The following is a 57671-nucleotide window of genomic DNA, read 5'->3' on the forward strand; positions in this document are numbered from 1 at the left end:
AATTAGGCTACCTGACACCGAAAAAATACGGTGTACTGGCAGCCTAATCAAGGTGTTTTATATGTGTCTCATATTGCTAGGTCAGTCTACCCCTCCTCTTTTTCTATATTATCATTAATCGTCTTAAAAAAAAATCGGAGAATCATTTACACGGTCTATAGAGTATTCCTATAATAAAAAAGTGAAGAGCAGGAGGGATAGACAATGTTGACGATTTATCGAAGTGATGTGACGGGGGCAGTCAACGAAATTCAGGAGTTTACAAAAGGTTCCTGGATTCATCTTGTCAATCCGACAAAAGACGAAGCCGATCAAGTCATCGCTGCTACGAAAATTCCTGAGGATTTTATTTATGACCCGCTTGATGTCGAGGAAAAACCTCGTTTTGAGAAAGATGATGAAGGTTTGTTGATGATCGTCGACGTTCCTTATATCGAAGAAGAATCATCCGGACGCCGTTACAATACGATTCCACTTGGTATCATCGTGACCTCAAGACACTTCATCACTGTCTGTTCGCAACAGCTGGATGTCTTGACGTTGTTCTCAGGGGGAAAACTCCGGGCGTTCCGGACGAATTACCGTTCCCGGTTCGTCTTTCAGATCCTCTATAAAGTCAGTTCGTCGTATCTTCGATTCCTGCGGCAGATTGACCGTCGAATGGATGAGCTCGAAGAAGAACTGCAACGTTCCATGCGAAATCAAGAAATTTTCCAATTAATGAACTTACAAAAATCACTTGTGTACTTCATGACTTCCTTGAAGTCAAACGACGGCGTACTCGATCGAATCATCAAAACGCCGAGTCTTGAGAAACATGAAGACGACGAAGACTTACTCGAAGATGTGTTCGTTGAACACCGGCAGGCTATGGAAATGGCCCAAATCTATAAAGATATCATCAGTTCGACGATGGATACGTTTGGTTCTGTCATCTCGAACAACGTCAACTTCGTCATGAAGTTTCTCGCTTCCATCACGATTGTCATCTCGATTCCGACGATGATTTCCGGAATGTTCGGGATGAACGTGCATGTACCGTGGGAAGGCGAAGTCATCGGCTTTTGGATTGTCTTCGGCATGATGATTTTCTTCTCGGGGCTGGCAGCCTTTATTTTATGGCGCCGCCGTTTCTTTTAGTTGAACTCCTTCAAAGTCGTAAAAAAATTAAAAAACCACTTCCTTTTGAATGCTTTAGTTTGAAAAAGAGTTCGGAGACGATTGTCTCTTCAGCTCTCTCCGGCTAAGTTCATCAAAGGAACGTGGTTTTTTGTTTCATTTAATTAATTTCGACGGTCACGAGACATAAATCGTCCGCATCATCACTTTGATCCGGTTGAATCAATTGATGGATGGCAGGACCCTGCTCGTGAATCAATTCACGGATGGCACTGATGCCTTCATCAATGCCTTTACTGTATAACTCCATGAAGCCGTCGGTATACAAGTAGACACAACCTGGCGAAACGAGGTCAATCGTTTGGCTTGTATACTCCGAATCTTCGAACATTCCGACCGGCAGTCCCGTATTCTCAAGCGGAATGATTTGATTTCCCATCCGTAACAAGCCCGGTGGATGTCCGGCATTGGCATAACTGAGTTTCATTTCATCCAGTTCGATGTACAAGTACACGGCCGTAAAATAAATCTCCGTTTCATCGCCCGGGAACAGGCGGCTCATCTGTTTGTTTAACTCCTCAAGGACTTTCGCCGGATCGCCGATGCGGTGTACGAGCTCAAATAAAATCGAACTCATCCCCATCGTGATCAAAGCGGAGGATACACCATGTCCCATGACATCAAACAGAATGATCCCGTATTTTTGCGGCGAAATCCGGTACCAGGCATACATATCACCCGCCAGTTTTTTCGAAGGAATGTACGTCGCCATAATCCGGATGTCTTCGTCCTCGATATTGGCACTCAGGACACTCTGTTGCAACTTTTGTGCTAAATCAAAGTCTTCCTGCAATACCTTTTCATACCGTTTTCGGGCGTCGATCGCTTGTTTGAGTGACATGGCGTTCCGGACACGGGCCAACAGTTCCGTTTTCCGGATCGGCTTCGTCGTATAGTCGGAAGCACCGGCATCCAGTCCGTCCGCAATATCCTCTTCATTTGATCGGGCGGATACGATGACGATCGGCAACTCATCCAAACCAAAGCGTTTACGAATTAAGCGGGTCGCATCGATACCGCTGATTCCGGGCATTTCGACGTCAAGTAATACAACATCCAGTGTTTCGATGAACAATGGATCTTCCATCAGCTCCAGCGCTTCTTCCCCGCTCATCGCTTTGACGACATCGTACCCCTCGTTTTCAAGCAAACGTTCTAAAATCATCAAATTCGTAAACTCATCATCTACGACCAGTATACTCATGTTGTCACCTCACTCTATCCATATATTCATTGAAAATAGTTTATCATACAATTTACATTTTCGTTTAGACGAAAGATACTTTTTCCGTCATACTAAAGAAGAATGAAAGGAGGAATGGATCATGTGGCTTTATGTCGTCTCCATTCTAATCATCGTCTTCGTCTTAGTCGCTTCAATCCTCGTGATTTCAAAGGGTTACGGCTACAAAGGCAATAAAGATGACATCGAAATCGATTACGATGAAATCAACCGTAAATTATCTGAAAAACACGATGATGAACATCGACCGTAAGACAATCAGACTGTCTCAGACCATCATATCATTGGATGGTCTTTTTGTTTTATTACAAATGCATGTTTTTAGTTGTGAGATAAGGGTATATTCCTATCATGGTCAAATCATATTCTAAGGGAGTGTCAATCATGCAACCAAACTTACCAAACGATCCACATGCCGTCCACGCTGAAAACCCGAACCGTCAGTTCGATCAGGAAACTTCATCTGGTCGTCAAGTCAGTTTACTTACAGGAATGCTGCTTGGCGCAGTCGTCGGTGGTCTCCTGACGTTACTCAGTTCTTCGAGCCGTCAAAATACGAAACAAAGCCTACGCGGCGCGAAAGATTCGGTCTCGACGCTTGCTTCATCGATTAAAGAAGATCCGTCTGGCAAAGCATCACAAGTCATCAACCAAGTGAAGAGCGCTTCAAGCATCATTCAAGAAGTCGCATCAGACGTTCAAAACGTCTACGATAAAGTCAACACAGAACTCGATACGGTCAAATCAGACGCTTCATCGGTCAAAGAGACTGTCAATGAAGCGAAAGGTGACCTAAACTCCATCAGCAGCAAAGTTGTTGAAGCAAAAGATGTGGCGCTCGGAAAAGAAGAAGCACCTCCTGAGCATCAACCGAACACTACTCATCAAAACGATTCTAATCAAGATGACTCTAAGCCAAATGATTCGCAACTCAACAAATAAATTCGACGACACCTTTCCGGGTAACGGAAAGGTGTTTTTCATTGAAAATATTTTACGACAATCGCGACACGTTCCCGCATACCATAACGCAGTACACCGGACAGTGGTGTCGCAGCGGGAATCGCGTCGGTCTTCAGATTCATTTGCGCTGCCTCTTTCCGGGCCCGGTACAAATGAAAGTCCGACGTCACGATCGAGACACGGTTTTCGGATGCCGGCAACAGCCGTTTTGAGAAAGTCAGATTTTCGGTCGTCGAAGTCGATTGATCTTCAAGCAATAAACGTTCTTCGCTGATTCCTGCTTGAATCATCCCCCGCCGCATCGCTTCCGCTTCTGAAATCGCTTCTCCGTCTCCTTGTCCGCCGCTTAAGATGAATGTCGTATCCGGGAACTGCTTTCCGTACCGGGCAGCCGCTTCAATCCGGTTACTTAAAATCAACGAAGGTGTCTCTCCTTTGACACCGGCTCCAAGCACGATAACATATGGATGTTTGCCGTTTGCGAGCGGCCGTTCTCCTTTCGCGACGAACCAGCCAATACTGAACCAAAAGACAGCGAGCAACAGAAGCAGCCCAAGACCAGTCTTATAAAAACGTCCTCCGATGCGTTTCATCGCTTTTTTCATTATGCTATCCCCTCAGTAGTAAAAGTCCTGCCGTTTAATTTTCACTTCTTTTTATACGCCGGACCTAAAAAAAGGTTTCACATCGTTTTCTCAGTCAAAAAAAGAGACACGTCCGAAAAAAATCGGTGTGTCCCTCTTTCAGATCTGTCTGACATTAATTTCCCCAAATCGATGTCACGTATTCCGGATGATCGATAAATGGATTCCGGTTTTTTTGCCACTTTTCAAAAATGATGTCATTGCGTCTGATTTCCGTCGCATCGACCGGATCCAGCTTATTCCAGGCTTTTAATGTCGACAATTTTCCGTGAAGTGGATTCGTGCCATTGCTGACATTTTCTGATGCTTCCAAATCAATTTCACCGCCGCCTTCATAGCGGACAGCCATATAGAAGATCATACGCGCGATATCGCCTTTGACACGTGTCGGCGGTTCCCATGAATCGCTGTCACGGTAACAGTCGCAACCGGCATACTTCGTGCCGCCGTTATCAAAATCAAGATTCCCCCGTGCACTGTTGACGACAACATCTTCCGCCCGCAGATGATGCAGATCCGTTCCCGGTCCGTTGCTTGTTCCGAAATCACCGTGCGACTTCGCCCAGACGTGCTCACGGTTCCATTGACCAACGTTCCCGCCGTTATTGCTCTTCGCAATCGATTTCCCCGTGTACAGTTCAATGACATTATTCGCATTGTTCGGATCTTGGTCCGTTTCCTTCAGAGCAGTCCAGACTGTGTCGTACGATACTTGTGTATGGTTATCAATGATGTCATGTAATGAGGCTTTTAATGCCGCACCTGTTTTACCTGACGCCGGCAGATAATATGCGTCGATCGTCGATTGTGACGTGACCATCTGTGGTCCGGCAACGATTTTGGTCGGTTCTGTCTTAGCGATAACCGGTGTAAACGAAATTGACCCGAGTGCAAGTGCAGCGACAAGCGCTCCGCTGATTTTCGACTTCCAATTCATACTGTGTTTCCCCCTTGGTTACATATGTACGAGCTCGTCTTACCTCCTCATTTTTACACCTCCTTTTACCTCTTGAGAAGCTGGACAAAAGACCTTAAAATCCGGCAAATAAAACTGAACCAAAATTCATCATCTCGTTCAAGAGTCCGATGGTCCTGTTTTTTTCTTAAGAACAGGTCAACCGATTGATTATTCTTCTCTTGAAAAAATATTCCAGGTTCAAAAGTCACGAAAACAAGATGTTCAGAAATAAACGTCGCGGATGATACGGTAAATTCCAAGACTTGATATACTGTAAATGCAAACGCTTTCATAAACTTACAGGAGGTCTTTTCATGAAACAAAAACGCTTGATTGTCGCGACTCTCGCGACTGCTACTTTTCTAGCGCCACTTGTGCAACCGATTGCAGTAGGTGCAACGGCGGATAACGGTACGATGATGCAGTATTTCGAATGGTATGTTCCGAATGACGGCAACCACTGGAATCGTCTCGGCAGTGATTCAACGAAACTCGATCAACTCGGAATCACGTCTGTCTGGATTCCGCCCGCTTATAAAGGAACCACACAAAATGATGTCGGTTACGGAGCTTATGATTTATACGATCTCGGCGAATTTAATCAAAAAGGAACCGTCCGGACGAAATACGGAACGAAAGCTCAACTCAAAACGGCCATCAATCAACTACATACAGCCGGCATCGATGTCTACGGGGATGTCGTTATGAACCATAAAGGCGGAGCGGATTTCACGGAAGCCGTCACAGCCGTCGAAGTAAACGGCAGCAACCGGAACCAGGAAATCTCGGGTGACTATCAAATCCAAGCCTGGACCGGATTTGATTTCGCCGCGCGGAACAATACCTATTCGAACTTTAAATGGAAATGGTATCACTTCGACGGAACGGACTGGGATCAATCCCGTTCAAAAAGTGCCATCTATAAATTCCGTGGGACCGGAAAAGCGTGGGATACCGATGTCTCGACCGAAAACGGAAACTATGATTACCTGATGTATGCCGATATTGATTTCGATCATCCGGAAGTCCAGCAGGAAATGAAGAACTGGGGCAAATGGTATGTCAACGAACTTGGTCTCGACGGATTCCGTCTCGATGCCGTCAAACATATCAAACACGGTTACCTTGCCGACTGGCTCGCAAACGTCCGTCAGACGACCGGAAAACCGTTATTCACGGTGGCTGAATATTGGCAGAACGACCTCGGGACGCTGCAAAACTATTTGAGCCGGACGAACTATCAGCAATCGGTCTTCGATGCTCCGCTCCACTATAAGTTCGAGCAGGCAAGTAAAGGCGGTGGCTATTATGACATGCGGACGATCTTTGACGGCACACTTGTCAAAACGAATCCCGTCCAGGCCGTCACACTCGTCGAAAACCATGATTCCCAACCCGGACAGTCGCTCGAGTCAACGGTACAGTCATGGTTCAAACCGCTTGCTTACGCCATGATTCTGACACGTGAACAAGGATATCCGTCGGTCTTCTACGGCGATTACTACGGGACAAAAGGCACGTCGAACCGTGAAATTCCGGCGCTTGCCTCTAAAATCGATCCGTTGTTAAAAGCGCGGAAAGACTTTGCCTTCGGAAAACAAAATGATTATCTCGATAATGCGGACGTGATCGGCTGGACGCGTGAAGGTGTGACCGACCGGGCGAAATCTGGTCTTGCAACGATTCTGTCGGACGGTCCGGGCGGCAGTAAATGGATGTATGTCGGTCTTCAAAACAAAGGTGAAGTCTGGACGGACATCACCGGTAACAACACCGCTTCCGTCACGATCAATCAGGACGGCTACGGTCAATTCTTCGTCAACGGCGGCTCGGTTTCCGTATACCGCCAGCAGTAAGTGCATACAAAAAGCCGATTTCCGAAGGACTTTTTCCGTCCTTTGAAAATCGGCTTTTCTTATTCGGCCAGTCCGACGCTGCTCCGGACATGTTCCCCCTGCTCAATCGCTTCGAGCAAAAAGTGGGCGACGTCCGCCCGGTTGATTTGCTTCGCCTGTTCCGGGACACCGCTCTCTGTTTGGCGATACAAGCCGGTCAACGGACCGTTCATCAATCGAAGCGGTCGCGCGACCGTATACGCTACATCGGCCTGTTTCAACAGTTCAATCGCCTGCCGGTGATCCTTTAACGGATTCTTAAGAATTTGTTGGGCAAGTAATCCTTGTGCACCCGGAAGCTCCTGATCGACTCCGGCAGAAGCGACATAACCGATCCGGTCGACGCCATTCACCTTCATCGCGTTCACGATTCGTAAGAGACTCCGCTCGAGAAAGCCGCTGTAAGACAGACTCTCGGTTCCGAGGGCTGTCAGCACCGCCTCTTGTCCCTGCATGGCTTGATTCACCGCTTCCTGATTAAGTACATCCCCTTCGATGACTTGCAGTTTTCCGTCCGTCAACTCGAGTTTATCCGGGTTACGAACGAATGCCGTCACCGTATGCCCGTGGGCGATTGCCTGTTTGACCAACTCCTGTCCGGTTTGTCCGGTCGCTCCGAAAATAATCAGCTTCATACAAACTGCCTCCCTTTATCTGTTCTTTTATTCAACTACCCTTCCCTTTCAGTCCGTAATCGTCCGGTCTTTTTTCCTGAATCAGAAAATAGTTTCTTCTTGTTTTCAATTTGTGCTAAAATTCAGTTAATATTATTGGATATTTTTTCCTTAAGCTGATGCATTTTCTGGATTTCCAACAAAACAGCTGTTTGAATTTCATTTCATGATATGGAGGCGTACATATTGAAACTACAACAATTAAAAGACCAGCTCAATACCATTTACCTGGGAAAGTCCGATGTCATCGATTTGTGTTTAACGGCCTTGATTGCCGAAGGGCATATCCTGCTCGAAGATGTTCCGGGGACCGGGAAGACGATGCTCGCGAAAGCTCTTGCCAACAGTTTTGACAGTGCCTTTTCCCGGATTCAGTTCACAGCGGATCTCCTGCCGTCTGATGTCATCGGCTCCGACTTCTTTAACATGAAAACACAGGAATTTGAGAACAAACGCGGACCGCTATTCGCGAACGTCGTGTTGATCGATGAAATCAACCGGGCTGTCCCGCGCACCCAGTCGGCTCTGCTCGAAGCGATGGAAGAACGTCAAGTCTCGATCGGCGGAACGACGTATCAGATGCCAGCTCCGTTTTTTGTCATCGCAACGCAAAATCCGATCGAATCTGCCGGAACGTTCCCGCTCCCGGATGCTCAGCTTGACCGGTTCATGGTCGCGATCGAAGTCGGATATCCTGATCTTGAACACGAACGGCAACTGCTGAACGAAGTCTTGGCCAATGTCCGGAAACAGGCCATCGGCATCGCAACGGGCGGTGACCTGATTACCTGGCAGGAAGAAGCCCGGCGTATCCACGCCTCTCAGGACGTCCTCGATTACCTGCTCGCCATCGTCCAAGCGACCCGTCATCACGCCCTTGTCGAAGTCGGAGCCAGTCCCCGCGGGGCGATTGCTTTGCTTCGGGCATCACAAAGCTTTGCTTTCCTGAGCGGCCGCGATTTTATCATTCCGGAAGACGTCAAATACTTGGCAAAACATGTGTTGTCCCATCGCTTGACGCTGACGCTCGAAGGCGGTATCAAAACGACAAAAGCCGATTTGTTACTTCATCTGCTTGACGATATCCCGGTTCCGGTCGAAATGGGGTGACAGGATGCACATCGAACGTTCCGTTCCTTTTTGGCTCGAGCGCCGGCTCTTTTCCGTCTATGTCATCTTGACGTTCGTCTTCTTATTTATCCCGGGACTCTCGTTGATCGGTTTTCTGTTTGCTGCCGTTGGAACCATCCACTACGTCGTCGGTCAGACCGAAAAACAATTACGGCGGGACATTTCCTTAGAGTGGAAACATTACGAACCGTTGATGTTTAATCAGGAATCGGCCTCATTACGCCTGCAGCTTTTTGGTCTCGAAGCCCTGCAAAAATTAGGGTTAAAAACCACGCTGCGGTTGCATACGGAAGAGGGTCTGATCTTTCCCGAAATGGATCCGCTTCATCCGCATACCTATCACGCCGTCATTGAATCGGACGAACAACTCGAGATTCCGATTCAGGCGATGCGGCGGGGACCGGCTCATTTTGATGAACTCACATTAACCATCCGGCTCCCTTGGCGGATGGGTGTGTATCTCTTCACCTTTGATGACTTTCCTCAATTTACGGTCCTGCCTTCGTTGACGGCACAGGCGACACCTCTCCTGTTAAACCGTCTGCGGATCGGGGACCGCGCGGATCGCTACTCCCCGCTGAAAAACAAACTGGTTCAACTGGGCGCTAAACCGTATACGTCAGAACCATCCAAGGAAATTGATTGGTATGCGACAGCGAAGACCGGCCGGTTGCAGGCAAAAGTCTTTGAAACGAGCAACCAGGATACGTTCACGCTCGCCTTGAATCTGTCCGGACCAAGCGGTTATGGATTGCATACGAATTTCGAGACATTCCTTGATCAGACAGCCTTTCTGGTCAGTGAGCTGATCAAGGAAGGATGTAAGGTTGAATTGTTCATCAATCATCTGGATGTAAACAACCGGATGACTCATTTGAAGTTGCAGGAAGGACCGCCTCAACTGAAACAAATCTTATTGACGCTTTCGACACTGTCGACGCGGGATACCTATATTCCGACCGGACAATTCGAACGGTACGTCACACGCCGGAAACACCGCAACAGTCAATTGATTCAAATTGGCAATGATCTCATTCAGGCTATCGGTTAAACTGCTAGTGTAGGAGGAAAAACATGTCGTCGTTTATCATTCGTAAAACCACTCAACTTGTATTTGCTTTTCTTGTTTTAGTCAGTATCAGTGCTCTGCCGGGTTTAATCGTTCAGATGCGCCCGGATTTTCCGGGCTATTTCAAAATGGTCCAACAGCAGCTCGGTCTGTTGACGACTTCCGCCCCGTTGACTTATTACAATGTCACCGCTTCCGAAAAAAGACCGCTGATGCCTGATCTCCAGCCGTTCATTCAGGAAACGCTCGTCATCTTCACCAGTGCGCTGATCTGTTCATCGGTCGTGGCGTTGCTTTATGCTTTTTTGTTTTACCGGACCGGATCAAAAACCCGGTCCGTCCTGACACAATCCGCCCGGCTCCTTGAAATGATTCCTGATTTATTTTGGATCATTGTTTCCCAGTCCATCATCGTTTTTTTATTCAAGACGACCGGATTTAATCAAATTGAAATTGCCGGCGGATTCGCAGAGTCGATTCGTTTCCTGCCGATTTTGACCTTATCATTGACGACTGTCTTTTTCTTCATCAAATGGTTGACCGGCCGGATTCAGGAAGAACAGCATGCGAGCTATCTGGAGTTGGCCCGTGCTAAAGGCATGCACTCGACCCAACTGTTTTGGCAACATTTGATGCCCAATCTGTTTTATCGGTTTTATCTGTTTTTCCGGACCAACACCATTACGATTCTGTCGAGCCTGGTCGTCATCGAGTATGCTTTTAACGTCCAGGGACTGTTCCGTTTTATCTTGATCAATCAAGATTTTTCGGTATTACTCGTTTTGTTGCTCCTCATTTATGTACCCTTTTTCATTTTGGATACAGTGGCAGAACTTTGTATCCCCCGCTCGTGGAAAGGAGAGATTTCATGAGACGTGTTTTACTGCGTGACCCCGTCTTTTGGATGTGTCTGCTGTTCTTCGGGACATTACTGATACTCAGTTTTGCCAATTCCGTATTTCGTGATGGGCAGGTTGATCAAATTCAGAATCTCTATTCAAAGGATGGCACATTTATCGCCACCTCGCCGCTTGAACCGTCTGCGGAGCGATGGCTCGGGACGGATCGTTCCGGAAACGATTTGTTTCAAGTGATGATTGAAGGTGCCAAGTGGACGATCGGTATTTGTGTCAGCATCGCCTTCGCCCGAATCGCTCTCGCGCTGCTGATCGGTATTCCGCTCGCTTTTCGGAAAAAACGGCTGTATACGGCATTACGACTCTTGTTGGACGGTTTCTTGATTCTCCCGATTTCGCTGATTGCATTATTCATTCTGTTACCGGCGTTCCAGTTCGTCGATCCCGCCGAGATTCCGTCTACGTTCTCACGGGTCTTGCTTGAAATCAGTGTCTTGACGTTACTCGGTTTACCGGCACTCGTGCTGTATTTCATCGGTGAAACCCGGCAACTGCTCGCTCAAGAGTTCATGTTGGTCGCCCGGACACTCGGCGGGCGTCCGGGCTATCAATTCCGGACACACATCTGGCCGCACCTGTTGCCGACGTTGACGATTGTCTTCATGCAACAGTTTGTCCAGACATTGATGGTCCTGATCCATCTCTCACTGTTCGGCATATTTTTCGGCGGAACACTTGTCTTGTTTGAAGGCAATGCTGCTCCGACGATTTTTGAATGGGCTTCCCAGTTCGGTTATTATTTCTTTCAATTCACGGCCGTCTCCTGGATCAACCATCTGTTTTTAGTTCCGGCAATCGCTTTGGCTTTGCTCGTGTTCTTTGCCAATCTACTGACGAGCCGCCTCGAGCGTGCTTACCGCTTGCGTCGACAACAAATGATTCCCACTGTCCCGCTTGCTGAAGCAGACGCGGAAGCCGCCGCGGCCCGCTTATTCGACCCGTTTGATCCGGTCGACATCTCAATCAAATCATAGGAGGATGTATGAAACGAATAGCTGTTGGTACCGTCATTGTAGTTTATATGACGGTTTTTAGTTTTTCACTTTGGGCCTATCAACATCCGGTCCTGACCAGTTCCGACCAGTCGAAATTACTCCCGACCCGTGTCAAACAGATTCGTTCGGCGACATCGACGAACGATCTCAAGTCCTGGGTTGCGCAAGCAAAACAGCGGCAGGAAACCGTTTCTGTCGCCGGTATGCAACACAGCCAGGGCGGACAAACCTATCTCCCGGATACGACAGTTCTCGATATGACGGATTACGACCGAATTTTGGAATATACGCCGGACAATCACCGGATTACAGTCCAAAGCGGAATCACCTGGGCCGAAATTCAGGACCGGATTCAGCCGGACGGACTGGCGATTCAGGTCATGCAATCCCAAAACATCTTTACGGTCGGTGGTGCCCTCAGCGTCAATGTCCATGGCCGGGATATCCGCTACGGTTCCCTGCTCGATACCGTCGACTCGTTCCGGCTGTTAAAGTCAGACGGTACCGTCGTCCATGTCAGCCGACACGAGAATGCGGATTTATTCCGCCTCGTCCCCGGCGGATACGGACTGTTCGGCATCATTTTGGATGTCACCCTGAAACTGACCGACGACGAATGGTATACCGAGCAGACCGTCGCTTTGGACTATCATGATTATCCGGCTTATTTCCGTCAACATGTACTCGGTGATGCTGACGTCCGGATGCATATCGGACGTATTTCCGTCGCGCCGGACGGGTTTTTCAAAGAGATGTATGTGACGAATTATCATAAAGCCGAACGAACGGTTCCGATTGAAGAGGAACCGCTTAAGCAGGAAACAATCATTGCTCTGCCGAAAGCCTTACTCGGTCTCTCCCGGTACAGTGACTTCGGCAAAAATAAGTTGTGGTCCTTCCAAAAGTCGTATTTCCTGAAGCAGAGCGGGACGTATGAATCCCGGAATAATGTCATGCGGTCCGACAGTGCTTTCATGGAATATATCAGTCCCGGCCGGACGGAGTTACTCCAGGAATATTTTGTTCCGGTTGATTCGTTTGTTTCCTATATCGATCAGTTGCGGACGATTTTAACGACCGACGAATTAAATGTCTTAAACATTACGATCCGCTATGTCGAGCAGGATAGAACGGCCGCCTTGTCTTATGCCAAACAGGATATGTTTGCCCTCGTCTGGCTGATCAATACGGAAACGGATCCGGCATCCATCAACGAAACGAAGCGGATCGTCCAGAAATTGATCGATGCGACACTCGAACATCAGGGCAGTTACTACCTGCCGTACTATCCGTTTGCGACACGCGATCAGTTCACCGCAGCCTATCCGAATGCCGCTGCTTTTAAAGCCGCGAAACAACGGCAGGATCCCAAAGGACTTTTCATGAACCAATTCTATCTGGACTATTTGAAGTAAGGAGACAACGATGAATTATCCACTTTTTGTTCGTATTCAAAGTATGATCTTAATGAGCAGCAGTATCATTTTCCCCTTTTATTTGTTACTCGTCCGGCAAATCGGGGATTCCTATGCCCAGTTCGGTCTGGCCTACGGTCTCTTCACGCTGACGTCAGCGTTCGCCTATCTCGGTATCGGTCGTTTAAGCGACCGGTTCGGCGACCGGTCCCTGCTGATTTTCCATACGTTCGGTATGGCACTGATTTTATTGTATGTTCCGATCGTCACGTCCATCAGTCACGTCTACCTGATTCAAATCATTATGGGAATACTCGGGGCATTCCAAAAGAATACGGAAAAAACCATTCTCGCCCGGCAGGAGCTCGCTCTGACAACGGTCGGTCAGACAATCGGCCGCTATCACTTTAAGACGTCCCTCTGGTCGGCGCTCGGCATCATCGCCGCCGGTTATCTGATTGATTTTTTGACGATTGGTAGTCTCTTTTATATCATCTCTGCCGTTTATTTTTATGTAACGGTCCGTTTACTTTGGGATCGGCCGCGTTCCGAAAAAAAACAGGCGGATCCTTCATCGTCAAGCAGCGAAGTGGGTATAAAGAAGTAGAAGGGATGTGATGGCATGATTGATGTAACCCATTACTCACAGACATTCGGAAAACGAACGGTCTTGACCGATGTCCAGTTTTCAATCGGTCGGGGGGAAATCGTCGGATTGATCGGACCAAGCGGCTCCGGCAAAACGACTTTAATCAAGTCCTTGATCGGTCTGCAGCAACCGACGACCGGGACGATTACCGTTCTCGGAACACGACAACCCTCACTCGCACAAGCCGAGAAAATCGGTTATATGGCACAATCTGATGCGCTCTATGAAGACTTGACGGCAAGAGGGAATCTCAAATACTTTGGAAAATTGTACGGTTTGAAAAAAGCACGGCTCCGGGCCCGGATCGAAACCGTCCTTGAATTCGTCGATTTAAAAAAAGATGCTGATCGCCCGATTCATCAGTTTTCCGGCGGAATGAAGCGGCGGCTCAGTCTTGCCATCGCTTTGATTCATGAACCGAGTCTTTTACTGCTCGATGAGCCGACAGTCGGGATTGATCCTGCGCTCAAAAAAACATTTTGGCATGAATTTGAACAACTGCGTCAATCCGGTGTAACAGTACTCGTCACGACACACGTCATGGATGAAGCCGAGCGTTGCGATCGTCTGTTGTTGATTCAGCACGGCCGCCTGATCGAAGCCGGTACACCGGACGATCTGATTCAGCGCTTTGGTTCCATCGACGAAGCTTTCATTCAAAAGGAGCAAGTATGATGCAAACTCTGACGGTAGCGGAACGTGTCATTTCACAAATTTTTCGGGATAAACGGACGATTGCGATGATGTTTCTCGCTCCGCTGTTTGTCCTGTTCTTACTGTCAACGATTCTCGGCTCGAGCTCGGATGATGTGACGATCGGTACGGTCGATCTTCCGACAGCCTTTCAAGATACGTTAAAAACAAAAACCGATACCCGTACCTTTACAGACAAAACGGCCGGTGTCACCGCCATGAAGGATCGCGAAATCGATGCCCTAATCACCTTTCAACAGAATCAGCCGCAGATTTTGATTGAAGGCGGCGATATTTCAAAAAATGCAGCAGCGCTCCAAGTCATCCAGGAGACCTTGATCACGATTCAAGGACAACAAACGTCTGCTGCCAATACGAAACTTACGGCAGCCGTTAAACAGTTGCAGAAACAGTTGACTCAATTGACGAATCAAACGTTTGAAAAACCGCAACCTGTCGCACCGGCCGTCACTAAACCCGACATCCGATTTTTATACGGCAATCCGGACGCTGAATTGTTTGACCAAATCGCTCCTGCCTTAATGGGCTTTTTTATCTTCTTATTCGTTTTCATCATTGCCGGTGTCAGCTTTTTACGGGAACGGTCGAGCGGCACACTGGAATGGACACTTGCGACTCCGCTCAAACGGTCGAGCATTGTCTTCGGTTATTTCGTCGGTTTCTTTTTATTCGTCACGATTCAAACGATTCTCATCCAACTGTTCATCGTCAACGTACTTGACGTGACGCAACAGGGGAATTACTTCCTGCTTTTGTTCGTCAATCTTTTGACGGCAAGCGTCGCCTTGTCACTCGGTTTACTGCTGTCGAGTTTTTCCCGGACGGAATTTCAATTGATTCAGTTCATTCCTTTAGCAATCGTACCTCAGATCTTTTTCAGCGGACTGTTTGATTTGAGTGATGCGCCGCTTTGGGTGGAAGTCATCAACCGGTTGATGCCGTTGACTTATGCTGCGCACGCCTTGCAAAATATCATGACTCGGGGCTACGGGTTGCAGGACATTTGGGTCGACCTCGTCGTACTGGCAGGATTTGTTGTGTTATTCGTCGCCCTCAACATGCGGGCTCTCAAAAAACAACGCCCGGTCTGAGTTCATTGACCTCATTTTCCCGACTCCATTGACAATCCATTTTTTTCCTTATACAATCAAAAAAAACGCGAAATGAGGCTGACCGATGTAAATTCATCTATTTACCCACCCACTAACTAAATACGAACGATGTGGAGGTTTTATAGATGAACCGATTTACAACTTTACTGGTCAGCCAGTGGGTAGCAAATGCGGGAGATGCGCTCTACATCGTCGCTCTCATCGCTACCCTGTATGCTGAAACCGGACAGGCCAGCACTGCTGCCCTATTCCCGATTGCCGTGACAGCAGGCATGACGATCAGCGGATTTTTCTTTGCCGATCTCGCAAGACGGTTCCGTCATGCTTCGCTTTTGTTATCCAGTCAGCTTTTAAAAACGATCAGCCTCGGTCTGATTGTATTTTTTGATTTACCGTTCGGTTATCTGCTTGGATGCGTCGTCTGGATTGCCTTTCTCGACGGATTTGCCCGACCGCTCGAAAGTGCCTTCCTGCCGCGCATCACGGATAATCTTCAAAAAGCCAACAGTCTGGTTCAAGGGACAAACCAAGTTGTTCAACTGGTAATGTGGCCGCTCGGTGCGATTTTTGTCAGCCTCGGCTCCCCCGGTCTCGTCCTGACGATTTCATTCGGTTTGTTTGTTTTGGCAAGTCTCTGGACCGGTCTGTTTCGTCATCAGGTCCGTCAACTCGCGGATCCTGTCGAAGAAATGCAGGAAACACCATCGTTCCGGTCGAGCTTCCGCTATACATGGTCGACTGAACCGGCCCGGCTGAATACGACATTGCTCGGCATCGACGCCTTTACCAGTACCGCCTGGATTTCAGCGTTATTCCTTGTTTATATTGATACGCATCTCCATGTATCTGACAGCTGGTGGGGCATCTTAAATGCCTTTTACCTGCTCAGCATGATCGGCGGCAGTTATTACATGCTCCGCCGGACCAAGTCTGCTTCCCTGTTAACACTGAGTGTGGCATTATCGGTTGGAGCCACCGTCTTATTTGCTTTTGCACCGTCTGTCGTCTTTGCCGTTGTCGCCTGTGTGTTGCAGGGCGCTTCTAGCCAACTACGGGCGATTGAGCTGACTACCCGTTTACAGGAAGCGACGCCAGCCGCCCGCTTACCTTATGTCTACAGCATGCAACAAACCTTCTATACGCTCAGCTTTTGTCTCGGCAGTCTGCTGTTCGGATTACTTGCGGACCGTTTGAGTATCGAGACCGTCTACTGGATCGCGGCCGCGGTCGCTCTGCTGATGTTCCCGGTAGCCCGGCGTTTGCCTGATGCCGTTGCGATCAAGCAGAAACAGCGCATCTCATAAGACAAGCACACAAAAGAGAGGTTTTTTCAGGTATCCCACCTGGAAAAGACCTCTCTTTTTCACCTTTTCGTTGCTATCTTTTTTGATGAAATACCAGCAATCCTGTTCCCATCAACAGACAGACAAGTCCAAGCGAGAAATAGGCTCCGCCAAGACCTGAACTTTGACTGATTTGGCCAAACCCCAATCCGATACCGATCGTCACCACACTCTCAAGCATCGACAGTATTGAACTGCCGGTCGCCCGAACATCATCTGTCAACATGCCCTGCATCCATGTCGTCAGGACTGGTTCCGACCAACCGTAAATCAAAAACAGCCCTATCAAGACAAGGACGGACCATCGACTGTCCATCACAGCGAGTAAGATAAAACCGCCTCCATACACAAGTAGAAGAACGCTGAGCGGGACGAACGGACGGTCCGGTTTAGGCAAAAGATTACCGAGTCCCTGGGCAACCATCAAGCCAATCAAGATAATCCCAAACCAGAAGACGGAAATACCTTGATCCTGAACATACAATTGCCAAAACTCATCCAAGAACGTCAATGTCGCCCCAAACGAAATGCTGAGTAACGTCATCCGGATGAACGAAGGAACAAAGTTCCACCGACGCCAGTTGTAACGCGTAACAGAAACTGCCGGTCGTCCGGATTTGTCCGGTTCAGTCAACAAGTAGCTGACGAAAACAGCCGCCGTCAAGCAACCAAGCGAGAGATGATAATGCACCGTCAGCTCATACGATGTCGCAAGCCATGCTCCAATCAGCGCCGCACTACCGGTTGCTGCAAGGCCTGCCGCGTTTATCCGACCAATCGTTTTCTCAAAATGCTCCCTTCCCCCTAGTTGCTCCATCGTTTCGTAAATCAATGCCTCTTCCGCTCCGCTGACAGCAGTACTTCCGATTCCGGCTAACACCATCGCGAGTAAAAAGGACGACAGGTCGTACGCGTGAAGCAAGATTACAAACGATAACGTTTCAAATAGGGTTCCTGTCAGCAGACTGATTTTCCGTCCCAACCGATCAGCGAACAAACCAAATGGGACTTCTAGCATCATCACCGTCAGGGCAAACACGATTTCAGCATACACGACGTCCTGCACCGTCATGCCACGTTGTTGCCAAAACAAGCGCTCAATGACATACGCGGGCAGACAGGCGGTCAAAAAACGAATCAGGTACAGCAGTTGAATATTCCGTCGAAGTCGAACTTAGCAAGGCGGTCGTATCTGTTTCACAGTGAATTCCTCCTTTTTGAATAATATTCTGTCACCTGTTTTTTACTTTTCCCGTCACTGTTTCTTCCGAATCGTTTTACACCAAAAAGCAGACAACGGATAGTCCGTTGTCTGCTGCTGTTTCAATCTGCTTATCTTTTATGGTCTTTCGCGTGTTCCGTTCCGGTAATCGTTTCAAGCGAACTCACCTGCACGAACGGCAGTTCAATCGTAAAGGTCGAACCGCTCCCTTCTGTTGATTCCACATGGATCAACCCGTCATGGGCACGGACGATTTCCTGACAGATTGCAAGGCCAAGACCGGTCCCGCCGATTTTCCGGCTGTCAGAATTATCGACCCGGTAAAACTTACTGAAGAGTTCCGGTAAGGCGTGTTGCGGAATCCCGATTCCTTCATCGATGATTTGGATCCGTAACCGGTCCTCCAGCTCTTCCAGCTTAAGCTCAATCTCTCCGCCGTCCGGTGAATATTTAATGGCATTATTAATCAAATTCCCGAATAATTGCCGCATTTTTGGTTCGTCCGCTTCAATCCAACGAAGCGGCCGGTCCCCGGTTTCGAGTGTCAATTGGTGATGACTCGTTGAACCGGCATGGAATTCGGCAACTTCCTGAATCAAGTTCCGAAGATCGAGTTTTACAAACTGATACTGTTGCTGACTGGATTCCATGCGCTGAACATCAAGAAAATCATTGACGAGACTCGTCAGACGTTGCGTCTCCGAATGAATCGTCGTCAAGTACCGTTGCTGACGATCGACAGGCAAGTCTTTTGCGAGCATCAACTCGGTATAACCAAAGATCGAGGCAAGCGGCGTCCGCAACTCATGGGATACCGTCGACACGAACTCGGACTTCATCCGGTCGATACCGGTTTCGATCGTCACGTCCCGCAGGACAAGCATCGTTCCCCGGAAACGGCCGCCGTATTGAATGCCTTCCGCGTACACTTGAACGAACCGTTCCTCTTTGTTTAAGGATAAAGACAAGCCTTCAGTCGGAATGTCGTGGCGGCAGACTCGGTTCATATATTCGAGAAACGCCTCGTGCTGGTCGACCTGGACAGCCAACTCTTCAATTTTGACATCAAGTGTCATCAACCCCTCGTTAAATTGATCGTGGGACGGATGATGGAATAAGGCCAATAATGGTTTATTGGCAAAAATCTTGTCATCTTCGATATAAATGACCGCTTCACGGATTGAGTGCAACAACTTCGATGTTTTCTCGCGTTCCCGCTCGATTTCATCAAACACCCGCATCCGAAGCAGGGACAAGGCCAATTGCCGGGAGAAGGACCAAATTTCTTCCGTTTGTTCTTCATTGAACTGGTCCCGGTAACGGACCAGATAAATGCTAGCAATCATCGTATTGGTCGACGGATCCATGACCGGAACGACCGTTTCATACATACTGTACGGATACGGCAACGGATGATCACTCGTCACTTGTTTCGTCGAACGGACAGCATGCTTGTGCATCCGTGCCCGTTCCAGTAACGAAATCGAAGAGTGTAACAACTGATGTTGCTGATCCGGTGTCATACCGTACGATACGATATCCGTATAGCGGTCATCGTCAAGGAAAACAATCGCCCCGAGCTCGGCATCTGTAATCGTAATCAACTTTTCAATGATGGCCGGATACGCCGTCAACGTCTCACGGGAAGCGAGCGTTTCCGTCAACTCGTTGCGATACCGCAAATGCGTTTCGTTTCGCAACGTAGTGTCGAGTGCTTCTTCGAGTTCCTCTTGTTGCATCTGCAGCTCTTCCTGCTGGGCAACGAGTTCTTCCTGCTGACTCTGCAATTCATCGTTACTCGACACGAGTTGCATTTTCTGCGAAGAAATCGAGGCAGCCATCTGATTGAAGTTGGTCGTCAGTTCGCCGATTTCATCCCGGGCATTTACGACCTTGATCGGTGTCGCGTCCTCGCCTCGGGCGAGACGGCTGCTTTCCCGGTTCAATTGACGCAACTGGCCGGTCAACCGCGAAACGAACGGTCGGACGAGCAAGGCAATGATCAACAGCAGGACAGCAAGATTAACAAATCCCAATATCTGTGAAGCGTTAACCTGTTTTCCGAGCTTTTCTTGGGCCGCGAGCTCTTGTTTATTTAATGAGTTGCGGTACTTTGTAAAGACGGTCTCCATGTCGACGATACTTGAGCTCATATCAGCCGCACTTTTCGTCTTGATGTTGAATTTCCGTTTCGGATCGAGCTTAGGCGCCTGCGTGACTTTTCCGAGCGTTGCCATCTGCAGGAACGGTTCGGTTACGTCGCCGTCTTTTTTGGCAGCAACGTAGTTCGTCAGACTCGGCATGACACGTTGTGTGTACGCCGTGTACAGCGATCGGGCGTCTTTTGCATACTGTTTTTCTTCTTTAAAACGGGCATTTTTCTCAAACCAGGTCGTTTGTTGATTGATATTATCCTTTTTCCGTTCAATTTCTTCGAGCATTGCTTCATCGCCCAGTAAGACGAATCCGCGCATTTCATACTGAAGACTTTGCCATGATTCATATAAGTTCGTCGCACGTGTCCGATGATCGTTTAATGTCAGCAGTTCCTGACGTGATGTCTGAACCTGACTTTTCGTATAAAAATAAACGCCGGCTGAGGTCAGCACGAGTGTCAAGATAACCATATAGAAGGCAGACATAATTTGGCGTCCAATCGTTCGATTAAGCCATGACTTCATCTATTCATCCCCCTCTACTTGTAAAAATTTAAACTAATTGTTTCTAAACCTTATTCTAAAGGTTTTTTAGGCAAAACCACTAAATATGCTCAAAAAAGATTACTTTTCATCTAACTTTAATCTAAATGCTTGTATGTTACAAAGAGATTTCAAAAAATGGGGGATTTTAGGACGATTTGTTAAAAGGAGCTGATTCCAAAAGGCATCACTCGTTCTTTCACGCCCTTTTCTCAGGCGAGATACAAGCCAGTTTGTCTCTGACAGCCCAACTTGTACTTTTTCCTGCAGGAGTCGCGTGAACCGGGTGATCTTTTTTAACGAAAAAAGAGTGACGGAATTGGAATCCGTCACCCTTTTCTTTGTAGAGACTGACTCGTGAGTCGGCTCCAAACCATTAAAAATTAGAATGATTGGAGTGATCGTTCTGTTGCTGATTGACGTGCATCTGATGGTGGTCATGGTGATGATGCATACTCGAATGACGGCGGACAGGTTCTTCATCCGCGAGCGGATCCCCCATCAACACACCGAGTCGTGCATATTGTGCCGCGATGTCTTTTTTCGTTGCCTCCTGTACCTGATCCGTCTGTTGAATCAACGATAGAATCCCTTTCGCCAAACGAATCGGTTCGAGATTCGTCTTTTCGACCGGAAACGATGACAAGGAGCGGAGATAATCCAGATACCGCTGTGCACTTTCCTCCGACGGTGTCACGAGTTCCGAGGCATGATGCCGGAGCGACTTCGTCAGACTGTGTGTCGAGGCACCCTGTGTAATCATCGCAAACAGACCGATGACGAAAATACATACGATGATTCCAAAAAAGATCATCATAAAAACCGGCATTCCGGAAAAAAAACCGTCACCTTCGATATACAGCAACAGTCGGTTGCCGTTAAGCAATGAAGCGATTCCTGAAAACGACATAAAAGCCCTCCTCGTTTCGTGTGATAGTTACTCTTACGCAACACGAACCAGGAGGGTTTCCGTTTTTTTGTTAAGTTTCTAAGGAAACTTCTGCATTAAACCAATCTTCGACGAATAAAAAACCATCCGGCCGGTCAATCCGGTACGAATAGAGGACGGCGAAATCACCGTCTGTCATCATCGGCAAGGTCAATTCCCGTAAGACTGCTTTCACCTCTTCCGTCATCACCGTTTCGTAACGGACGAAATCGTCTTCCCGGGTTTCCTGCTCCGTTAAATACGGCAACAGCAAGGATTTTCCGAACGATTGCGGATCATCGATGACTTCGGCCGTCACCCCGAACAATTCCTCCGCTTCTTCGATCAAAGCATCCGCCTGCCCGATCGTCACTTCGTTCGGAAACCAGACCGTCAGCTTTGTCCCCTCTTTTAAAAATTGTTCAAACATCGGGATAAAGGTTTTATTCTCCATTAAATCGTAATACATCAAGCTTCTCCCTTCACGAACTCAAATTTCAATTGGTGTTGTTCCAAATACAGCATCGCCTGGAAAGTCCGCCCGTTCTTTTTCATCTCAAGCGGTTTTGTTTTTCCGTTCGCGAGCATTTTTTTCAGCTCGGTTTGTGTCAGACGCGCCCCGAGTATCGTCTTCGGCAGGGTAAACCCGCAATTGTTTTTCTGATAGGCACTGCACCCGTAAAACTTTCCACGATCAAGCAGTTCCGCCTGACAGACGGGACAGATGCCGACCGGCCGGTTCGTGGCGCCGCGCGCCCGTTTAGCCGGAACTTGCGTCGGATCGACTTCCAGTTGTTCCACCCGTGTTTTCGCATCCTGGACTAAATGCTGGGACAGCTTCTTCGCCTGATCGACAAATTGAGCCGCGGATGCTTCCCCTTTGCCGATTTGGTCGAGCCGGCTTTCCCACTTTGCCGTCATCTCCGGGGAAGCGAGGATACTGCCGCTGACGGCTTCAATCAAAATCCGCCCTTTTGCTGTCGGATGGAGTTCTTTTTTCTTGACTTGAATGTATTCCCGGCGTTTCAGTCCGTCGATGATGCCGGCGCGTGTCGCTTCTGTTCCCAGGCCTTCGATTTCCTTCATGATGGCTTGCAGTTCATTTTCGAGCACTTTCCCGGCTGTCTTCATTCCGAGAATCAGCGTCCCTTCCGTATAGCGTTTTGGCGGTTCCGTCTGTTTCTCGAGCAGCTTTGCTCCTTTGATTGGTACCGGCTGACCGACTTCCACTGCCGGCAGCTCCTGCTCTTTTGCTTCGATTTTCAAGACTTTCTTGAAGCCGAGTTCAAGCGACCGGCTGCCTTTCGTCAGGAAACGGTCCTGTTCCCGTTCCGTGATGATTTCCGTTTTTTCCGACCGGGCATCCGCTGCAAAGGCAGCTAAGAAACGGCGGACGATTAAATCATAGACTTGCGCATCGCGTCCGGACAGTTTCGCAACGGCTCCCGCTTCTTCCGTCGGGATGATGGCATAGTGATCACTGACCTTCGCGGAATTGACGTACCGTTTATTATTCATCAGATTGTTCGTCACGAAATCCGTCAGTTCGGTATACTCCGGCTGTTTCAGGAGCCGGTTTAAAATCGCCGGAAACTGGCTCGCCTCGTCTTTTGAGACGAAAGACGAATCCGTCCGCGGATAACTGATCCAGCCCCGGATATACAGTTTTTGCGCGATATCGAGTGTTTCCTTTGCCCCGAGTCCGAAACGGCGACTGGCTTCCGTTTGCAACAGCGATAAACTGAACCAGAACGGCGGTTTTTCGACTTGTTCCGTCTTTTCGACCGCTGCAACGGTACCGGTTCCTGTTGTTCGGGCAACGATTGCTTCCGCAAGGCTCCGTTCCGTAATCTTCGTTTGTTTTTTCGGATTGATGTACTTTCCGGTATACCGGGTAAAATCGGCCTCGACTTCAAAAAACGTTTCCGGACGGAAGTTCTCAATTTGTTTTTCCCGTTCGACGATCAATGACAATGTCGGCGTCTGCACCCGTCCTAGTGAAAAGACATCGGCGATGCCTTTTTTCTTGAGCAGCGTCGTATAGGCCCGGGAAGCATTCATCCCGATTAACCAGTCGGCACAGGCGCGGCTCATCGCCTCATGAAACAGATTCTCGGTTTCTTTGCCGTCGAGCAGGTTCGCGAAACCGTGATCAACGGCCTGTGGTGTCAGACTGGAAATCCAAAGGCGCTGAATCGGTTTTGCGTTATTGGCCAATCGGAGAATCAATCGGACGATTGCCTCTCCCTCTCGCTCGGCATCCGATGCTATAATGATGGAAGTTGTCGTCCGTTCGTTCAGTAACTTCTTGATGACTTGAAAGGTTTTGCTTTTTCCCCGGGATAACCGGTAGTCGAACCGTTCCGGGATGATCGGAAGATGGTCATAGTTCCATCGTTTCCATTTGGCATCGTAATGGGCCGGTTCCTGGAGTTCACATAAATGGCCGACGGCATAAGCAAGCTTTGCCCCCGCCGGAAACCGGTCACACGGTTTGATTTCAATATATCCGTCCCGCTTGACCGATGGATACGGTGCTGCGAGTTTTTCAGCTTGTTTTGGTTTTTCCGCAATGATTAATTGCATTGGTTCACCCTCATTTCCTTACTTCAGACACGCGGAGGTTAACATGCCCTATTTCACTTTATTCATGGCACTCTTTTTTATCTCGACATCTGCAATTTTCGTTAAATGGGCCGAAACCCCAATCGAAGCGGTTGCTTTTTACAGAATGTTGTTTTCGACACTGTTACTGTTACCGTTGATTCACCTGAAAGAATTACTTAGTCTCAGTTCAACGACCATCCGACATATGATTTTAAGCGGAATTCTCTTAGCCGGTCATTTTTGGCTGTGGTTCCTGTCCCTTGATTATACGACAGTTGCCAGCTCGACGCTCTTCGTAACCGCGAGTCCAATTTTTGTTTTGATCGGCAATGCCGTCTTCTTCAAACAGCATCCGTCGAGAAAAGCTCTCTTTTTCGTCGGTGTCGCTTTAATCGGCGGCGGACTTGTCGCTTATGGTGACATCGCGGTTGGTCCAAGAGCACTGATCGGAGATGGACTCGCCTTGCTTGCGACGATTCTTGTCGCCGGTTACTGGCTGCTCGGTCAACACGTCCGGACAAGCGTCTCGACGAATACGTATTCATTCGGCGTCTATGCCGTGTCTTCCGTCGTTCTGTTACTGTTTTCGCTCATTCAATCGGTCAATCTAGTCGGTTCATTCCAAACCGATTGGAAAATCTATATTTTACTCGCTGTTTTCCCGACACTGCTCGGCCACAACTTATTCAATTGGGCCTTGTCACGTGTCAGTGCCAGCATCGTCAGTATTACGATTCTCGGGGAAGCCGTTTGGGGAATGATTTTCGGATACTTCCTGTTCCAGGAATCATTGACGTGGATTCAAATCACCGGTGCTGCCTTACTGCTCGTCGGAATCGGTCTGTTCCTGCGCCGCAATGAACGTGATATCCGGGAACAATTTGCCAAACAAAATGCCGCGACGACTGCGGAATAAAAAATAAATACCAGTCAGCAGTCTTCTGTTAGAAGATTAGCAGTCTTCTGTTAGAAGATTGTCTGACTGGTATTTTTTAATTGGTCGGATCTTCCGGACGGACTTTCGGCAGTCGGAAGGTCATGAAAAAGGCAAGAATGGCACAGACGAGGCCCCCGATGAAGACGAGATGCAGTCCGTTTGCGAGTGCTTGTTCCGCGGCCGATTGAACGTCTGCTCCGTAACGGGAGGCCGTACCCGACTGGAAAAACGGATCAATCGAGTAGCCAGAAAGCAGTTTCGAGTCGGAAAATGCCTGGATGATCGACACATTAAACAAGGTGCCGAAGATCGCCACACCAAGCGTTTGTCCGGTCGTACTCAAAAACGAGTTGACGGCAGTCGCTGATCCGCGGAGCGACCAGTCGACCGAAGTCTGCAGGACGACCATAAAGACGGGTTGCGCCAGTCCGAAACCGATTCCAATCAACGAAACAGCCAAATAAATGAAAACGTCACTTGATTCCCGTCCGATTCCAATTAAAATCGCCATCCCGATGACGAGTAATCCCATTCCGGTCATTGTCCGGTAGCGCGGCGAGGCGATGCCAATCGTCCGTCCGCCGACGATTGCCGTCAGTGTCCAAAACAACGACAGCGGCATCAGCATAAAACCAGCTTCCGTCGGACTTTTTCCGAGCACGCCTTGCGCGAAAATCGGGATGTAGGCCGACATCGAGACGAGTACCCAGGCAGAAAAGAAGACCGCCAAATTGATGACGAGAATGACCGGATGCCGGATGACCGCCGGTGGCAACAGCGGATCCGACGCTTTTTTCTCGACCCGGTAAAACCAGAACAGCAGGATCACACTGACTGCAAAACTGATTAAAATCAGCGGCTCGGCAAATGATTCGGATTCACTTCCCGATAATAATCCGTACAGTAACGCGCTCATGCCAGTCGCAAATAAAATGGCTCCCCGGTAATCAATCTTCCGTGACGTCTCGGTGACATTTTCTTTATAAAACAAAACAATCATGATGAATGAAATCAGAGCAAACGGTACATTTAATAAAAAGATGTAACGCCACGATAACGTCTCGACTAAAAAACCGCCGACGAGCGGACCGGCGACACCCGAGATTCCCCAAACCGCACTTAAAACGCCTTGAATTTTTCCGCGTTCCTCGTATGTATATAAATCCCCGATGATCGTCATCGCAATCGGCAAGACGGCTCCCGCTCCGATTCCTTGCGCGGCACGGAACAGAATCAACATTTCCATCGATTGCGCCAATCCACAGGCGAGCGACGCGACCGTGAAGACACCGATTCCGAATAACAGGACACGTTTTCTTCCGTACAGGTCTGCCATCTTCCCGTAAATCGGTGTTGAGACGGCCATGAACAGTAAGAAACCGGCGAAAATCCAGCTGACGAGTTTCGCGCCGTTTAACTCACTTGCCATGACCGGTGTTGCCGTCGCAACGATCGTACCTTCAATCGCCGCTAAAAATGTAGCTAATAACAAAGCAATCGTGACATTTTTTCTCAAGAGACTCAGCTCACTTTCTGTAGGTGTATCCTTTCTTTATCATACCTTGAATCGGCGGACTTCTAAAAGGAGATGCTTATCGAGCAGGAATCAAGGGAACAATAGGGAATGATAAAGATTAGAGAATGAGTCATCAATTGAATGGAGGAGTATGATATGTTACGAAAAACCGCTTTGATTACAGGTGCTTCCGGTGGAATCGGTCTTGATTTGGCTGTTTTGGCGGCACGCGACGGGTTTGATTGTGTATTGATTGCCCGCAATGAAAAGAAACTGACGGAGCTTAAGCATGTCCTTGAAAAACGTTACCAAATCAAGGCTTATACATTCGCAGCCGACCTTTCAAAACCGGACAGTGTCTCGCGGATCCTCAGTTTCCTTGAGGAACATGAGCTGACGGTCGATCTGTTGTTCAACAATGCCGGTTTTGCGACATCCGGCCGCTTTGCAGAAATCGATCCGTCCGAAGATTTAAATTCCATCCATGTCAACGTCGTCGCCCTGACGGAACTGACGAAACGGTTGGTGCCGGGAATGCTTGACCGCGGATTCGGCCGGATCTTGAATGTGGCCTCTGTTGCTGCCTTCATGCCGGGACCTTACATGAGTGTCTATTACGCGACAAAAGCGTATGTCCTGTCGCTGTCCGAAGCACTCGCTTCTGAACTGGACGGTTCGGGTGTGACGGTCACCTGCCTTTGCCCGGGACCGACGGATACGAACTTTTTTGACCGTGCACAGATTACGTTACCTTTCAAAAGCATGCCGTCCCACCTCGTCGCCTTTGCCGGATACCGGGGAACGTTGAAAGGCAAACGGGTTGTCGTACCGGGAGCGAGCAACCGCGCCATGGTGACATTTGCAAAATTCCTGCCGCGCCGCCTTTTGACGGAAGTCACGGGACGCATTCAAAATCCGGATCAGCAACAACAAGAAACGCCGGTTGAAGAATTCGCAGTCTCCAACTGATCCAGACATTAAAAAAGACGTCCGTTCTTTCCATACCGGAAAAGAACGGACGTCTTCTTTGATTCAGTTCGGTTTCGGACGATGCATATGATCCGTCATCCATTTTTGAACATTTTTCGGAATCGAGGTGTAGCGGTATACATACCGAAGCGTGACGGCTCCCGTCACCATGACCAAATAACCGCTCGACAGGACTAATAACCAGGCGACAATCGACAAGAAGAGATCCGTTTCAAAAAAGAGATGCCCGACTAATCCGCCTTCTGCAGATGTAATCAGCATCGCTCCGGGAAAAATGGCTGCTGCCAGTAAATAAAATCCTGCATACCGCCCCCGAATCGTTCCCTTCAACAATAAAATACTCCCAAATGCCAGACCCAAACCAGCGATAAGTAACAACCCGACGAGATACGTTATGGACAGCGGCGAACTCAGCATCACGCTTCACTCCAATCGAATGGGATTACTTATCATTTACCCTTTTTTCCATCAAACGAGTGCAGAATCCGTAAAAAAATCGGATACAGCAACCAGATGAAAACAGCGTTCGAAACACCGTGCAACAAATCAAAAAAACCGCCTGTCAAAAGGAGTGTAAAAAACGCTTCCCGCGAAAAGTCCGTAAAGATCAAAAAACCCAAATTGCTGATCCATCCATAAAAAAAACCTGCCGCCAGTCCATAAGCCGTTAGAATCCACCGCGTCTGCATGCCCGGCAAAATACAGAAAAGACTGATGACCGAATAGGCAATGATTTGAAATAATACGAAAGGACCACTTCCTAAAAATAAACTCGTCAACACGACTACAAGCATCCCGACAATGGCGCCGGTGACCGGTCCTACACAGGCAGCGACCAAAAGGACCAGTGCCGTCGCCGGCTGGACGTTCGGAATACTCGCAAAAATCAGCCGTCCGACAATCGCTGCCGCTGTGACCAGCGCAATGAACCGAAGCATCGCCTCTGACATCGGACGCTTTTCAAAAGATAAAACAACTACACTAATGATGAGGACTGCTGCTCCGATCAGTTCCATTCGTATAACCTGCTTTGCTCGATGAAAGTCGAAGTTGGACCGTCAAAAGCAATTTCCCCCTGAACCAGATAGACGACTCGGGTCGCATAAAAAATCAAATCAGGATCGTGCGTAGCGAATACAATCAATTGATCCGGATGATCGAGCATATTTTGAATGAACGCAGACCGTTGCCGATTGGTTAATCCGGCCGTCGGTTCATCAAAATAACAGGCTACTTCCTTCCAGGAGAGCCGTTCCATCAATTGTTGTTTTTGTTCGGAAAACGTAGCGGTCGGCTCATCGAGAACAGGTGCAAGCGCCGGATGCGCCGGAACATAACATTTTTCGCCGGTCCGCTTGACCTTTCCATACAGCGGCCGTTCCACACCGAGTAACAGACGGAGCAAGGTTGATTTTCCACTCCCGTTGGCTCCGATCAGTGCCACCCGTTCCCCCAGGTGAAAGGACATTCGTTCAACCGACAAGGCATACTTTTCCTGTAACGGATAGCGGTGCCGGATGCGCCATATCTCATCGATGACCTTTCCTTTGACCGGTTCTATTCCATCCAGCTTTTCAAGCGGCTGCTGTTGAATGACGGAATAGGTGATATGGCAGGAAAAACGGCGCTCGATTTCCTCGAACAACAGCATCAGCCGGGTTTTGCGGACTTGATCTAAAAATAAAAACGGCTCTGCCAAGAAGATTTTTTCCGGTAAGCCGGACAAGGTATACCCGAGCGAGACCAGTTGCTGTTCCCCCGAGGATAATTCACTTGTCTCCCGGTCAAAGAAAGCTTCTAAGCCGAGTAACGTCGCCAGTTCTCCAGCGACGAACAGACTGGTTGTCGCCAACATATCGCGGACACGACCATGCAGCAGGCGATCCGGTTGAATCACTTCTGCCCCGGCCGCACGAGCCAGTTGTTCCAGCCGCTTACGTGACCCTGCTTCGTCGGTAATAATGGTAGGCATCGCGTACCCCTCCTTTCGAGAACATCAACAGTCCGGGTAACACTAAAGCGGCTACTACTGCTACAGGAGACCAGAAGGCAAGATACATTCCTGTAATTAAAAGCCCAATCATCCAATCAGAAAGTGTCAAACGCCGTAACGGACTGGGGACCGCTTCGACGGGCAACAGGTGGTACAGTGCCACCCGTTCCATCTTTTCTGTCAGCGGTTGTTTGGCATGGCTCATTTTCACTTCCGGCCACGTCCGGAGCAATGAAGGTAAGATCGCCAAAACCATTCCCGTCAAACGGGTCAGGCGCGGCAAAATACGGAATAACGGCCCCATTTGATCGAGCCGGACCAGGGTGAAGGTCAGTTGACTGGATGTCACGAACAACGCCACCGTCAGACCGGTCAACCAAATTCCGTATGGATCAACGGAAGCACCGACAAGCAAAGGAACATACATCATTCCGATATAAACCAAGGGTAAGGTTAAATAACGCAGGACACTCCATTGCCGGATCCACGTAAAGAACAGTAGATGTCCGCTCAAGACAATCAGAATGCTGACATGCGTCTGCAAAAAAAACGGGACCGATAACATCGCCACTAAAAAAAGAGCGACATTCAGTGGATGAAGTCGCTCCCGTTCCGCCTTACTGAAAATAAGCCATTGCATCTTTTTCAAATCGCCATTCCAGACGGTCGCCGTCTTTTAATTGATACGCCCCTGCCCCGACTTGTGCCGGTTTTTCATTGACGCCGAACACCCAGCCGCTGCTTGCTCCGGCTGATTTTTCACGGATGCCGTCAACGGCCGTCACGTATGCCATCTCACCCTTACCGGTTTTGACGACTGGAAGATCCGTTTCTTCTAACGCATCAAGTGCCGTCTCTGATTTCTTGAGACACATGTCTTTTTCATATAATGTCTTATCACTTGCATGATTGACGACCGATACTTCTACCAAACGTTCACACTTCTTTGATTCAGCAGCTTGATCTGTCGGTTGTTCCGCACATCCTGCCAGGAGGAGGACTCCCCCGATCAATATCCATTTTTTCATCGTACGACTCCTTTTCGTCTTGAGGTCTCAAAACTGTAATTGTATAAAAGTATGGTTTTTTCCCGTAACGATTGACCGTCAGAACGCAAGTACGTCAATCGAATCGCGTTGGCTAACACATCGTCTCCCGTGTTGACATACGGAATCAGTTCGCCTTGATCGTTAATCAAGAGAACTGTCGCATCCTGTAAGCTGAACGTTTCATACAACCCGTCCAAATCCATCTCGACATACGGAGTCTTCGATTCATGAAGAATCTGTTTGATGGATAACGTCTTCAATGTCTGAAACGAGGTTGAAGCATCAATTAATTTTTGATAATAAACCTCGAGCGAACGCGTCAGGACTTCTTCCCGGGGACGATACGTTAATGTGCCCGTCACTTCCTGATACGACACTTCGTACCGGATGAACCGTTTCGGACTTTTCGCAATCAACTCAAATGTCGCATTCCGCAAGTTACCTCCCTGATCAAATAACAACTGACTTTGTTCAAGTCGCAAAGAGTCATCTCCGATCCGCCGGTCAATGTGCGTCATCAGCGTATCAAAGGATTCATCCGTAATCGTGACCTGTCCCATTTGTTGCGTTTCTTCCCGCAGCGTAAACGTATCAAACGGTCCCATGATGAGCTGAAGCAGAAAAAAGAGGAATCCGAATAAGGCCATATATCGTTTGTACCGTGAATTTTTTTTCGGATGCAGGACAATCAGAAACAAAATAATGCCAAGCGGCAATTGAATATCGTAAACAGGAAACGACACTGATCCTAAGCAAGCATAAAAAACAAACTTCAGGTAAAGATATTGTTCTTTTTCCGTCCGTTTTTCTAAAAAGAAACCGAGCAGGATACTTGCTAACAGAAACAATGACCATTGGATAAGAAAGTCCATGTTGGTTACCCCTTAATCACGACAGATTGATGATCCGTCATGAGGTATGACTCTTCAAATACTTCCCGCGCCTCCGCTTCCAACCGTTGTTCCTGATCGACATACCGCGCCGAAATATGCGTCAACAACAGTTTCTTCGCCCCTGCTTTCAAAGCGATTTCAGCCGCTTGTCTGGCTGTTGAATGACCGAATCGTCCTGCATGGTCCTGTTCCGAATCGGCAAATGTCGCCTCGTGGACAAGAACATCGACTTTTTCCGCCAACCGAAGGCTTCCTTCACACGGTACCGTATCTCCTAATACCGCCAACTTGATGCCCGGCTTCGGTTCTCCGAGAAAATCCGTTGACTGATATTCCGTTCCCTCGAAAACAAACGTTTCCTCCTGTTTGATTTGTCGATAGAGCGGTCCTGAAGGGACACCCAGTTGTTTCAGCGCTTCAACGTGCAGAGCTCCTTTTTCTTCCTGACCTTCAATCCGGTAACCGTAGGCTAAAAAGCGATGTTCCAACGCTTCAACGTGAATGTGAAATCCTTCCTGCTCATAGGTCTGACCGGCTTCGACTTCAATGACATCAAGCGGATAACGTAAGTACGTACCGGTGATACGCAAAGTTGCCTCGAGCCATTCCTTGATTCCTTTTGGACCGAAAATCGTTAATAACGTCGTTCCTTCGAGTGCAGCCCGCGTACTGATGAAGCCGGGAAGACCGAAAATATGATCTCCATGCAGATGTGTAATAAAAATCGTACTGACTTTGCGCGGTTTAATCGGACTGTGCAACATTTGGTGTTGTGTCGCTTCTCCACAGTCAAACAACCAGGTCATTTTCGGATGTAAGAGCGCAATCGCAGACACATTCCGTTGTTTGGACGGCATTCCTGCACCGGTCCCTAAAAAATAAAATTCCATCTTTTTCCCCTTTTCGTAAAATTAGCATTTTTTATACATAAAATACACCTTTCTCGGTCCGAAGCATGCTAAAATGGGCCTATACTGATTCGAAAGGTGGTTTTTTCCATGACCAAAATCGAACGGACTTATGCACGTGTCGTACAAGCTGCTCGTTTATTGAACGAGAACTATCGGCAACAGTACGGAAAATCGATTCAACTTCAAGAAATCGCAACGACTTTACTCTGTACCGAGGAACTCATTCTGGAGTCGATGGAATTTTTCGAACGTCCTCAATTAACTTAATCGTAAACGAACAAAGAGTGTACCGCAATGTCGCGGTACACTCTTTTTAGTCTGTCATCATTTATTTGTGATGTAATCGACTAACGTCACGCACAATTCTGCTGTTTTCACGAGTTCTTCAATCGGCATTTTTTCGTTCGTTGTATGGATGTCTTCATAGCCGACAGCCAGGTTGACAGTCGGAATACCGAAACCGGCAATCACGTTTGCATCTGATCCCCCGCCAGAGTGCAAGAGACGTGGTGTCCGACCGAGTTGTGTAATCGCTGCTTTCGCAACCTCGACAACTTGATCACCGTCTTCAAATTTGAAACCAGGATACATGACTTTAACTTCGACTTCGGCACGTCCGCCAAATTCAGCGGCAACCTCTTCAAACGCCGCTTTCATTTTCGCTGTTTGAGCTTCCATTTTAGGCGCAACGAGCGAACGGGCCTCGGCAAAGATTTCCACGTAATCACATACGATGTTGGTCGATGGACCACCACCGCTGAAGCGTCCGATATTTGCTGTCGTTTCTTCATCGATGCGGCCGAGCGGCATTTTGGCAATCGCTTTTGCTGCAATCGTGATGGCCGAAATTCCTTTTTCAGGTGCCACACCGGCATGAGCGGTTTTACCGTAAATTTTGGCATTTACTTTCGCTTGGGTTGGTGCAGCCGTAATGATGTCTCCGACTTTACCGTCCGAGTCCAAAGCAAAACCGTAATCCGCATCAATCTTCGAAGGATCGAGAACCATAGCGCCGACTAAGCCTGATTCTTCCCCTACCGTAATGACGAATTGAATTTTCCCGTGCGGCTGGTTCGTTTCGTTTAAGACATGGACCAGTTCGATCAACGAAGCAAGCCCCGTTTTATCATCTGCCCCAAGAATCGTCGTTCCGTCCGTCTTCACGTAACCGTCCTCGATGATTGGTTTGATTCCCTGTCCCGGGAAAACCGTATCCATATGGGAAGTGAAATAAATTTTATCGACGCCGTCTTTTGTTGCCGGAAGCGTGATGATTAAGTTGTTCCCTTTATGCTCGGTTTTCGATGAAGCGTCATCTTCGAATACGTCACACCCCAGTGCCGTAAACGTCTCTTTCAAATGGGCACAAATTTGTGCCTCTTCTTTTGATTCCGAATCAATCTGGACCAGTTCTAAAAAGGTGTCGAGCACACGTTGCTCATTAACCATGTTGCATTCCTCCTCATTTTTTCAGTTCATCTAGCGCTTTTTTAGTATACCATCTATAGGCAGATTTGCACTTCGCAAGCGTTGTTTGTACAATGGCTATAATCAATGGAAGTATGAAAGGAGCGGTCTTGCTATGGCAAAACCATCAAAACAACAACGAATCATTAAGTGGACGACGATTACGATTTTGACGATTTTCCTGCTCGGCACCTTTGCCTCGACAATGTTTTACCTCTTCTGATTGACGAATCGTTGCTTTAATTGCAAATACTGCTCTGCTTCCTGCAACATATGCAGTAATGCGGACCGGACTTCAAACTCATCCCGTGTCTTCGGGAGCGGTGACTCGCGAAACTCTTCGAGCAGTCGTTCGAGTTCCGCTAAAAATAACGTTGCGTCGGCATCGGGTCGGACATTGTCACCAATTGTCCGGAACAGGCCGGCGACTTTTTTTCCTTCTTCTACGACGAGGACAAGATCATCGACGTTGCGGACGATTCCGTTTAATAATTCAAACTGTTGTTCACGCATTCGGAAATACAGGTAGTCTTCATCATCATTCCGTCGGCCGATGGCATTGCCCATCCGTTTCAGCGAAGCATCCTTTCCTTCCTTCAACAGCCGTTCCGTCTCGTGCAGTGTCAACGAATGCCGATTGATCCATCCCGTTTCAATCGCGGCTGCGACTTCAAAGAACAAGGCGGCAATCCGTTGATCGATCTGCAACCGTCGCTCGGCAATCGTCCGGTCGAGACTCGGCATATACATGTTCACGAGTAGTCCTACACCGACACCGATCAGCAGCAAATAAATTTCGTTTAAAAAGATGGCCAGATTCAATTGCTGTGCGACGTAAAGATGGGTGAGAATGACGACACTCGTGATAAAACCGTCCTGCAGGCGGAGGCGTTGCGTCAGTGGAAGAAATAGAATGAAATAAAGTGCAATTGCAATCGGACGGTAGCCGATGACTTCGAAGATGACAAAACCAAGTCCAATCGCGAGAATGGACGCCATGATCCGTTCATATGACGACCGAAATGATTTTTTTCTTGTCGCTTGAATACTCAAAATGGCGATGATGGCTGCAAAGACGTAGTAATCCAGTTGCATCTTTTCCGCAATCCACATCGCCAGTGCCGCTGCAACAGCGGTTTTTAACGTTCGATATCCGATAAACACAGACTTCCCTCCATTCTTTGTTAGGTTACCTATTCTTTACCCAGGTTGTCGATTGATTTTTTTGAAGGACGTGATTTTTTGACTAAACGTACAATTCGCCCCGCCCGCCCGGTCCGTCGAACGGGTTCTTTCAAGGGGCTTGTCTTCTTTTTCTTACTCGGTTGCGGATTGTTCCTGCTGTTACGGGAGAAACCGCAAACCATTCTTCCTCCGGCTTCTCCTTATGTTGCGGAATTATATCGGGACGGGAAAGTCATCCGGGAAGAAGAATTCGATTCTGCCGAAAAAGCGAAGGCCTTTATCGACGGACGCCGCGGGGCCGTCAAACGGACGGCGGATGAACGTTATATCTATTTGACCGGCAGCGGGATCGGCATCGTCAAGCCGAATCAGACGCTGAACATCTACACCGACCGCGCTCTAAAAAAACGACATACGTATATCGCCCCCGGCAGCCGTCTTTCCCTGCTTGCGTACACAGATTCCGTCAGCCGGGTTGAAATTGCCGGTCTGACCGGTTACGTTGCTTCCGATCGGCTGACTCTTTACCCGCTTGAACAATCCAGTAACCGGTCCTATTATGAAAAGCAAGGCGATCGTCTGTTGCATTACATCGTCGCCGATGCCGGACTCGGCGGTTTGATCACAGCCGGGGAAGCACCAGCGTCGTTAGATGACCGAACGATGCAGTACGTTGAATCGAAAACACTAACGCAGGATTTACGGAAACCGACCGCTTTGACAGCGAAACAACTCGATGCCTACATTAAAAAAAATGCTCCCGACAGTCCGTTGATCGGGAAAGGAAAGACCTTTAAGCAAGTTGAACGCACCTATCGAATCAATGCGGCTTATCTGCTTGCCCATGCGATTCACGAGTCCGATTACGGACGGTCGGATATCGCAAAAGACAAGTTCAATCTGTTTGGCGTCAATGCAACGGATATTGCTCCCGGTCAAAATGCGACGGCCTATGATTCGTTTGAAGACTCGATCCGGAAAACAGGCCGCTTCATTGCCCGCGACTACCTTTCGAAAGACGGGAAATACTACCGCGGTCCGTTTCTTGGAAACAAGGCACGTGGAATGAATGTTTTTTACGCATCCGATCCGTATTGGAGCGAAAAAATCGCCGGCATCCTCTTGAAAATGAACGCCGTCTAAAACGGACTTATGGTACACTAATGGGCGAGACATCAATCATTTAGGAGTGAATACACATGGAAAAAGTTTTAGTATTTGGTCATAAAAATCCGGACACGGATACGATTGCATCGGCAATCGCCTATGCCGAATTAAAAAAAGAGCTCGGTGTTCATGCTGAAGCCGTTCGTCTTGGTGAAGTCAACGGGGAAACACAATTTGCCCTCGACTACTTTAAAGTCGCTCGTCCCCGCCTCGTAACGGAAGTATCAAAAGAAACAAAACACGTCATTCTTGTTGACCACAATGAACGTCAACAAAGCGCGGATGACATCGATGCCGTCAAAGTAACGGAAGTCATCGACCATCACCGGATTGCCAATTTCGAGACATCTGATCCGGTTTATTACCGTGCGGAACCAGTCGGTTGTACGACGACGATCTTAAACAAAATGTACAAAGAACACGGTGTTGCAATCAAACCGGAAATTGCCGGTTTGATGTTGTCAGCCATCGTTTCCGACTCCTTGTTGTTCAAGTCGCCGACATGCACGGAGCAAGATGTGTTAGCCGCACGTGAACTGGCGACGATTGCCGGTGTCGATGCCAACGTTTATGGTCTCGACATGTTAAAAGCAGGTGCTGATCTATCGAAGAAAACCGTCGATGAGCTGATCTCACTTGATGCAAAAGAATTCTCAATGGGACCATTCAAAGTCGAGATTGCCCAAGCAAACACGGTCGACACGGCAGAAGTCTTGCTTCGTCAAGAAGAGCTCGAAACGCGGATCGAAGCCTTGATTGCCGAAAAAGATTTGGATTTATATATGTTACTCGTTACGGATATCCTGACGAACAATTCGGTGGCGCTCGTCCTCGGACCTGAAGCATCACTTGTCGAACGGGCCTTCGGACTTGAAGCGACGAACCATCTCCTTTATCTCGAAGGTGTCGTTTCACGGAAAAAACAAGTTGTTCCTGTCTTGACAAATACGGCAGCAGCTGTCGAATAATTTCTGTCCAAAAGAAGGAGTTTACTCCTTCTTTTTTGAATACTTATATTGAATGGCTATTCATTCAGTTTATAAGGGGGTTTTGGAAATGGCAAAAACAGTACTTGTCACAGGTGGTACGAGCGGAATGGGGAAAGCGATGGCGATCGCTTTAAAAGAGGCCGGGTGGAATGTCGTCGTGACCGGTCGGAATGCCGAGCGGTTGCAGCAAACCGATCAGGATTTACAAGCGATTGGTGGACACCACAGTGTCATTCAAATGGACGTCCGGGATCCGGATGCCTGTATCGCTGCTGTCAATCAAACCCGACAACAGTTTGGACAACTGGAAGCCCTCATCAACAATGCTGCTGGTAACTTCATCTGTCCGACGGACGAACTCTCACCGAACGGATGGAAAACGGTAATTGATATCGTCTTGAACGGGACATTCAACTGTTCCCATGCCCTCGTCAAAGGCTGGCAGGAAGACAACGTATCGGGCGGACAAATCTTGAATATCGTTGCCTCATACGCGTGGCAGGCAGGTGCCGGTGTCGCACCGAGTGCTGCGGCAAAAGCTGGTGTCCTGAACCTGACACGAACACTTGCTGTCGAATGGGGATACAAATACGGAGCCCGCATCAATGCAATCAGTCCGGGACCGATTGAACGGACCGGCGGCGCCGATAAACTTGCCATGTCACCGGAACATGCGGAACGGATTCGCCGCAACGTCCCGCTCGGCCGATTCGGCACACCGGAAGAAATCGCCGGACTAGCGACCTGGATGTTGTCCGATCAAGCGAGTTATTTAAATGGGGAATGTATTGCCCTCGACGGCGGGCATTGGTTAAATAAACAACCGTTTTGATCATACAATACGCCTCTCGCCTTTTCAGCGAAAGGCGTTTTTCCTTGTTTCCGGATTACCTTTTCTGCTTTTTTAACTAGCTATGTTTATCAATCATTTTTTTAGGAAAATAGTAATACAGATAGGGAAAGAGCTAAGGAGGATGTTTACATGGGAATCGCTTTTATGTGGGGGGCCATCGCTGGAGGAGCCGTCGTCATCGGAGCTTTGATTGGTTTGTTTCTCCCTCTTAAACAACGGTTGATCGGATACGTGATGTCGTTTGGAACAGGGATTTTAATCGGGGCGGCAACGTTTGAGTTATTGGATGAAGCCCTAAATAAATCCACGACGAAGATTGTCGGCATCTCCTTCATCGTGGGGGCACTCGTGTTCACTGCTTTTGATATGTTTGTTTCCTCACGTGGGGCCAGTAAACGAAAACGCTCATCCGGCGGAAACGAAGGGACAGGAACTGCCATCTTTTTCGGAACGATTCTTGATGCGATTCCGGAATCGATCATGATTGGTGCCAGTTTATTATCGGGAAATGTCAGCGCCGCGCTTGTCGCAGCCATTTTCGTCAGTAACATCCCGGAAGGTTTGTCGAGTACGACCGGCTTACAAAAAGACGGTTTCTCGAAGAAAAAAATCCTGGTCATGTGGGGAGTCGTCTGGTTGATTTCCGCGCTCGCCTCCCTTGCCGGGTATTCGATTTTATCAGAATTGCCGGATATGCAGTTTGCGATGATTGGTGCTTTTGCCAGTGGCGGTATCATTGCCATGCTCGCTTCAACGATGATGCCGGAAGCGCATGAGGAAGGCGGAGCCATCGTTGGTCTGTTCGCTTCTCTCGGCCTGATTACAGCTGTCATCTTAAGTTAACGAACAGGGATCCGCTCTATCAGGAGCAGATCCCTGTTTTTATCATTATTGATCGTTCCATTCCTGCTTGAACCGTTCGACGAATTCCCGCATATACTGATGACGATCTTCAGCAATGATCTTCGCTGTCTTCGTATTCATCAAATCTTTTAAACGGAATAATTTTTCATCGAAATGGTGTAAGGCACTTGTCGTCCCTGTCCGTTCACCCGGCTCGCGGGGAGCGAGTCCCGGTACATACATCGGTTCCTGAAAGTGACCGGCAAATTGAAATGTCCGGGCAATCCCAATCGCACCAATCGCGTCCAAGCGGTCCGCGTCCTGGACAATCTTCCCTTCCAGTGTCTTCATCGGCGGACGGTCACCCCCTTTAAACGATAAACTGTTGATGATGTCGAGGATATGCAGGCGGTCCTGCTCCGAGACACGTGGTCTTAAATACTGGTCGACATTTTCACTTGTCCCGCCGAGTTTACTGTCCGCGACGTCGTGCAGCAGTGCAGCGAGTTCAATGATACGGACATTCCCGCCTTCGATTTCGGCAATCCGTAAGGCCATCTTCCGGACACGTTCGATGTGGGAAAAATCATGTCCGGAAAAATCATTTGCATGGAATTCCTGAACGAACCGTTCCGTCTCTTTGTTAAGCATAAAAAACCTCTCCCTGTCTTAAAAAAGCGCCTACTCATTGAATCGAGTCGGCGCTTTTCGTTATAACACTTTTTCCAAGAATTTTTTGGCGCGATCGGTTTTCGGATGATCAAACAGTTCCACCGGACTGCCTTCTTCCATCAGAATGCCTTCATCGAGGAACAGGACGCGGTCGGCAACTTCTTTTGCAAAGCCCATCTCGTGCGTAACGATGACCATCGTCATGCCGCTTTCTGCCAGTTGTTTCATGACATCCAGCACTTCGTTGACCATTTCCGGGTCAAGCGCTGATGTCGGTTCGTCAAACAACATGACGTTCGGTTCCATCGCCAGTGCCCGGGCAATCGCGACCCGTTGTTTTTGACCGCCCGACAGCTGGTTCGGGAAGTTATCGCGTTTTTCGGCCAAACCGACACGTTCGAGCAGGACTTCCGCCCGTTTGACAGCCGCATCTTTCGAGAGACCAAGCACGTTAATCGGTGCATAAATCAAGTTATCGAGGACCGATTTATGCGGGAACAGATTAAACTGTTGGAACACCATGCCAATGTTTTGACGGGCCTTGGCGATGTTTGCTTTCGGTTTCGTCAATTCAAAACCATCGACGTTAATCGTGCCGCTTGTCGGCTGTTCCAACAAATTAATGCATCGTAAGAACGTTGATTTCCCGGATCCCGACGGACCGATGACGGCAACGACTTCGCCGCGTCCGACCGTCGTCGTAATACCTTTTAAGACTTCTAGTTTTCCAAACTGCTTATATAGATCAGTAACTTGAATCATAGGTTCCATCTGATTACCCACTCTTTCTCATAGCTTTTTCGACTTGTTGACCAATCAAGGACAATCCCATGACAAGTACGAAATAGACGAATCCTGCAAACAATAACGGTTCAAAATACAAGGCCTTCTCTCCACCGACGACTTGCGCCCGGCGCATGACGTCGAGGACACCGACCGTCGAAATCAAAGCGGATTCTTTTGTTAATGTGATCAGCTCGTTCATGATTGCCGGCAGGATATTTTTGAACGCTTGCGGCAAGATGATCGACCGTAACTGTTTCATGTAAGGAATACCAAGGGCATCTGCTGCTTCCCATTGTCCGCGGTCAACGGCTTGAATGCCGGCCCGGATGATTTCCGAAATGTAAGCCCCCGAGTTTAAGGAAAAGGCGATGATGGCGGATTGATACCCCGTCGTCACATACCCCGTCAACTGCGGTAACCCAAAGTGAATGATCGCCAGTTGTAAAATGAGCGGCGTTCCACGGAAGACCGCCGTATAGGCATGACCAATAAATCGAATAAATCCGTTTTTCGTGATTTTTAACGCCGCGACGACAATCCCGATTAACATACCGGCAATCGCGGCGACGATGACGACTTGAAATAGAACTGGAATTCCTTGCAGAATATATGGGATTGAATCTTGAATCTTTGTAAAGTCTATCATAACCAATCTCCTAACGTCGCACAAAAGGGATGAGGTTACCCCCACCCCTATGCACTACTCTTATTTTGCTTCTTTTTGGAACCATTCTTCCGCGAGTTTATCGATGTCGCCGTTGTCGATCATCTTCTTCAACTCTTTGTTGAAGTCATCACGCATTTTGTCCCCTTTTTTGAAGGCGACGGCAGAACCGGTTGGCCCGTCTTCTTTGATTTCATACGTTTTTAATGCTTTGTCCTGATCCATGTATTTGACGGCTACTGCGTCTTCAATGATCAAAGCGTCGATCCGGCCCGTATTCAACTCCTGAATGATTTCCGGAATTTTATTTAATGAAACAGCTTCACTGTCTTTGTAACGGTCCTTCGCCAACGCTTCCTGGATCGATCCGAGCTGGACACCCAGTTTCTTGCCTTTTAGCTCGTCATCTGACGCGATCGCTTTATCTTTCGTCATGACCAGGTTTTTGGACTGGAAATAAATATCCGTGAAGTCGGCGTTTTTCTTCCGCTCGTCGGTCGGCGTCATTCCCGCCATGACGAAATCAACACGTCCCGCACTGAGCGCTCCAAGCAGACTGCCGAACTCCATGTCCTCAATTTTCAAATCATATCCGAGGTTTTTTGTGACTTCTTTGGCGATTGCCACATCAAATCCGACGATGTCATCACCTTTTGCTGTATCGATATACTCGAATGGGAAGTAATCCGCTGACGTTCCCATCGTCAATACTTTATCGTTCTTTTTTGTCGTATCCCCTGTCGATTCCTCCGAAGCGCCACATGCTGCCATTGTGACTGCTAGAATGCCTGCCATTGCCGTTGCTGCTAATTTTTTCATCAATAAATTCCCCTTCCAACGCTCAATTGTCAGAACTTTAACAATAGTATGACTTATGTTTTTTTCTAATTCAATACTAAAAAGTTCGACCTGATTTATTGCTTTTAGAATATACGAATATTTATTCATTGTAAAGCATAATAATCTATAGAAATTGCATAAAATACGGATTTATTCATATTTGATGAGTAATCACTTATGTTGATAACGCTTACATTTATTTCAGGAGAAGCGCCTTTCGTTCAACGGACGGTGTTCATAAAAAAAACCGCCCCCTCAAGCAGGGGCAGGTTTTTGATGTACTTAAGCGTAGATTTCAATCAATGACTCTAACTTCTCGACGACTTCTTCCGCTGTAAACGATTCGATGTCAAACCGTTCGACCATCGACAGGATGTTTCCATCCTGCATCAAAGCGAATGATGGCGATGAAGGCGGATATCCTTCGAAGTATTCACGGGCCCGATCGGTTGCTTCCCGGTCTTGTCCTGCAAATACCGTTACGAAATGATCCGGTTTGACACCTTCCATACGGTTGACGTAGGCAGCTGCCGGACGGGCAATACCGCCGGCGCATCCACAAACGGAATTGACGAGGACAAGCGTCAGTCCTTCGCGTTTCATTGCCTCATCAACGCTCTCAGCCGTTGTTAATTCTTCAAAACCGGCTGCTGCTGCTTCTTTACGTGCCGTTTGAACGACATCTTCAAAATACATTTGGAAATCCATTGTATTTGTTTCCCCCTTTAATTCGTTGTCTTCTTTATTGTACGAGTTTCGATGAAATCTGTCCAAGTCTGCCGCTCAATTCACGTTCTAAATACGGCTTTGCATGCAACAGCTCACGGAAAGCGATATACCGGTCGATTTTTTCTTCTGTTGCCCGTTTCGGATTTTTGTAAGCCCGAATCAGGATGTTTTTCGGCGTGTTTTCTAAATCGATGAATTCAAGCAATTGCGTCTCGTATCCGACAAGTGTCAATAACTCGGCCCGAATCGAATCCGTCGCGAGTGAAGCAAACTTTTCTTGAATCAACCCATGTTGCAGCATGACATCAAGCGGTGAACAATCCAGTTGACGGTTTAATTCCTTTTGACAACACGGAACACTGAGAATGACCGAGGCATTCCAATCGACGGCACGTGCGAGCGCAACGTCCGTCGCAACATCACAGGCGTGAAGCGTCACCATTAAGTCGACTTCCGTATCCTGGTCGTAATCGTGGACATCACCGACACGGAAGGACAAATCATCATACCCTAAATCAGCAGCGATCGCGGCACATTCCTCAATGACTTCTTTTTTTAGATCAAGACCGGTGACATTTAAATCAAAACCTTTAACGATCTTCAAGTAATGATAAAGAGCAAACGTCAGATACGATTTTCCGCATCCAAAATCTAAAATCCGCAATGTACGTCCTTTCGGCAACACCGCGATACTGTCTTCGACAAATTCCAGAAACCGATTAATTTGTTTGAATTTGTCGTATTTTTGGCGTTTGACCTGTCCTTCTTCCGTCATGACACCTAAACGGATTAAAAACGGCACCGGTACACCGTCTTCTAACAAGTGACTTTTCTTGCGGTTATGAGACAACTCTGCCTGAATCGGTTCTTTGACGGTCGTCTTAATAGAGACTTTCATTTTCTTCGAGAGTTGAAACTGGACTTCTTCCGTTTCGAACCGGAATAAAAATTGACGGAATTCGTCAAAGAATTGGTCCATTCTTACAATAAATTCTTCTATACTTAAATTCTCATGCTTAATGATCCGTTCATGTTGAAACTCTAACTGGATTGCATACGTATCTCTAAGTAGAATCGGTTTTACCTTGATTCGGCGGAGATCATTTGATTTCAGACGCGGAGCGCTGATCGTCGCGTGTATGAGTGAAGTCGCCTGCAGTTTTTCCGTGAGCAAGTCTTTTAATTGATGTAGTTCCACGTATCGTCCCGTCCTTTTTTGTTTGGTCTTTCGAAACTGTAGCAAATTCATCCGTGTTCGACAAGCAAGTCAGCTTTCTTTTCAGTCGTCATACTTAATTTAAGGAGGAACACAACATGTTTAAAAAAATCCTTTCCCAAATCGGTATCGGTGCCGCAACGGTCGACACACGCCTCGAGCAAGAACACTGTGAACCCGGCGGTACGATTCAAGGAGTCGTCCATATCAAAGGCGGTAACGTCAATCAGGAAATCGCACGGATTTATCTCGCCTTCAACACCCAGTACAAACAGGAAGTTGGGGACAGCAAGACATTCACGACATTCACACTGGATCGGTTTGTGTTAAATGAAGCACCGTTTACGATCGAAGCCGGTGTCGAACGCGAAATTCCGTTCACGCTGCAGGTTCCTTTTAATACCCCCCTCTCCGTCAGTCAATCGAAATCCTGGATTGAGACCGGTCTTGATATCGCGCAAGCAGTCGATCCGTCCGATCATGATGCGGTCGTCGTCAAGGCAAACGACTATCAATCCGTCATTCTGGAAGCGATGGAAGATCTCGGATTCCGTTTGAAGAAAGCAGATACAGAAAAATTACCGGGCCGCTTCCGAAAAGATTTACCGATCGCGCAGGAACTCGAATATTCTGCCCGCGGCACGCATTATGCGCATAAACTGGATGAAATCGAAGTCATCTTGCTGCAGGACCGGTCCGGAATCGATATCGTTCTTCAAATCGACCGTCGTGCCCACAGCCTCGGCTCTTTGTTCAGCGAAATGGCGGGTACGGACGAAACGATGACGAAACTTTCATTATCCAATCAGGAGTTAACCAATCCGTCGCTGGTGAAACAACGCCTCGCAGATTTGATTGAACACCACAGCTGATTTATCTTTTCTATATAAAACACCGGATCCGCCAACAAGCGAATCCGGTGTTTTACGTTGTCTTGTCTTATTTCAATGATGTCGTTGTAATAATCTGTGCCAGGCTTTTTTCAAATGTCTCTTCCGTCCAGCCCATTTCCCAAAACATCAATTCGTAATAACAGCTTCTGACGAAATGCTGCTTCATCCGGGTGCGTTCTTGATCACTTGCTTGCGCTGCCAGCTCATTCAAACGCTCGATCTGTTCAAAGACTACCCGCTCGAACCAGTCCGAACTGTATGTCGCAATCCATTGTTGATAAATCGGTGAAGCCGGTACAGCGCTCTGTAACTGTTGTCCGATTTCATAATAGAGCCAGTAACACGGTAAGATGGCAGCAATTGTCTCCCCGAGCGTCCCTTCGCTCGCATGGTGCATATGTGAAATATAGGCGTATGCGGTCGGAGCCGGCTCAAACCGGGCTAATGTTTCGTCCGAAATCCCAAGCGGTTTAAAAAACGACTGGTGCAGACTCAGTTCTGCGGCATAGGTCGATGTCGCATGTTCCGCGAGCTCTGCAATCGTCACGAAATCCTGTGCCTTGGACGCGGCACGGGCCTGAATTTTCGCGAAATGTTTTAAGTAATAGGCGTCTTGGAGTACGTAATGTCGGAATTTCTTCTCCGGCAATGTCCCGTCTGCAAGACCGGTCACGAACGGATGCGTAAAACTGCTGTCCCAATACTGTCCTGCCGCTTGCCGGATTTCTTCACTGAATTTCATATTTCTTCCTCCTTTTTTCATCAAAAAAACGCCACACCTGATGTCAGGTATGACGTGAAAAGACCAGAAAAAGAGGATCTGTCACGCCACTTCCCTCCGTAAGTCCAAACTTAATCAGGTTCAAAGGGTCCGCACGTCTCCGTCGTCTCAGTCAGCCTACTGACTCCCCTAGTGGTCGCTATTTGATTTGTTTCAAGTGTAACATGATTTCATTCAATTCTGAACCTGCTCCCCTTCTTTCCATTGTTTTTCTGTACAATGAACATGACGGAAGGTCGATGTCGGCTCGTCCTTGAGACCGATTCTCTTCCGTCACCGGTCGATTAGACTGAAATTAGTACCTGATACTTAACTTACGGAGGAATCTGACAATGAATAAAACCATCACATGGACTGCTTCGGCATTACTTGCCACGACGTTATTACTGCCTACTGCCGCATCTGCCGAACAGGTCGTCGACAAAACGATCATCACACTCGGTGAATCGCTCGGAGCAAAGGATAAAGCATGGGTGTTGTCCCGCCTCAATGCACCGGAAGGCATCACTCCGATCATCGCGACGTCTGCCGATGAGGAAAAATATCTCGGAAAAAACATTCCCCAGTCCCAACGCGGCGGCAATATGTATTCTTCCGCCAAGATCGAATTGGCTGAAAAAGGCGACGGTCTGTCCGTCGCAACCGAAAATATCACGTGGGTCACAAAAGACATGTATTTGAATGCGCTGGTCACGGCCGGTGTGACCGATGCCGACATTACGATTACTTCCCCTTATAAAGTAACCGGTACATCTGCCTTGACTGGTATCATGAAAGCCTATGATCAAACGTCAAGTGAGACCGGTATCAAACTGACGGATGAACGGAAAGATTTAGCCCAACAAGAATTATCGGTCACATCAGATGTCGGAAAAACCGTCGGGACGGATAAAGTCGCCGACTTGATGAACGAAATCAAAGCCGAAATCGCGAAGCAAAAACCGGAGACGAAAGTCGAAATCGAGAATGTCATCGTCCAAGTCATTCAAAACAATAATATCAATCTGTCCGATGCCCAAATGGAGCGCTTGACCGGTCTGTTTAACCAAATGGAAAAAGCTGATCTTAACTGGGGACAGATTGAGACGGGACTGAAGGATGCCGGACAAAACATCCAGTCCTTTGCGACATCGGAAGAAACAAAAGGATTTTTTGCCAAACTGTTTGACGGTTTAAGTGCCTTCTTTAATTCCATCGCCGGTTTATTTAAATAATCTGCTCTTCCTTTCATTCCCGGTGGCATGGTAAAATAGAGTCATCGAATGAGAAAAGGTGGTGTGGAAAGATGGGTTTTGCTGCGTGTAAGCATTGGTTGATGGAACAACTGTATCTGTTGCGCGCGATTTTTCATGGAATGGCGTTCTAAGGGACTAGTCTGTCCTTTTTTGAAGAACTCTATACTTGAAAAATAAAGCAAAGCGCATCTTCCACTGGTGAAGGAGAGTGCTGTTTGCGCTCTCCTTTTTTTGATGCGTCAGAGAGGAAAATTCATATGATGATCTGCGACATCCAACACCTGTCCAAACAATTCGGAGGCGACGATATTTTAACGGATGTGTCCCTCTTTATCCAGTCACATGACCGCATCGGCTTGATCGGACGTAACGGGAGCGGGAAAACGACTTTCCTGCGTTTACTGGCCCGGCTTGATTCACCTGACACCGGAACCATCTACCAAAAAAGCGGGCTATCCATCGGTTATTTGGAACAATTGCCGGTATTCGATCCCCACATGACCGGTCTTGACGTCCTCTGGACCGCGTTCGCCCCGCTGCTCGACTTACGGCAATCGTTGCACCGGCTCGAACAAGAGATGGCAACGAAAACCGATCAACTCGAGTCACTGCTTGCCCAGTACACGAAGGTGACCGAAGCATTCGAGCGGCAAGGCGGCTATTTACTGGAGTCTAAAGTCGACCGGATGATTAACGGTTTACGGCTTCATCCGTTACTTGATCGTCCGTTCGATCAGCTCAGCGGCGGTGAACAAACAAAAATCTGTCTCGGACGGATGCTGTTAAGTGAACCTGACTTGTTGATTCTTGACGAACCGACTAACCATCTCGATCTGGACGCCGTCGAATGGCTCGAGTCATTTTTAGCACACTATGCCGGCGCCGTCTTACTCGTGTCTCACGACCGCGTCTTTCTTGATACGGTCGTGACGAGCATCGCCGAACTCGAAGATGGTGAAGTCCGGCTCTACCATGGAAACTATACGTACTACATGACGGAAAAAGAACGTCTTTTACTTGAACAATTCCATGCCTATCAGGAACAGCAAAAAAAGATCAAGCAAATGAAGGACGCGATCCGCCGTCTCCGGCAGTGGGCCAATGAAGCTTCTCCCCCAAGCGAAAAGCTGTTCCGGAAGGCAAAATCAATGGAACGTGCGCTGGATCGAATCGAACGGATCAAACGTCCGAAGCTTGAGGCCGAGACACCGGATCTTACGTTTACGGCACAAGGTAAAACAAGCCGGACGGTCTATCGTCTGGAGGACGTCGGCGTTTCCTTCACCGAGTCACCGTTGTTTCACTCCTTAACCGTCGATATCGTTGCCAAGGATCGCTTGGCCATCGTCGGTGCCAATGGAAGTGGGAAAACGACTCTGTTGCAATTGTTGTTAGGTCATATTCAACCGACGAGCGGTCTCATCTCCCAAGGTCCTTCGGTCAAAATCGGCTATTTATCCCAACACATCGACTTTCCTGACGATCAACGGTTAATCGATGTCTTCCGGTCAAACATCGTATGTGATGAAGGGACAGCCCGTAAACGGCTCGCCCAGTTTTTATTTTTTGGACCCCGTGTCTTTTTACCTGTGACCGCTTTAAGCGGAGGCGAGCGTATGCGGCTGATGCTCGCAATCCTTGTCAACTCGGAATTAAACGTCTTGATCCTTGATGAACCGACGAACCATCTCGACATCGAATCACGGGATGCCCTCGAAGAGGCGCTTGAATCGTTTAACGGAACGCTGATCGCTGTTTCGCATGACCGCTACTTTTTAAATCGGCTGTTTACGAAAACACTTTGGCTCGGACAAACACCGACACTGTATCACGGCCCTTATGCGTATGCAACAAGCAAACGGACTGTCGCGTCCCCTGCCGCTGAACCGACACAACTTTCTTCAAATAAAAAATCATCTCAACCGTCACCTTCGATGATCCCGTTGCAAACCTCCCGGCAACTCGAAGAGACAATTCAGCAGGCAGAGCAGGAGCTTTTTCTACTGGAGTCACGACTGGAACAGACAAGCGATTACGAAGCATTGATGAAACTTTCTACCAGTCGGGAAGAGCTGGTTCAAAAGATTGACGAACTCTATGAACAATTCCTTGCTGTGGAATGATTGTTTTGACGCAGAATAAACTGTTTTGACCTGTCATAATCATCGACAGGTCTTTTTTTACTTATTCTGAATCAAGTTTCCTTTTACATTCTAAATAATTAATTTGATTAGTTTTTGAAAAAAAGTTTTAAAATTTTTCTTGCTAATTATCTGAAAATTCGTATAATTTAGCGTATAGCCATTTTACCACAACACATGAGGAGGAATTTTTCAGATGGATGCCTTTCAGCAAGCAGTACAATCAGGAGTCGATTTTGCCAACAACTTATTATGGTCTTATGTTTTAATCGCGGCATTAATCGGCGTCGGCATCTACTTCACCATCCGGACAAAATTCATTCAGTTCCGGTACTTAAAAGAAATGTTCCGCGTCACACTCGATAAAAATGAGAAAACAACGGATGATGAAGGAGAAAGCATCACTTCGTTGCAATCGTTCTTCATCGGTGCCGCTACCCGGATCGGAACAGGTAATTTAGCCGGCGTTACGATTGCCATCACGCTTGGCGGTCCCGGTGCCGTCTTCTGGATGTGGATGGTCGCTTTGCTCGGTGGAGCAACGGCTTTGATTGAAAGCACGCTCGCTCAGGTCTACAAAGTCCGCGACAGTAAAACCAACGCTTACCGCGGCGGACCAGCCTACTACATCGAAAAAGGATTGAAAAACCGTGCGCTCGGCGTTATTTTCGCCATCTTGATCGCCGTCACATTTGGTCTGATTTTCAACTCGGTCCAATCGAACACGATCGCTGCGGCCTTTGACAATGCCTTCGGGATCAACAAAGCGGTCATCGGCGGTGTTCTCGTCGTCTTGACAGGACTCGTCATCTTTGGCGGTGTTCACCGCGTTGCGAAATTCTCTGCCGTCGTTGTCCCGATTATGGCGGGTCTTTATCTGATCGCTGCCCTCTTCGTTGTCATCACGAACTTCACGGAACTCCCTGCTGTCTTCATGATGATTCTCAAGAGCGCATTCGGCATCGAACAAGCCGTCGGCGGATCTGTCGGAGCAGCTATCTCACTTGGTGTTAAACGGGGTCTCTTCTCGAACGAGGCCGGAATGGGTTCAGCACCAAATGCTGCTGCTGCGGCTGAAGTCTCGCACCCTGCAAAACAAGGGTTCCTCCAGACACTGGGTGTTTTCCTCGATACACTGATCGTCTGTACAGCAACTGCTGCCATCGTCTTGTTGAGTGACAGCTATGCTGCCGGAAACGGTGAAGGAATTGCGATGTTACAAAATGCTTTAGGCGAACAGCTTGGAGCTGTTGCCCCGGCTTTCATCGCAGTCTGTGTTTTCCTGTTTGCCTTCAGTTCTATTGTCGGCAGTTATTACTACGGCGAAACGAACATTGAATTCATCAAAAACAGTCCGGCTGCCGTCTTCGGATTCCGGATTGCGACAATGGCTTTCGTTTTCATCGGATCTGTTCTCAGTCTCGGAATGGTCTGGAGTTTTGCCGACCTCTTCATGGCCGGTATGACCTTGATCAACTTGACAGCCATCTCACTTTTAGGTGGCATCGCGCTGAAAGTCATCAACGATTACCAGGAACAACGGAAAAAAGGACTTGATCCTGTTTTCTCGGCGAAAGCTCTCGGTATCGAAAATACAGAGTGTTGGGACGAAGAAGAAATCGTTCGTCCGGCAGCAGGAGAAGCATCCCCACCACCAATCGCTCGCCGCTAATTTCAGGATTGCCTTGGACATCGACAGAAGTCATGTCCAAGGTTTTTTTCTGCCCAGGATTATGTTTATGCAATCTTGGGAAAATAGGAACAGGTAGAATTAAAGGAGGAATCATTCGTGTCAAAAGTCATGCTCATCATCAATCCGTCGTCCGGTAAAGAACTCGGTAAAAAACATGAGGAACTCGCGGAAGGAACATTGGCTCAACGATTTACGGAAGTCGATGTACGCTTCACGGAAAAAAAACTCGATGCAACTGAATTCGCAACACAAGCTGCACTCGGCCACTATGACGCTGTCGTCGCCATGGGCGGGGATGGCACAGTGAATGAAGTCATCACTGGTATCGCGGAACAGGCGCATCGTCCGACACTCGGAATAGTGCCTCTCGGGACGGTCAATGATTTAGCGCGTGCCTTACACATCCCGACGGAACCCGAGGAGGCGATCAGCGTCTTAGAGGATGCCCCTTCCCGTTCACTCGATATCGGAAAATATGATGATCATTATTTCATGAACGTCATCGCGGTCGGGTTAATCGCTGAAGCTGTCGAAGAAGTCAGTGTCGAACAAAAAACATCACTCGGTTCCGTCGCCTACTTCATCGAAGGATTAAAAGCCTTTAAGGATCACAGCCCCTATCCGATTCGCCTGACGGCGGAAGAAAAATCGTTTGACGGTGAAACTCCTCTTCTGATCATTTCCTTGACTAATTCTGTTGGTGGTTTCGAATCATTCGCAAAAGATGCCCGTGTGGATGATGGACTGTTACATGTCTTCATCGTGAAACAGCTTGGTTTCTTTGATGCCTTACAGGCCTTACCGAAATTATTGACCGGAAAAATTTCCGATGCCGATCAAGTCGAATACTTTACGACAAAAGAAGTTCATGTCGATTCAAAAGAACGTCTTCCGATTAATGCTGACGGCGACACAGCGGGTCATCTTCCCGTTACGGTTCAGGTCTTAAGTCAGCATTTAACTGTTTTCGCACCCGTTTCCAACTAATTCTTTTTGCCTATAGCCCATGATGATGTGAGACACACATCGTCATGGGCTATTAATTTTTTTCATAAAAAGGTCTATATATTCTATTTTAGTAAAAATAAATTCAGATAATAAATGAAAAATATTCCATTACAATATATGTTATACAACTATAATCTTGCAATGAAACTGAAATATTTTTGTGTTATTCGCAATGCTATAATCATTCTATCAAGAAAATATTTATACATATTAAATACATATGCTTTGCATCTTACAACTTTGAAAGGGTCTTGTTCCCTTACATAATCGTCCGTCGTCTTTCACACTTTAGGAGGAACTTCTACATGAAACGCATGATTACAACTATGACAATGACAGCACTGATGGTTTCTGGTTTCGCTACAACGGGTACAGAAAAAGTTGAAGCAGCAACAACGTACAAAGTAAAAGTAACTGCAGACGGGTTGCGGGTTCGAACGGGTCCTTCGACTGCTTACAAAGTTGTCGGTAGTGTCAATTCTGGTCAAACCTTCAATTATTTAGGAGTGTCCGGATCTTGGACAAAAATTTCTTACGGCGGCACATCCCGTTACATCTCTTCTACATATGCTAAAAAATACAGTGTTACGACATCTACAAAAGCATCTAGCGGATTTTCCCGGCCGGCAAGTGGTCCGATTACTCAGGGATACGGCGGAGCAAGCGGTGTCTACGGCTATACCTTCCATAACGGAATCGATATCGGCGCACCAACAGGCACACCGGTCTATGCCTCTGCCGGCGGTACCGTCATCACTTCCCGGTATTACGGGGCCTACGGTAATCACATCATGATGAAAAGTACTGTCAATGGTGTCTCATATACGACAGTCTATGCTCATTTAAACAGCCGTTCCGTGTCTGTTGGGCAAACGATTGCCAAAGGCACAAAGATCGGGACGATTGGTGCAACAGGCAATGCTTTTGGTGCTCACCTTCACTTCGAAATGCATCGCGGTAGTTATGTCTACAGCGGTACATATGCAGCAAACAGCGTCAACCCGCTCAACTACTTCAATTAAGATGTAAACTCTACTCACACGAATGTTTGTCTTCGTGTGAGTTTTTTGTCGTTCGTTCAAGATGAAATCCTTCCGAAAGAATGGTACGGTTGTAAAACAGACTGTTCGCAAAAGGAGGATTTCCCTTGAAGAAGACACTCCCGCTTCTGCTTTCAACCAGCTTCGTGCTGACGATACTTGCCGGATGTCAGGATCAACCGACACCGGAAGAACGATTGGACGCCTATATTAAGTTATGGGAAAAACAGGATTATGAAAAAATGTACGCGGAGTATGCCAGTACAGAAACGAAAAAAACTTATGGTAAAAAGGAATTCGTGGATCGGACGAAAAAACTAGCAGAATCTCTTGCGATTAAAAATATTTCCGTCAAACGGACGAAAACAGACAAAAACGAGGATAAGGAACAGGCAAGTTTACAGGTCACGATTTCTTTTGAGACGTTGGCCGGACCCGTTTCTTATAAAAAAGAAATTCCGTTGACGTTTGAAAAACAGAAAGATACGGAAAACTGGTACATCAACTGGGATTCTTCCTTTGTTCTAAAGGATTTTAAAAAAGAAGACAAGATTCAATTGACGACACTCGAGGCGAAACGCGGTGATTTGCTTGATACGAAAAAGCAACCTCTTGCCACGACTGGAACCGGATACGAGGTCGGTGCAGTCGCAGGTAAAATCAACGATCTTAAAACGCTCGCCAAACAGTTGAACCGTCCTGTCTCAGCGATTGAAGAGGCCCTCTCCGCCAGTTGGGTCAAAGACGGACAGTTCGTTCCGTTGAAAACATATACCGTAAACGACAAAACACAAATCAACCGTCTGAAACAGATTGATGGCGTCAGCGTCAAGGAAACAGAGGTCCGGGCCTATCCGTTCGGCAAAGCAACTTCCCATCTGATCGGCTATACTGGTTCGGCGACGGCGGATGATATCAAACAATCGAAACAAACGATTCAGGCCGGTGAACAAGTCGGAAAACGCGGGCTCGAGCAGGTACTCGACGAAACATTACGCGGGAAATCGGGTGCCCGAATCGAGATCGTTAAACCGGATCAGTCCACGGTTGACGTCGCAGAGACAAAAGCGAAGGATGGACAAGACATCCAACTGACGATTGACGGCAAGTTACAGCAAACGACTTATGCGACGATGAAAGATGATCCGGGAACCGCAGCCGTCATCGACCCATGGACGGGTGAAACACGGGTCCTGCTAAGTTCACCGGGATTTGATCCGTCCGAGTTTACGACGGGCATTTCCCAGGCTCGACTCGATACATTGACGAACGATCCCGACCAACCGCTTTTAAACCGGTTTACGAGTGCCTTCGCACCCGGGTCGACCCAAAAACCGTTGACGGCAGCGGTCGGCTTAAACAGCAAGACACTTGATCCGGAAAAAGCTTATACGATTGACGGGTTAAAAACGAAGATCGACGGGTTTAACGTTACCCGGATTCATGAAACACCGGATCCGGTCAATCTGCATAATGCGCTCGTTTACTCGGATAATGTCTACTTTGCAAAATCAACACTCGAACAGATCGGGACCAAAACGTTTACTTCGGGTCTTGAAGCACTCGGATACGGTGAAAAGATTCCCTTCACCTATCCGATGCGGGCATCACAAATTTCAAACGACGGCTCGATTGCTTCCGACGGACAGCTGATGGATACGTCTTACGGTCAAGGACAAATGCTGACGAACATCCTGCACCTTGCGTCGATGTACGAAATCTTCCTGACGGACGGAACGATTTACCGACCGACATTGCTCGCTGAGGAAGAAACCAAACAGGTCTGGAAAAAAGATCTCCTCGAAGCAAAAGATGCCGCCATGATCCGCGACGATCTGTATGACGTCGTCCATGCCGGTTATTCCTTACCGGCCGAAATCCCTGAGATTAAAGTCGCCGGTAAGACCGGTACGGCCGAATTAAAAAAAGCAGGAGAAGAAAACGGGCAGGAAAACGGCTTTTTCGTCGGTTATGACAATGACAGAAAAGATCTGCTCGTCGCCATCATGATTGAATCGGTCGAACAGGAAGACCGGGGCAGCCCGTATGTCTCGGGACTCGTCGCGGACGTCTTAAAAAGTCATGCCAATAGGTAAAAACTGAGTCTAAAAAAATAAGGGTGCCGGAAATCAATCCGGCACCCTTTGATTTTGATTGTCTGATCTTACACCGTCACGTCCGGCAGACGGGCCGCCATCAACTGTTCGATGGTCGCTTCATCTCCCTGTTGCAACAATTCGACGATCTTACTACCGACGATGACACCGGCAACGCTTGTACTCAGTTGACGGACATGTTCCGGCGTACTGATTCCGAAACCGGCCATAACCGGCACCGGACTCAGCTGTGCTACTTTCGCCAAATGCTGTTCGAGCGAATCCTCGAAGTTAGTTTGTCCACCGGTCGTTCCATTGACAGTCACAGCATAGAGGAATCCTTCACTGTGCGCCGCCAGTTTCTCAATCCGTTCCATCGGACTTGTCAAAGACACCAGTTGAACGAGTGCGATGTCCTGTTTATTGCGTCCGGCAAAAACCTGATCGCTTTGCTCGAGCGGTAAATCAGGAATAATCAGTCCGTCGACGCCGACTTCACGACAGGTCGATAAAAAAGTATCAATGCCGAAGCGGAAAATCGGATTCAAGTACGTCATGACGACAATCGGCACGCTCGTCGACTGACGGGCAATCCGGATTGCTTCGAGAACATCCTTCAGACTGATATTATCTGCCAGTGCCCGCAAACCTGCCTCCTGAATGACTGGACCATCGGCGACTGGATCGGAAAACGGGACACCGACTTCAATTGCCGTCGCACCCGATCGTTCGAGGAACGCTAAAATATCTGGCAGACGGTCGATGCCTCCGTCTCCTCCCATCACATACGGGATAAAGGCTTTTTCACCACGTGCATTGACTGTGCGAATCGCTTGTTCTAATCGCATCATGCTTCCCCCTTTAAGGCATTTCTGACGGTCATGACATCCTTATCGCCGCGTCCTGAGAGACAGATGACGACGACTTCTTCCGGTTGCATCCCTCTCGCAAGTTCCGTTGCATGGGCAACGGCATGAGCTGATTCGAGTGCGGGAATGATGCCTTCTTTTTGGCAAAGCAGTTGCAAGGCATCCAGTGCCTGCTGATCTGTCACCGCTTCATACTGGACGCGGCCGATGTCTTTTAACAGGCTGTGTTCCGGTCCGACGCCCGGATAATCAAGTCCCGCTGAAATCGAGTGTGCTTCCGTCACTTGACCGTGCTCATCCTGCAACAGGTACATCATCGAGCCGTGTAAGACTCCGACTTCACCTTTCGACATCGTCGCGGCGTGTTTCTCCGTCTCGAGTCCGCTACCGGCTGCTTCGATTCCGTACAAGGCAACCTCTTCATCATCGATAAACGGGTGGAACATTCCGATTGCATTACTGCCGCCGCCGACGCAGGCGACGATAGCTTCCGGTAACTTGCCTTCTTTTTCAAGGATTTGTGTCCGGGTCTCTTGTCCGATCACTGCCTGGAAGTCACGGACGATTTCCGGAAACGGGTGTGGTCCGAGAACGGAGCCCATCAAGTAATGCGTATCGTCGACATGTTTGACCCAGTAGCGCAATGCTTCATTGACGGCATCTTTTAACGTCCGGCTTCCTTGGGTGACGGACACGACTTTCGCGCCGAGCAACTCCATTCGGAAGACGTTTAGTTCCTGGCGGCGGATATCCTCTTCGCCCATGAAGATGACACATTCGAGATCAAGCAGTGCACAAACGGTTGCTGTCGCGACACCGTGTTGTCCCGCTCCGGTCTCGGCGACGATTTTACGTTTCCCCATCCGCTCAGCGAGTAAGGCTTGCCCGATCGTATTGTTGATTTTGTGCGCTCCGGTATGATTTAAGTCTTCCCGTTTCAGGTAGATTTTGGCGCCGCCGATTGTCCGCGTCAAATGTTCCGCATAATAAAGCGGAGTTTGCCGGCCGACGTAGTTTTCCAGCAAATCATTCATCCGTTCACGAAATGCCGGGTCTTCCTTCACTTCGGCATAGGCTTGTTCCAGTTCGAGAACAGCCTGCATCAACGTTTCCGGGATATAACGTCCTCCGTAAATCCCGTACTGTCCTAAAGCGTCCGGTTGTGAATAACGTGTCATTAGAAAGTCTCCTTTACGGCATCATGAAATGCCTGCATTTTTGTTTGATCTTTTTGACCATCAGTTTCGATTCCGCTCGAGACATCGACGGCAAACGGTTCGTATCGATTGATTACTTGTTTGACATTATCCGAATTCAGACCGCCTGCAACAAACATCGGTTGATCGATCTGTAACTCGGTCGTCCAATCAAAGGTTTGTCCGCTGCCGGCTTCCGGCGCATCAAACAAGACATAATCCGCTTCCGGATGAATCATAGCCTGTGATCCGGCTGCGAGTGCCTGAATGACCGGCACCTTTTTTTCGTGATAGACCTCGTCGGCGACCGGACCATGAAGCTGAATGAAATCGAGTCCGACTTGTTCCACCGCTTCTTCGACTTCCTGTTTCGTCGGCGAGACGAACACGCCGACGACCTGAACCGTCTCTGGAATTTCTGTCCGAAGCCGTGCTGCTTCCGTCACTGTGACCTGCCGTTTGCTCGGGGCAAAGACGAATCCGATATAATCCGCCAGCCTTGCAGCGTACCGGACGTCTTCCGCCCGCTTCAGCCCGCAGAATTTAATACGTGTCATGTTTGACTCCGTTGACGGCTTCAATGAAATCTGCCGGGTTCTCCGCCCGCATCAGTGTTTCTCCAATCAGAATTCCGTCCGCCCCTGCTGCATGAAGCATCTGTG

General features: G+C 48.1%; 57 protein-coding genes and 1 riboswitch (1 of these 58 running past the window's edge). Of the genes, 27 read left to right on the forward strand and 30 right to left on the reverse strand.

The features are described 5' to 3' along the window. Positions 1–204 precede the first annotated feature (204 nt). Positions 205–1140: a magnesium transporter CorA family protein gene (locus KNQ07_RS08130; RefSeq protein WP_012369886.1), complete on the forward strand. Its 936-nt coding sequence runs from the start codon at positions 205–207 to the stop codon at positions 1138–1140. 139 nt (positions 1141–1279) lie between these two features. Here the strand turns inward: KNQ07_RS08130 and KNQ07_RS08135 are convergent, their stop codons facing one another. Beyond that, entirely contained in the window at positions 1280–2383 is a 1104-nt protein-coding gene (locus KNQ07_RS08135; protein WP_214766006.1) for a PP2C family protein-serine/threonine phosphatase, read from the reverse strand. 121 nt (positions 2384–2504) lie between these two features. Here KNQ07_RS08135 and ytzI point away from each other — a divergent pair, with 121 nt between their 5' ends. Beyond that, positions 2505–2675, forward strand: a complete 171-nt coding sequence (ytzI, locus tag KNQ07_RS08140; RefSeq protein WP_012369884.1) for a YtzI protein — start codon at positions 2505–2507, stop codon at positions 2673–2675. A gap of 131 nt (positions 2676–2806) precedes the next feature. Next, the gene (locus KNQ07_RS08145) at positions 2807–3364 is read left to right on the forward strand and encodes a hypothetical protein (protein ID WP_012369883.1); all 558 of its coding nucleotides are present in this window, start codon (positions 2807–2809) and stop codon (positions 3362–3364) included. A 38-nt stretch (positions 3365–3402) separates the two neighbouring features. On the opposite strand, the gene KNQ07_RS08150 is transcribed toward KNQ07_RS08145, so the two are convergent. Both KNQ07_RS08150 and KNQ07_RS08155 read right to left on the reverse strand, forming a co-directional pair. Further along, complete coding sequence (locus tag KNQ07_RS08150) at positions 3403–3990, reverse strand: YdcF family protein (protein WP_012369882.1); 588 nt, start codon at positions 3988–3990, stop codon at positions 3403–3405. A 154-nt stretch (positions 3991–4144) separates the two neighbouring features. Next, entirely contained in the window at positions 4145–4966 is an 822-nt protein-coding gene (locus tag KNQ07_RS08155) for an endonuclease I family protein (RefSeq protein ID WP_214766008.1), read from the reverse strand. A gap of 335 nt (positions 4967–5301) precedes the next feature. Between KNQ07_RS08155 and amyS the strand changes: the two genes are divergently transcribed. After that, positions 5302–6843 (forward strand): alpha-amylase, encoded by a 1542-nt coding sequence (gene amyS / locus KNQ07_RS08160; RefSeq protein WP_012369880.1) that lies wholly within the window; start codon positions 5302–5304, stop codon positions 6841–6843. A 59-nt stretch (positions 6844–6902) separates the two neighbouring features. Here amyS and KNQ07_RS08165 read toward each other — a convergent pair whose 3' ends face one another. Further along, positions 6903–7517: an NAD(P)-dependent oxidoreductase gene (locus KNQ07_RS08165; RefSeq protein ID WP_214766010.1), complete on the reverse strand. Its 615-nt coding sequence runs from the start codon at positions 7515–7517 to the stop codon at positions 6903–6905. A 225-nt stretch (positions 7518–7742) separates the two neighbouring features. Here KNQ07_RS08165 and KNQ07_RS08170 point away from each other — a divergent pair, with 225 nt between their 5' ends. The 9 genes from KNQ07_RS08170 (at position 7743) to KNQ07_RS08210 (ending at position 16862) form a co-directional block, all read left to right on the forward strand. Continuing rightward, on the forward strand, positions 7743–8666 hold the full coding sequence (locus KNQ07_RS08170; RefSeq protein WP_214766012.1) for an AAA family ATPase: 924 nt from the start codon (positions 7743–7745) through the stop codon (positions 8664–8666). A 4-nt stretch (positions 8667–8670) separates the two neighbouring features. Further along, positions 8671–9738, forward strand: a complete 1068-nt coding sequence (locus KNQ07_RS08175) for a DUF58 domain-containing protein (protein ID WP_214766014.1) — start codon at positions 8671–8673, stop codon at positions 9736–9738. A gap of 23 nt (positions 9739–9761) precedes the next feature. Then, the gene (locus KNQ07_RS08180; protein WP_214766016.1) at positions 9762–10628 is read left to right on the forward strand and encodes an ABC transporter permease subunit; all 867 of its coding nucleotides are present in this window, start codon (positions 9762–9764) and stop codon (positions 10626–10628) included. After that, positions 10625–11647, forward strand: a complete 1023-nt coding sequence (locus KNQ07_RS08185; RefSeq protein ID WP_214766018.1) for an ABC transporter permease — start codon at positions 10625–10627, stop codon at positions 11645–11647. Before KNQ07_RS08180 ends, KNQ07_RS08185 begins: the two co-directional genes overlap by 4 nt. An 8-nt stretch (positions 11648–11655) precedes the next feature. Then, on the forward strand, positions 11656–13083 hold the full coding sequence (locus KNQ07_RS08190; protein ID WP_214766020.1) for an FAD-binding oxidoreductase: 1428 nt from the start codon (positions 11656–11658) through the stop codon (positions 13081–13083). Between the two features lie 10 nt (positions 13084–13093). Continuing rightward, the gene (locus KNQ07_RS08195; protein ID WP_214766022.1) at positions 13094–13690 is read left to right on the forward strand and encodes an MFS transporter; all 597 of its coding nucleotides are present in this window, start codon (positions 13094–13096) and stop codon (positions 13688–13690) included. A 15-nt stretch (positions 13691–13705) separates the two neighbouring features. Beyond that, entirely contained in the window at positions 13706–14407 is a 702-nt protein-coding gene (locus KNQ07_RS08200; protein ID WP_214766024.1) for an ABC transporter ATP-binding protein, read from the forward strand. After that, complete coding sequence (locus KNQ07_RS08205; RefSeq protein WP_214766026.1) at positions 14407–15537, forward strand: ABC transporter permease; 1131 nt, start codon at positions 14407–14409, stop codon at positions 15535–15537. Before KNQ07_RS08200 ends, KNQ07_RS08205 begins: the two co-directional genes overlap by 1 nt. Positions 15538–15683: 146 nt before the next feature. Next, a complete protein-coding gene (locus KNQ07_RS08210; RefSeq protein ID WP_214766028.1) occupies positions 15684–16862 on the forward strand; it encodes an MFS transporter in 1179 nt (392 codons plus the stop codon). A 73-nt stretch (positions 16863–16935) separates the two neighbouring features. Here the strand turns inward: KNQ07_RS08210 and KNQ07_RS08215 are convergent, their stop codons facing one another. The 5 genes from KNQ07_RS08215 to KNQ07_RS08235 all read right to left on the reverse strand — a co-directional run bounded on the left by KNQ07_RS08215 (position 16936) and on the right by KNQ07_RS08235 (position 24336). Then, positions 16936–17994 carry an MFS transporter gene (locus KNQ07_RS08215; RefSeq protein WP_251139507.1) on the reverse strand — a complete coding sequence of 353 codons (1059 nt, stop codon included), beginning with the start codon at positions 17992–17994 and terminating at the stop codon, positions 16936–16938. A 239-nt stretch (positions 17995–18233) separates the two neighbouring features. Continuing rightward, entirely contained in the window at positions 18234–20804 is a 2571-nt protein-coding gene (locus KNQ07_RS08220) for a HAMP domain-containing sensor histidine kinase (RefSeq protein ID WP_214766032.1), read from the reverse strand. A gap of 394 nt (positions 20805–21198) precedes the next feature. Then, positions 21199–21732, reverse strand: coding sequence for a hypothetical protein (locus KNQ07_RS08225; RefSeq protein ID WP_012369867.1), 534 nt, complete (start codon positions 21730–21732; stop codon positions 21199–21201). 70 nt (positions 21733–21802) lie between these two features. Further along, positions 21803–22219 (reverse strand): hypothetical protein, encoded by a 417-nt coding sequence (locus KNQ07_RS08230; RefSeq protein ID WP_012369866.1) that lies wholly within the window; start codon positions 22217–22219, stop codon positions 21803–21805. After that, the gene (locus KNQ07_RS08235) at positions 22219–24336 is read right to left on the reverse strand and encodes a DNA topoisomerase III (protein ID WP_214766035.1); all 2118 of its coding nucleotides are present in this window, start codon (positions 24334–24336) and stop codon (positions 22219–22221) included. The genes KNQ07_RS08230 and KNQ07_RS08235 overlap by 1 nt, the downstream gene beginning before the upstream one ends. A 43-nt stretch (positions 24337–24379) precedes the next feature. On the opposite strand from KNQ07_RS08235, the gene KNQ07_RS08240 reads away from it, so the two are divergent. After that, positions 24380–25273 (forward strand): DMT family transporter, encoded by an 894-nt coding sequence (locus KNQ07_RS08240; protein ID WP_012369864.1) that lies wholly within the window; start codon positions 24380–24382, stop codon positions 25271–25273. A 76-nt stretch (positions 25274–25349) separates the two neighbouring features. Here the strand turns inward: KNQ07_RS08240 and KNQ07_RS08245 are convergent, their stop codons facing one another. Continuing rightward, on the reverse strand, positions 25350–26810 hold the full coding sequence (locus KNQ07_RS08245; protein WP_214766037.1) for an MDR family MFS transporter: 1461 nt from the start codon (positions 26808–26810) through the stop codon (positions 25350–25352). 156 nt (positions 26811–26966) lie between these two features. On the opposite strand from KNQ07_RS08245, the gene KNQ07_RS08250 reads away from it, so the two are divergent. Further along, on the forward strand, positions 26967–27779 hold the full coding sequence (locus KNQ07_RS08250; protein ID WP_012369862.1) for an SDR family NAD(P)-dependent oxidoreductase: 813 nt from the start codon (positions 26967–26969) through the stop codon (positions 27777–27779). Between the two features lie 63 nt (positions 27780–27842). Here KNQ07_RS08250 and KNQ07_RS08255 read toward each other — a convergent pair whose 3' ends face one another. From KNQ07_RS08255 to rnz, 7 genes are read right to left on the reverse strand one after another with little or no spacing between them, the layout of a single operon-like run. Further along, complete coding sequence (locus KNQ07_RS08255) at positions 27843–28217, reverse strand: hypothetical protein (RefSeq protein ID WP_214766038.1); 375 nt, start codon at positions 28215–28217, stop codon at positions 27843–27845. 32 nt (positions 28218–28249) lie between these two features. Next, positions 28250–28816 carry an ECF transporter S component gene (locus KNQ07_RS08260; RefSeq protein WP_214766040.1) on the reverse strand — a complete coding sequence of 189 codons (567 nt, stop codon included), beginning with the start codon at positions 28814–28816 and terminating at the stop codon, positions 28250–28252. After that, on the reverse strand, positions 28807–29772 hold the full coding sequence (locus tag KNQ07_RS08265; RefSeq protein ID WP_214766042.1) for an ATP-binding cassette domain-containing protein: 966 nt from the start codon (positions 29770–29772) through the stop codon (positions 28807–28809). The genes KNQ07_RS08260 and KNQ07_RS08265 overlap by 10 nt, the downstream gene beginning before the upstream one ends. Continuing rightward, a complete protein-coding gene (locus tag KNQ07_RS08270) occupies positions 29735–30433 on the reverse strand; it encodes a hypothetical protein (RefSeq protein WP_214766044.1) in 699 nt (232 codons plus the stop codon). Before KNQ07_RS08270 ends, KNQ07_RS08265 begins: the two co-directional genes overlap by 38 nt. Next, complete coding sequence (locus KNQ07_RS08275) at positions 30411–30821, reverse strand: DUF4430 domain-containing protein (protein ID WP_214766047.1); 411 nt, start codon at positions 30819–30821, stop codon at positions 30411–30413. Before KNQ07_RS08275 ends, KNQ07_RS08270 begins: the two co-directional genes overlap by 23 nt. After that, on the reverse strand, positions 30818–31714 hold the full coding sequence (locus KNQ07_RS08280; protein ID WP_214766049.1) for a hypothetical protein: 897 nt from the start codon (positions 31712–31714) through the stop codon (positions 30818–30820). The genes KNQ07_RS08275 and KNQ07_RS08280 overlap by 4 nt, the downstream gene beginning before the upstream one ends. A gap of 5 nt (positions 31715–31719) precedes the next feature. Further along, on the reverse strand, positions 31720–32625 hold the full coding sequence (gene rnz, locus KNQ07_RS08285; protein WP_214766051.1) for a ribonuclease Z: 906 nt from the start codon (positions 32623–32625) through the stop codon (positions 31720–31722). Positions 32626–32733: 108 nt separating this feature from the next. Here rnz and KNQ07_RS08290 point away from each other — a divergent pair, with 108 nt between their 5' ends. After that, positions 32734–32913 carry a hypothetical protein gene (locus KNQ07_RS08290; RefSeq protein WP_012369854.1) on the forward strand — a complete coding sequence of 60 codons (180 nt, stop codon included), beginning with the start codon at positions 32734–32736 and terminating at the stop codon, positions 32911–32913. 57 nt (positions 32914–32970) lie between these two features. On the opposite strand, the gene KNQ07_RS08295 is transcribed toward KNQ07_RS08290, so the two are convergent. Both KNQ07_RS08295 and KNQ07_RS08300 read right to left on the reverse strand, forming a co-directional pair. After that, the gene (locus tag KNQ07_RS08295; protein ID WP_012369853.1) at positions 32971–34095 is read right to left on the reverse strand and encodes a M20/M25/M40 family metallo-hydrolase; all 1125 of its coding nucleotides are present in this window, start codon (positions 34093–34095) and stop codon (positions 32971–32973) included. 228 nt (positions 34096–34323) lie between these two features. Beyond that, positions 34324–35277 carry an aromatic acid exporter family protein gene (locus KNQ07_RS08300; protein WP_012369851.1) on the reverse strand — a complete coding sequence of 318 codons (954 nt, stop codon included), beginning with the start codon at positions 35275–35277 and terminating at the stop codon, positions 34324–34326. A gap of 78 nt (positions 35278–35355) precedes the next feature. Here KNQ07_RS08300 and KNQ07_RS08305 point away from each other — a divergent pair, with 78 nt between their 5' ends. The 4 genes from KNQ07_RS08305 to KNQ07_RS08320 all read left to right on the forward strand — a co-directional run bounded on the left by KNQ07_RS08305 (position 35356) and on the right by KNQ07_RS08320 (position 39150). After that, on the forward strand, positions 35356–36441 hold the full coding sequence (locus KNQ07_RS08305; protein WP_214766053.1) for an N-acetylglucosaminidase: 1086 nt from the start codon (positions 35356–35358) through the stop codon (positions 36439–36441). Positions 36442–36497: 56 nt separating this feature from the next. After that, complete coding sequence (locus tag KNQ07_RS08310; RefSeq protein WP_214766054.1) at positions 36498–37433, forward strand: manganese-dependent inorganic pyrophosphatase; 936 nt, start codon at positions 36498–36500, stop codon at positions 37431–37433. A gap of 88 nt (positions 37434–37521) precedes the next feature. Beyond that, a complete protein-coding gene (fadH, locus tag KNQ07_RS08315) occupies positions 37522–38286 on the forward strand; it encodes a 2,4-dienoyl-CoA reductase (protein ID WP_214766056.1) in 765 nt (254 codons plus the stop codon). A 150-nt stretch (positions 38287–38436) separates the two neighbouring features. Next, positions 38437–39150: a ZIP family metal transporter gene (locus KNQ07_RS08320; RefSeq protein ID WP_012369847.1), complete on the forward strand. Its 714-nt coding sequence runs from the start codon at positions 38437–38439 to the stop codon at positions 39148–39150. 45 nt (positions 39151–39195) lie between these two features. On the opposite strand, the gene KNQ07_RS08325 is transcribed toward KNQ07_RS08320, so the two are convergent. The 6 genes from KNQ07_RS08325 to KNQ07_RS08350 form a co-directional block, all read right to left on the reverse strand. Beyond that, on the reverse strand, positions 39196–39801 hold the full coding sequence (locus KNQ07_RS08325; protein ID WP_214766058.1) for an HD domain-containing protein: 606 nt from the start codon (positions 39799–39801) through the stop codon (positions 39196–39198). Between the two features lie 60 nt (positions 39802–39861). Continuing rightward, positions 39862–40584: an amino acid ABC transporter ATP-binding protein gene (locus KNQ07_RS08330; RefSeq protein WP_041261856.1), complete on the reverse strand. Its 723-nt coding sequence runs from the start codon at positions 40582–40584 to the stop codon at positions 39862–39864. A 13-nt stretch (positions 40585–40597) separates the two neighbouring features. Beyond that, positions 40598–41254, reverse strand: coding sequence for an amino acid ABC transporter permease (locus KNQ07_RS08335; protein ID WP_214766060.1), 657 nt, complete (start codon positions 41252–41254; stop codon positions 40598–40600). Between the two features lie 60 nt (positions 41255–41314). Continuing rightward, positions 41315–42091: a transporter substrate-binding domain-containing protein gene (locus KNQ07_RS08340; protein WP_012369843.1), complete on the reverse strand. Its 777-nt coding sequence runs from the start codon at positions 42089–42091 to the stop codon at positions 41315–41317. 303 nt (positions 42092–42394) lie between these two features. Next, complete coding sequence (locus KNQ07_RS08345) at positions 42395–42820, reverse strand: BrxA/BrxB family bacilliredoxin (RefSeq protein WP_012369842.1); 426 nt, start codon at positions 42818–42820, stop codon at positions 42395–42397. Positions 42821–42854: 34 nt separating this feature from the next. Continuing rightward, positions 42855–44039, reverse strand: coding sequence for a class I SAM-dependent methyltransferase (locus tag KNQ07_RS08350; RefSeq protein ID WP_214766062.1), 1185 nt, complete (start codon positions 44037–44039; stop codon positions 42855–42857). A gap of 116 nt (positions 44040–44155) precedes the next feature. Between KNQ07_RS08350 and KNQ07_RS08355 the strand changes: the two genes are divergently transcribed. After that, positions 44156–44929 (forward strand): sporulation protein, encoded by a 774-nt coding sequence (locus KNQ07_RS08355; RefSeq protein ID WP_214766064.1) that lies wholly within the window; start codon positions 44156–44158, stop codon positions 44927–44929. 67 nt (positions 44930–44996) lie between these two features. Here the strand turns inward: KNQ07_RS08355 and tenA are convergent, their stop codons facing one another. Further along, positions 44997–45692, reverse strand: coding sequence for a thiaminase II (gene tenA, locus KNQ07_RS08360; RefSeq protein WP_012369839.1), 696 nt, complete (start codon positions 45690–45692; stop codon positions 44997–44999). Between the two features lie 74 nt (positions 45693–45766). Then, a riboswitch (TPP riboswitch) is annotated at positions 45767–45872 on the reverse strand. Positions 45873–46063: 191 nt separating this feature from the next. Here tenA and KNQ07_RS08365 point away from each other — a divergent pair. From KNQ07_RS08365 to KNQ07_RS08390, 6 genes are all read left to right on the forward strand, one after another. After that, positions 46064–46945, forward strand: a complete 882-nt coding sequence (locus tag KNQ07_RS08365) for a DUF1002 domain-containing protein (RefSeq protein ID WP_012369838.1) — start codon at positions 46064–46066, stop codon at positions 46943–46945. A 278-nt stretch (positions 46946–47223) separates the two neighbouring features. After that, positions 47224–49089 carry a ribosomal protection-like ABC-F family protein gene (abc-f, locus tag KNQ07_RS08370; RefSeq protein WP_214766066.1) on the forward strand — a complete coding sequence of 622 codons (1866 nt, stop codon included), beginning with the start codon at positions 47224–47226 and terminating at the stop codon, positions 49087–49089. Between the two features lie 214 nt (positions 49090–49303). Further along, the gene (locus KNQ07_RS08375) at positions 49304–50779 is read left to right on the forward strand and encodes an alanine/glycine:cation symporter family protein (RefSeq protein ID WP_214766068.1); all 1476 of its coding nucleotides are present in this window, start codon (positions 49304–49306) and stop codon (positions 50777–50779) included. Between the two features lie 117 nt (positions 50780–50896). After that, on the forward strand, positions 50897–51787 hold the full coding sequence (locus tag KNQ07_RS08380) for a diacylglycerol/lipid kinase family protein (protein WP_214766070.1): 891 nt from the start codon (positions 50897–50899) through the stop codon (positions 51785–51787). A gap of 326 nt (positions 51788–52113) precedes the next feature. After that, entirely contained in the window at positions 52114–52830 is a 717-nt protein-coding gene (locus KNQ07_RS08385; RefSeq protein ID WP_214766072.1) for a peptidoglycan DD-metalloendopeptidase family protein, read from the forward strand. A gap of 125 nt (positions 52831–52955) precedes the next feature. Further along, positions 52956–54944, forward strand: coding sequence for a penicillin-binding transpeptidase domain-containing protein (locus KNQ07_RS08390; RefSeq protein WP_214766074.1), 1989 nt, complete (start codon positions 52956–52958; stop codon positions 54942–54944). 68 nt (positions 54945–55012) lie between these two features. Here KNQ07_RS08390 and trpA read toward each other — a convergent pair whose 3' ends face one another. The 4 genes in view from trpA to trpC are tightly spaced (each overlapping or abutting the next) and all read right to left on the reverse strand, a layout consistent with a single transcriptional unit that may run on beyond the window. Then, a complete protein-coding gene (gene trpA, locus KNQ07_RS08395) occupies positions 55013–55792 on the reverse strand; it encodes a tryptophan synthase subunit alpha (protein WP_214766076.1) in 780 nt (259 codons plus the stop codon). Next, positions 55792–56991, reverse strand: a complete 1200-nt coding sequence (trpB, locus tag KNQ07_RS08400) for a tryptophan synthase subunit beta (RefSeq protein WP_214766078.1) — start codon at positions 56989–56991, stop codon at positions 55792–55794. The genes trpA and trpB overlap by 1 nt, the downstream gene beginning before the upstream one ends. Further along, positions 56991–57566, reverse strand: coding sequence for a phosphoribosylanthranilate isomerase (locus tag KNQ07_RS08405; protein ID WP_214766080.1), 576 nt, complete (start codon positions 57564–57566; stop codon positions 56991–56993). The genes trpB and KNQ07_RS08405 overlap by 1 nt, the downstream gene beginning before the upstream one ends. Further along, positions 57553–57671 carry the 3' portion of an indole-3-glycerol phosphate synthase TrpC gene (trpC, locus tag KNQ07_RS08410; protein WP_214766082.1) on the reverse strand. The gene runs 658 nt beyond the window's last position, so 119 of the gene's 777 nt are visible here — the last part of the coding sequence; its start codon lies off the right edge, out of view; the stop codon is at positions 57553–57555. The genes KNQ07_RS08405 and trpC overlap by 14 nt, the downstream gene beginning before the upstream one ends.

It is taken from the genome of Exiguobacterium sp. s145, from assembly GCF_018618835.1.
Taxonomy (GTDB): domain Bacteria; phylum Bacillota; class Bacilli; order Exiguobacteriales; family Exiguobacteriaceae; genus Exiguobacterium_A; species Exiguobacterium_A artemiae.

Excerpts from the sequence above, each read along its gene's own strand:
- KNQ07_RS08130 (WP_012369886.1), top strand. The coding sequence starts at position 205 with ATGTTGACGATTTATCGAAGTGATGTGACGGGGGCAGTCAACGAAATT.
- KNQ07_RS08135 (WP_214766006.1), bottom strand. The coding sequence starts at position 2,383 with ATGAGTATACTGGTCGTAGATGATGAGTTTACGAATTTGATGATTTTA.
- ytzI (WP_012369884.1), top strand. The coding sequence starts at position 2,505 with ATGTGGCTTTATGTCGTCTCCATTCTAATCATCGTCTTCGTCTTAGTC.
- KNQ07_RS08145 (WP_012369883.1), top strand. The coding sequence starts at position 2,807 with ATGCAACCAAACTTACCAAACGATCCACATGCCGTCCACGCTGAAAAC.
- KNQ07_RS08150 (WP_012369882.1), bottom strand. The coding sequence starts at position 3,990 with ATGAAAAAAGCGATGAAACGCATCGGAGGACGTTTTTATAAGACTGGT.
- KNQ07_RS08155 (WP_214766008.1), bottom strand. The coding sequence starts at position 4,966 with ATGAATTGGAAGTCGAAAATCAGCGGAGCGCTTGTCGCTGCACTTGCA.
- amyS (WP_012369880.1), top strand. The coding sequence starts at position 5,302 with ATGAAACAAAAACGCTTGATTGTCGCGACTCTCGCGACTGCTACTTTT.
- KNQ07_RS08165 (WP_214766010.1), bottom strand. The coding sequence starts at position 7,517 with ATGAAGCTGATTATTTTCGGAGCGACCGGACAAACCGGACAGGAGTTG.
- KNQ07_RS08175 (WP_214766014.1), top strand. The coding sequence starts at position 8,671 with ATGCACATCGAACGTTCCGTTCCTTTTTGGCTCGAGCGCCGGCTCTTT.
- KNQ07_RS08180 (WP_214766016.1), top strand. The coding sequence starts at position 9,762 with ATGTCGTCGTTTATCATTCGTAAAACCACTCAACTTGTATTTGCTTTT.
- KNQ07_RS08185 (WP_214766018.1), top strand. The coding sequence starts at position 10,625 with ATGAGACGTGTTTTACTGCGTGACCCCGTCTTTTGGATGTGTCTGCTG.
- KNQ07_RS08190 (WP_214766020.1), top strand. The coding sequence starts at position 11,656 with ATGAAACGAATAGCTGTTGGTACCGTCATTGTAGTTTATATGACGGTT.
- KNQ07_RS08195 (WP_214766022.1), top strand. The coding sequence starts at position 13,094 with ATGAATTATCCACTTTTTGTTCGTATTCAAAGTATGATCTTAATGAGC.
- KNQ07_RS08200 (WP_214766024.1), top strand. The coding sequence starts at position 13,706 with ATGATTGATGTAACCCATTACTCACAGACATTCGGAAAACGAACGGTC.
- KNQ07_RS08205 (WP_214766026.1), top strand. The coding sequence starts at position 14,407 with ATGCAAACTCTGACGGTAGCGGAACGTGTCATTTCACAAATTTTTCGG.
- KNQ07_RS08210 (WP_214766028.1), top strand. The coding sequence starts at position 15,684 with ATGAACCGATTTACAACTTTACTGGTCAGCCAGTGGGTAGCAAATGCG.
- KNQ07_RS08220 (WP_214766032.1), bottom strand. The coding sequence starts at position 20,804 with ATGAAGTCATGGCTTAATCGAACGATTGGACGCCAAATTATGTCTGCC.
- KNQ07_RS08225 (WP_012369867.1), bottom strand. The coding sequence starts at position 21,732 with ATGTCGTTTTCAGGAATCGCTTCATTGCTTAACGGCAACCGACTGTTG.
- KNQ07_RS08230 (WP_012369866.1), bottom strand. The coding sequence starts at position 22,219 with ATGTATTACGATTTAATGGAGAATAAAACCTTTATCCCGATGTTTGAA.
- KNQ07_RS08235 (WP_214766035.1), bottom strand. The coding sequence starts at position 24,336 with ATGCAATTAATCATTGCGGAAAAACCAAAACAAGCTGAAAAACTCGCA.
- KNQ07_RS08240 (WP_012369864.1), top strand. The coding sequence starts at position 24,380 with ATGCCCTATTTCACTTTATTCATGGCACTCTTTTTTATCTCGACATCT.
- KNQ07_RS08250 (WP_012369862.1), top strand. The coding sequence starts at position 26,967 with ATGTTACGAAAAACCGCTTTGATTACAGGTGCTTCCGGTGGAATCGGT.
- KNQ07_RS08255 (WP_214766038.1), bottom strand. The coding sequence starts at position 28,217 with ATGCTGAGTTCGCCGCTGTCCATAACGTATCTCGTCGGGTTGTTACTT.
- KNQ07_RS08260 (WP_214766040.1), bottom strand. The coding sequence starts at position 28,816 with ATGGAACTGATCGGAGCAGCAGTCCTCATCATTAGTGTAGTTGTTTTA.
- KNQ07_RS08265 (WP_214766042.1), bottom strand. The coding sequence starts at position 29,772 with ATGCCTACCATTATTACCGACGAAGCAGGGTCACGTAAGCGGCTGGAA.
- KNQ07_RS08270 (WP_214766044.1), bottom strand. The coding sequence starts at position 30,433 with ATGCAATGGCTTATTTTCAGTAAGGCGGAACGGGAGCGACTTCATCCA.
- KNQ07_RS08275 (WP_214766047.1), bottom strand. The coding sequence starts at position 30,821 with ATGAAAAAATGGATATTGATCGGGGGAGTCCTCCTCCTGGCAGGATGT.
- KNQ07_RS08280 (WP_214766049.1), bottom strand. The coding sequence starts at position 31,714 with ATGGACTTTCTTATCCAATGGTCATTGTTTCTGTTAGCAAGTATCCTG.
- rnz (WP_214766051.1), bottom strand. The coding sequence starts at position 32,625 with ATGGAATTTTATTTTTTAGGGACCGGTGCAGGAATGCCGTCCAAACAA.
- KNQ07_RS08290 (WP_012369854.1), top strand. The coding sequence starts at position 32,734 with ATGACCAAAATCGAACGGACTTATGCACGTGTCGTACAAGCTGCTCGT.
- KNQ07_RS08295 (WP_012369853.1), bottom strand. The coding sequence starts at position 34,095 with ATGGTTAATGAGCAACGTGTGCTCGACACCTTTTTAGAACTGGTCCAG.
- KNQ07_RS08310 (WP_214766054.1), top strand. The coding sequence starts at position 36,498 with ATGGAAAAAGTTTTAGTATTTGGTCATAAAAATCCGGACACGGATACG.
- fadH (WP_214766056.1), top strand. The coding sequence starts at position 37,522 with ATGGCAAAAACAGTACTTGTCACAGGTGGTACGAGCGGAATGGGGAAA.
- KNQ07_RS08320 (WP_012369847.1), top strand. The coding sequence starts at position 38,437 with ATGGGAATCGCTTTTATGTGGGGGGCCATCGCTGGAGGAGCCGTCGTC.
- KNQ07_RS08325 (WP_214766058.1), bottom strand. The coding sequence starts at position 39,801 with ATGCTTAACAAAGAGACGGAACGGTTCGTTCAGGAATTCCATGCAAAT.
- KNQ07_RS08330 (WP_041261856.1), bottom strand. The coding sequence starts at position 40,584 with ATGATTCAAGTTACTGATCTATATAAGCAGTTTGGAAAACTAGAAGTC.
- KNQ07_RS08335 (WP_214766060.1), bottom strand. The coding sequence starts at position 41,254 with ATGATAGACTTTACAAAGATTCAAGATTCAATCCCATATATTCTGCAA.
- KNQ07_RS08340 (WP_012369843.1), bottom strand. The coding sequence starts at position 42,091 with ATGAAAAAATTAGCAGCAACGGCAATGGCAGGCATTCTAGCAGTCACA.
- KNQ07_RS08345 (WP_012369842.1), bottom strand. The coding sequence starts at position 42,820 with ATGGATTTCCAAATGTATTTTGAAGATGTCGTTCAAACGGCACGTAAA.
- KNQ07_RS08355 (WP_214766064.1), top strand. The coding sequence starts at position 44,156 with ATGTTTAAAAAAATCCTTTCCCAAATCGGTATCGGTGCCGCAACGGTC.
- tenA (WP_012369839.1), bottom strand. The coding sequence starts at position 45,692 with ATGAAATTCAGTGAAGAAATCCGGCAAGCGGCAGGACAGTATTGGGAC.
- KNQ07_RS08365 (WP_012369838.1), top strand. The coding sequence starts at position 46,064 with ATGAATAAAACCATCACATGGACTGCTTCGGCATTACTTGCCACGACG.
- abc-f (WP_214766066.1), top strand. The coding sequence starts at position 47,224 with ATGATGATCTGCGACATCCAACACCTGTCCAAACAATTCGGAGGCGAC.
- KNQ07_RS08375 (WP_214766068.1), top strand. The coding sequence starts at position 49,304 with ATGGATGCCTTTCAGCAAGCAGTACAATCAGGAGTCGATTTTGCCAAC.
- KNQ07_RS08385 (WP_214766072.1), top strand. The coding sequence starts at position 52,114 with ATGAAACGCATGATTACAACTATGACAATGACAGCACTGATGGTTTCT.
- trpA (WP_214766076.1), bottom strand. The coding sequence starts at position 55,792 with ATGCGATTAGAACAAGCGATTCGCACAGTCAATGCACGTGGTGAAAAA.
- trpB (WP_214766078.1), bottom strand. The coding sequence starts at position 56,991 with ATGACACGTTATTCACAACCGGACGCTTTAGGACAGTACGGGATTTAC.
- KNQ07_RS08405 (WP_214766080.1), bottom strand. The coding sequence starts at position 57,566 with ATGACACGTATTAAATTCTGCGGGCTGAAGCGGGCGGAAGACGTCCGG.